Source organism: Nocardioides sp. NPDC006273, assembly GCF_040613495.1.
Classification (GTDB): domain Bacteria; phylum Actinomycetota; class Actinomycetes; order Propionibacteriales; family Nocardioidaceae; genus Nocardioides.
On sequence record NZ_JBEXSD010000013.1, the window covers coordinates 53836 to 95475 of the forward strand.

Consider the following 41640-nt stretch of genomic DNA (forward strand, 5'->3'; position numbering starts at 1 on the left):
TCCTTCTATCTCGCGATCACCAAGAGCCCCCGCCGGGCGGCGTTCAGCTACAACTCGGCCAGCGGCAACGTCGACCTGTCGTGGCAGACATCCTGGAAGCAGGACTCCATCACGATGGCGAAGACGATCTTCGACAAGATCAACCGCAAGGAAGGGACGATCTACCGCACCGACCTCTTCGGCGTCAACAAGATCTGGGGCGACCACCTGACCTATCACCCGCTGGGCGGCGCCATCTTGAACAAGGCGACCGACAACTACGGCCGGCTGCACGGCTACGACGGTCTGTACGTCATCGACGGTGCGCTCATCCCCGGCAACACGAGCGTCAACCCGTTCGTGACGATCACCGCCCTCGCCGAGCGCAACATCGAGAGGATCATCGCCGCCGACCTCTGAGCGAGCCGGGGCGAAATGTCTGGACCGGCCAGTCCGAGGGTTTCTCGGACTGGCCGGTCATCATCCACACCCGCGATCAGAGGGGTGAGGTCTTCTGCCCTGAGAGGGGCTTAGAGGTCGTGCGGGCGGGGCGGCCGTCGCGAGCGTCGTCCCAGTGCGTGCCCAGCAAGGCGGAGGAGGGAGGCGGCCCGGTGTTGGCCGTCGACCGACGACAACGCCGCTGGGTGCGTGCTGGGGCGGCGCGCAGCAGGCTGCCTCGCCCGCGCGACCTCTTAGAGCGCGCGGGCAATAGCCAGCTTCGCCTGGACGGCGGCTCGCTCGGCCTTGCGGCCCAGGCGAGCGGCCTTGACGAGGGCATGTCCTCGCCGCAGTTCACGCGCCTCTCCCAGGCGCGCGGACATTTGCGCGCGCGCCAGGTCTTCGTAAAGCAAGTTCATCTGAGTGCTCCGTACTCGGTTGGTGTTCATGTCTGTTGGTCTCCTGGCGGTCAGCGGACTGCGAGGCCCGTGGTCGGCACGATCATGTTCATGGGTGTTGCCTTTCGTCGTTGAAACGGCTTGAGTTGCTCGTCGTCTGCTCAGGCGGCGTCCTTGCGGGGCCGGCCACGGGGCCGCTTGCGGGGGATCACCTTCCCCTGCAGAAGCAGCTGGCCACCCCAGACGCCCCAAGGCTCACGCCGGTCAAGAGCGCCGGCGAGGCAGAGCGGCTGCACGGGGCAGGTCGCGCAGAGCGTCTTGGCGAACTCGACGTCGGCAGGCGACTCGGCGAACCACAGCTCGGGGTTGTTGGCCCGGCAGGGCAGCAGGTTCTCGTCGTAGCTGTTGGCGCGGTCGTGGAGAACGCCGAGAGTGGCCTCGACAGGCTCGACCACCGATGGCTCGAGAATGCTGGTCATATGTACACCTCCTTTTGTGACTGATCGCGGGTTTTTGAGAAACAGAAAGGCCGCGGATCCCGGGTTTCGGGTTCCGCGGCCTGGAGGCTGCTGTGGCTACGTGGTTCTACGTAGCCGGACAGCTCCAGGCTCGAATCCCGTGGGACTTGACCTTGATGGCATCCGCCTGCGGGGACACGAGTCCCTCGACGCGCATGCCGTAACCGGCGCCCGTAAAGGCACCAGCAGCCGGGGTGGCCCAGGTCGGGCTCGACAGCTCGGGGTGGCCGCACGCGGACATGGCGATGCCATTGATCGGCGTCTTGATCGTGTTGATCTTCATCGGGGCCACCTCCTTCGGGGCTGTCGGGCGCGCTCAACAGCGCGCGGCTTTACTTGATGAAAGAACAGTAACTGGCCGGACAGGTCGGCCGCAAACGATTAAACCGGTTGATTTCGAGTAATTTTCGCGGAGCCTTTTCAGCTGTTCGCGGTGATCACATCAAGGACTTCCGTTCCGTACGTCTCCACCTTGCTGCGGCCGATGCCGGCGATGCGCTGCAGATCCTGGAGCGTGCCCGGTTTCTGCTCGGCGATCTGCTCGAGGGTGGCGTCGGTGAAGATCACGAACGCCGGCTTGCGGGCCGCCTCGGCGGTCTCCTTGCGCCACTGCTTCAGCCGGCCGTAGAGCTCCTCGTCGTAGGGCGCGTCGCAGCCCTCGTGACGCCCCATCCGCTTCTCGGCCGCCGAGCCGAGCGGTCCGCCGCAGGACTTGCACATCCGCGCCTTGCCGGAGCCGGGGCGTCGCGCCGGCGCTGTCGCCCGCGCCGGCCGCAGCGGGTCGAGGAACCGCGACGGCCTACGTCGCGCAGCCTGGCCCGGCTGGCGGGCCAGCGCCCAGGAGAGGGTCAGGTCGACCCGGGCCCGGGTGAGCCCGACGTAGAGAAGCCGGCGCTCCTCCTCGATCTCGGCCGGGGTCGGCTCCTCACCGCGGAGGATGAACGGCATCGTGCCGTCCTGGAGACCGACCAGGAAGACCGAGTCCCACTCCAGCCCCTTGGCGGCGTGGAAGGTCGCCAGGGTCACTCCCGACGGCACCGGCGCGTGCTGCTCGGCCGCCCTGCGGTCGAGCTCGGCGACGAGACCGGCCAGGTCGCCGCCGGACGCGGCGAAGGTGCGCGCCTGGTCGATCAGTGCCTGCCAGGACTCCCAGCGGTCCCGGGTCTGTCCGCGGCCCTCGGGCGGCTCGGAGGTCCAGCCCATCCCGGCCAGGATGCCGTGGACCGACTCCAGCAGCTCGTCACCGAAGACGGCTCCCTGGCCACCTCGCGCCGCACCGCGGATGCGGGTCACCGCCTCGCGGACCTCGGGCCGGTCGAAGAACCTCGCGGCACCTCGGAGGACGTAGGGGATCCGGCGCGCGGTGAGGGCGTCCTCGTAGGCCTCCGACTGGGCGTTGATCCGGAACAGGATCGCCATCTCGTGGTAGGGCTTGCCGGACTGGTGCAGGCGCAGGAGCTCGGCGGCGACACCCTCCGCCTCGGCCACCTCGTCGGGCTGCTCGACGTGCTCCACGGCAGGCCCGGCGTCGCGCTGTGCCTGCAGCTGGACACCGGCGCTCGGCGTACCTTCCAGGATCTTGTTGGCGGCCATCACCACCTGCGGCGAGGAGCGGTAGTTGCGGACCAGCTCGACCGAGGTGGTGCCGGAGTGCTTCTTCGGGAAGTCACGCAGGTAGGCAGCGTCGGCGCCGGCGAAGGTGTAGATCGTCTGAGCGGGGTCGCCGACCACGCAGATCTCGTTGCGCCCGCCCAGCCAGAGGTCGAGCAGCGCCGACTGCAGCGGAGAGACGTCCTGGAACTCGTCCACGGTGAACCACTTGTACTGCCGCCTGACCTGCGCGGCGACCCGCTCGTCGTGCTCGAGGAGACCGGCGGTCAGGAGGAGCACGTCCTCCATGTCCATGCGCGCCTGGGTGCGTTTCACGTCCTCGTACGCCGCGTAGATGTGCCCCACCATCGACGGGTCCAGCCCGCCGACCTCTCGGCCCCTCGTCTCGGCGGACTTCGGGTAGTCGTCGGGGTGGACGTTGGACACCTTCGACCACTCGATCTCCGAGGCCAGATCACGCGCCTGGGCCTGGTCGACGTTGATCCGCTGGCGCTGGGCGGCGGCTCGGATCAGCGGGATCTTCGACTCGGTCAGGTTGGGCAGCTCGGTGCCGTAGACCTTGGGCCAGAAGAACCTCAGCTGGCGCAGGGCGGCGGAGTGGAATGTGCGCGCCTGCACCGCACCGGCACCCATCGTGCGCAGTCGCTGCCGCATCTCCCCCGCGGCTCGGGTGGTGAAGGTGACCGCGAGGACCTCCTGAGGCGCGTAGACCCCGGTGGCGACGCCGTAGGCGATCCGGTGAGTGATCGCCCTGGTCTTTCCGGTCCCCGCGCCCGCCAGCACTCGGACCGGACCCCGCAGCGACTCGGCCACCCGGCGCTGCTCGGGGTCGAGCGCGGCGAGGAGGGACTCGGGGGTCGTGGGAGCGACGGGGTTCAATTGGGAATGGCTCCTGGGCATGGGAACGTTAGGGCTTTGTCGCCAACACTATGGGTCGGCACCGACAGTCCGATGAGGACCCGTTTGATGAGGAGAGCCATGAGCGGCTTCACGATGTACACCACCCCCTGGTGCGGCTACTGCCAGCGGCTCAAGGGACAGCTCGGCCGCGAGGACATCACCTTCGACGAGGTCGACATCGAGCAGGTCCCCGAGGCTGCCCAGATCGTCGAGAAGGTCAACGGCGGCAACCAGACCGTCCCCACCCTCGTCTACTCCGACGGCACCGCGATGACCAACCCGTCGATCGCTCAGGTCAAGGCGAAGCTCGCAGAGCTGGCCTGATCCTTCGGGCCTCGATCACCACGATCCGGGCAGCTCGCCGCCGTACCACGCCTCGATCAGCGACCGGCTGATCGAGATGCCGCTGGGCAGCTTGATCTCGCCGCACTCGGCGACGGCGGCGAGCTCAGCGCGAGTGAACCAGCGCGCCTCCCGGATCTCGTCCTGGTCGACCATGATGTCCGTCGACACTGCCCGGGCGAAGAAGCCGAGCATCAGGCTGGCCGGCAGCGGCCAGGGTTGGTTGCCGAAGTAGTCGACCTGCCCGACGCGTACGCCGACCTCCTCGGCGACCTCGCGACGCACCGCATCCTCGAGCGACTCCCCCGGCTCCACGAAGCCGGCGAGCGTGGAGTAGTTGGGCGCCGGCCAGCGGGTGTGGTTGCCGAGCAGGCAACGCTCCTCGTCCGCCCCGGGCTCGCCGGTCGTCACCAGCATGATCACCGCCGGGTCGGTGCGCGGAAAGACCGAGTGGCCCTCCGCGCAGGCCAGCTCGTGCCCGGCCGCGCGCGGCTCGAGGCTCCCACCACAGCGCGAGCAGAACCGGGTCGCGCGGTGCCACTCGGCCAGGCCGATCGCGTGCATCAGAAAGCTCGCCTCGGTCGTGTCGGCGAGCATCGCCGGGAAGAGTCCCCGGAGGTCCCGCCAAGTCTCGCCGGCCTCCTCACGGCCGGTGAGCACCGCGAACCGGGCACCGTCGAGGGTGTCACCGAGGAGCAGCCGGATCCCATCGGGGGAAGCCGCCGGCGTACGCCACCGCACTCGTGCCCCCTCCCCCGGCTCGACCCTGTTGCCGGCGACCACGAGGACTCTCGTGGTCGGCTCGGACCAGGCCTTCTCGACCCAGCCGTCATCGGCGCGCAGATGGCCGGAGCGGTCGTGAGGATCCTGGGTGATGCGCAGATGGATGGGCAGCTTCGGGGAGTCCACCCGGCAGAGCCTATGAGGTGGGTATATGTTCCGCGGCGTGGATCGGTTCTGGCGCATCGCCGCTGTCGTCTCCGTCGTGGTCGCACTGGCGGTCAACATCTACGTCGCCTGGGGCTCCAACCTCTCGTTCATGTACGACGAGATCGGCACCGTCATCCATGGACGGACCGTCCTCGGACTCGACTCTCCGCAGCTGAACACCCCCGGCTACTACCCCGGCTGGGGCGTCCTGCTGGCACCGCTGTGGCTGGTCACCTCGAACGTGTTCACCTTCTACAAGATGGCGATCGTCGTCGGCCTGGCGATCAGCATGCTGACCATCTGGCCGCTCACCCGGGTCGCGGTGCGGCTCAGCGGTGTCACGCCGGCGCAGGGTGTGGTCGCCGCCGCCACCGTGATGGCCTTGCCGCCGCGAGCGATCCAGGCCGACTACATCCTCTCCGAGCGGCTGATCACCCTGCTCGTCGTCGTGGCGACCCTGGTCGCGTTCCGGTTCCACGCGAAGCCCACCTACCGCGGCGTACTCCTGCTCAGTCTGCTCGCCGGTCTCTCGCTCTTCTCCCACGCCCGGATGCAGGTCTTCGTCGCCGCGATCGGGCTGTGGCTGGTCTGCCTTCTCGTCCACAGCCTCCTGGTCCGCAAGCGGCAGGTCGCCCTGATCGCCCTCGTCGGGCTGGTCGCCACGGGTGTGCTCGCCGTGGTCGCCAACAAGGCCGCGCTCTGGTTCCACGCCCAGCTCGTGCCGTGGAACTTCATCCAGGCACAGGGTTTCTTCGAGAAGGTCATGGAGGCCAGCCCCCGGTTCTGGGTCAACACCTTCGCCGGCGAGGCCTGGACGCAGATGGTCGGCAGCCTCGGCATCGTGATCATCGGCCTGGTGGTGGTGACCGCGATGTTCTGGAAGGAGCTCCGTTCACGGCAGGTCGGCCCGGCCGGGTTCGTGCTGATCGCAGCTGGGTCGATGTACGTCCTCAGCTGTCTGAACTGGGGCACCGAGTACGCGCTGTTCACCATGGAGTGGCGGCGCTTCGACTACTGGATCTACGGCCGCTACATCGACCCGGTCTTCGCGGTCCTCGTGCTGGCCGGGGTGTGCGCGGCGATCCAGGCCGTCCGCTCCCGGGCGGTGCTCGTCTGGACCTGGGTGATCGCCGCCGGGACCTCGCTGGTGACCATCCTCGTCGTCGCCCCCGACGCACCGACCTGGGCCTACACCACACCGGCCCACATCCCGGGTGCGATCCCGTTCTGGTGGGCGCTTCCGGACGGTCAGTTCCCACAGCCCGGCCCGATCCCGTCGTTCACCAACGACAACCGCTTCTGGCTGATCGCGACGCTGTGCGCTCTGGTGCCGCTGGCGATCTGGACGCTGCTCGCCGCCGTCTCGCGACTGAGTCCACGGCCAAGCTCATGGACGGGCGACCGGGTGCGCTCGGTGGTCATGACCGTGCTCGTCCTGGTGCTCGGTACCACCGCCTCCGCCGTCGCCGACGTGGCCTCCGACGAGTTCCACGACCGCTTCGATCACGCCAGCCCGGTCATCGACGACCTCCGCTCGATCCTCGCCGAGCACCCCGACGCGGTCGTCGCCTACGACAACAACTGCCCCCGCAGACCTCCTGCGATGAACTCCGAGCGCAACTGGCTGATGTGGTGGATGCTTCCCACCATCGTCGAGCGGAAGTGGGAGTGGGGTGACGACATCGTCTTCTCCTGCCCGTCCGGCGAGCCGTCGTTTGTCACCGGGGCGGTGATGCTGCGTGAGCGACCCTTCCCTCTGGCCACGGTCTGGATCATGCCGGGAGACCTGCTCGACTCGCTGCGTGAGTCCGGGCAGCTGCCGGAGGTTGCTCGGACGGTTGAGTAGTTCGGCCTGACGTTCGGCTTGGCCCCGGCCTGACATTGGTTGGGGGCTGCTTTTTCGGGGTTGGGCTGGGCCGCCGTGGCCACGGGAGAATCCCCCACGACAGGTAGCCGATATGTCGCGGCGCCAGAAAATCCACTGACGACAAGGCGCCCTTCTGCGCGAACGAAAATTCGTTCGCCCCGGCGACAGGGGCGCGCGCTGGTGAAAGAAAAATGTCTTTCACCAGCCCACCAACCCCTCCAACCAGAGCGCCGTTCCCACCAGGCCCAAGCCCCTGCCCAACCCAAACCGCTGCGCCAGACCCCTGCCGCCGACCCGATAGCCAGCCAAAATTCTCCCCAAACGGGTCGGCGGCAACCACCGACCCCAAAAACACAGTCACTGACGCGTGCCAAAACCCGCGTCAACCCCCACCCACGATCCGCTCCAACTCCTCCCGCCCAGGAAGAGCAGGAGGCTCGACGAGCCGCCCAGAACGCACGTAGTAGAACGCCGCCCGAACCTGCGACAACGGCAGCCCCATGAGCTCGGCCCAACCGAGTCGGTAGAGGGCCAGCTGAAGAGGGTCGGCGTTCTGGGTCTGGTTGGTCTTCCAGTCGATGATCAGGAAGGTCCCGTCGGGCTCCTGGTAGACCGCGTCGATCCGGCCACGCACGACCTGACCTGCCAGGACGATCGCGAAGGCGGCCTCGACCCGGAAAGGTGGCCGGTCGGCGAACGGGCCCTGTTCGAAGGCGGCGATCACCTCCTCGAGACCGGACTCGTCCTCGATGCCGTGGTCGGCACGACCAGGCAGGTCGTCGGGGTCGAAGAGGTCCTGCTGGCCGAAGCGGGCCTCGACCCAGGCGTGGAACCGGGTGCCGAAACGGGCCTGGGAGGACGGCTTGCGGGGCATCGGGCGGACCAGGTCGGCGGCGAAGCCGAGCGGGTCGTCGCGCAGCTTGGACATGGCGGTGGCCGACAACGACGACGGCAGCGGAACGGTCACCTCGGGAGCCCGCTCACGGGCCGCCTCGGCGAGCAGGCGCTCGATCTCCTCGTCCCACTGGTTCACGGTCTCGAGCAGGGTGAGATCGTCGAGATCGTCCGGTCCGGGGCCGACCTCACGGACCAGCCTGGCCGCCTCCAGTCGGCGCTCCACCTCGGCCGTGTGGTGATTGATCGGCCAGGGCAGGTCGACCTCCCGCGCGGCGTACGGGCTCTCCTCCTCGCCCTTGACGACCACCTCGGCCCAGCGGTCAGGCTTCGCGCCCCACTGCAACAGCGCCTCGCGGGTCTTCTCCACGTAGAGCGACGGCCCACGACCCTCCTTGAGCGAGGGCGACCAACGCCAGCACGAGACGAACTGGACGTGGCGGGCTCGGGTCCAGGCGACGTACGCCAGCCGGAGCTCCTCTACGCGCTCGTGCTCCTTGCGCTCGGCGAGGAGCTCGTCGATCGAGTCGGCGTCGTGGCCCTGGAGCTGCGGCAGATCGTCGCGATCCCCGCGGAGCGCGGCGGGCATGACCGAGGGGACGGTCAGCCACGACGATCGCGTCTGGCCGGTGGGGAACTTCTTGTGGGTCACCCCGACCAGGAAGACGACGTCCCACTCCAGGCCCTTGGCACGGTGGACGGTGAGCAGCTTGACCGAGTCGGCCTCCGACGGGGTGGCGACGTCGAGTCCCTGGCCGTATTCGTCCTCCGCCTCCAGGTAGGCCAGCAGCGCGGCCAGGGTGATCTGGCCGTCGAGGCCTTCGAAGTCGGCGACCGCCTGGACGAAGAGGTCGAGGTTGTCGCGCCGGGCGGAGGCCGCCGGAGAGACCGAGGCGGCCAGCTCGACGTCGATGCCGGTGACGTCGATGATCCGGCGGACCAGGTCGAGGAGCGGCTCGTTGACCGCTCGGCGCAGCCCGCGGAGCTCATCGGCGAGCAGCTTGAAGCGCTCCCTGGCCTGCGGCGAGTAGTCGTAGTCGGAGGGGTCGCCGGGATCCTCCAGCGCGTCGTTGAGCGAGGGGATCTCGGTGGGGTCGGTGCCCTCGACCGCCGCCTCCAGCTGCCGCTCGACGTCGGCGAACTCCTCCGCGCCGCCGACGACCCCAGCCAGATCACGCGATCTGCGGCCGAGGATGGCGAGGTCACGGGGCCCGATCGCCCAGCGCGGGCCGGCGAGCAGGGTGAGCAGCGCGGAGTTGGCGGTGACGTCGTGGAGCAGCTCCATGGTGGCGACGACCTCGGCGACCTCGGGCAGCCGGAGCAGCCCCTTGAGACCGACGATCTCGACCGGGATCTCGCGTGCGGTGAGCGCGTCGAAGACCGCCGCCGCCTGCGAGTTGTCCCTGGTCAGCACGCCGATCTCCTTCCACTCCCCGACCGCCTCATGGGCCTCGATCACCTTGTCGGCCAGCCAGAGCAGCTCTTCGTCGTACGTCTCGTGGACATGCACCCGCACCTCACCGTCGCGCGCCCCCTCGGCGGCGACCAGCCGCTCCTTCTCGCGCCCTTCGTAGAGCTGGGCGGCCAGATGGTTGGCGGTGTCGAGGATGCGCGCGTCCGAGCGGCGGTTGACGGTCAGCGAATATGCTCGGCCACGCCCGGAGGTCGAGCCTGTCGAGACCCCCTCCGGAGAACGCTTCGAAGGAAAGTCTTTGGAGAACTCGAGGATGTTACTCACCGACGCACCGCGCCAGCCGTAGATCGCCTGGTTGGGGTCGCCGACGGCGGTCACCGGATGCCCGTCACCGAAGAGACGAGCGAGCATCTTGGCCTGGGCCACCGAGGTGTCCTGGTATTCGTCGAGCAGAACCACCTTGAACTTCCCACGCTCGATCTCCCCGACCTCGGGGGTCTCCTCGGCCAGCCGGGCCGCGAGAGCGATCTGGTCGGAGAAGTCCATCAGCCCGAGCCGCTCCTTCAGACGGCGGTAGCCGTCGACCAGATCGAGCAGCTCGTAGCGCTTGTCGATCGCGTCGATCGCCTTCTCGACCTTGTTCAGCTTGGTCTTGACCCGCTTCCCGTCGGCGAGCTGTGCGTTGAGATCAGCCACCTCGAGGGCGAACAGCGCTCGCTCGTTGCGGTCGTAGGCACGCAGCGTGGCGGGGTCGACGAGGTGCTCGGACAGCTCGGAGTCGAGCGCGAGCAGCTGCTGGACGGCCAGCTTCGGGTAGTCGGTCAGCTTCTCCACCGGGTTGGTGTGGCGGGCCACGGCCCGAGCCGCGAGCTGGTAGCGGGTCGCATCGGCGATCAGCCGGGTGTCCGGCTCGTGGCCGATCCGCAGGCCGTGCTCGGAGAGCAGCCCGGAGGCGTAGGAGTGATACGTCGCCACCGTCGGCTCAGCGGGCTCCTCGTCCTCCTCTCCGGGCCGCGGTGGACCCTCGCGCCGCTCGGGCCACAGACCTGCCTTCTGCAGCGACTCCCGGATCCGGGTGGCCAGCTCGGCCGTTGCCTTCGTCGTGAAGGTCAGACCGAGCACCTCACCAGGGAGTACGCGACCGGTGGCGACCAGCCAGACGACTCGAGCCGCCATCACCGCGGTCTTGCCGGAGCCGGCGCCGGCGATCACCACGGCCGGCTCCAGCGGAGCCGTGATCGCGCGGAACTGCTCCTCGCTGTAGAGCCAGTCGTGGCCCATCAGCTTGGCGAGCTCTTCGGGGGTCTCGACCGTCATCGCGGGCGTCGTCTCCGGGTTCACGACAGCACCGATCCCGAGGTCTGGGCCGGGCAGAGCGCGACGAACTGGCACCGGTCGCACTGCTTGCCGGGCCTGGCCACGAACTCCTCGGCCCGGACCGTCGCCACCGCCTTCTCCAGCTGGGTGATGATCTCGGGCGGCTCGGGTGCCTGCACCTGCACCTTCGGCAGCTCGCTCCCCGAACCCGCCGGATGGCGCAGCTGGATCAGCTCCGCTCCTCCGGAGGTCGCACCCGGCGCCAGCGACGATGCCGCGCCGTGCTCGACCGCCAACTGGTAGAGGCCGAGCTGGCCGTGCTCCTTGACCTCCTGCGCGGTGGGCGGATACTTCCCGGTCTTCAGGTCGACCACCACGATCCTTCCGCTCTCGTCGAGCTCCAGCCGGTCGGCGTAGCCGTTGAGTCGCACGGTCTCCCCGCTGGGAAGAGAGATCTTCGCGGTCAGCTGCTCCTCGAACCCGATCACGGTGCGCGCACCGGGGCGCCGATGCCAGGTCAGGAACCGGGCGAGCACCTCGCGGACCGCTTCGCGCTCGCGGGCGGCCGACCAGGGCGTACGGAACTCGAGGCGGCCCCACACCTCATCCACGAACGGCATCAGGTCCTCGACCGTGGCAGCGTCGAGGACGCCGCGGGCGAGCTGCTCGGCGATCGCGTGCACCACCTTGCCGAACCCCTGCGAGGAGGAGTCGGTGACCGCACCGCCGGCCTCGCGAGCCAGGAACCACTGCGCAGGACAGGTCAGGATCGCCTCCAACGCCGACGCGCTCAGCGTGATCGGCCGGTCCTCGGCCCGGACCGGAGCAGACGCGTAGGTCGGGGCCCGCAGCCCCCACCAGGTCGACGGGTCGGCGGCGAGCGCGATCCGCTTGCCGCGCACCTCGGTGGCAGCCAGCTTCTGCAGCCTTCTCGCGGCCGCCTCCCGCAGCGCGGCCGGCTGAGCCGGATCTGCCGCGGTGCGGCGCAGCTCAGCGACCAGACCGGCCAACGACAGCGGTCTTGCCGGCCGGCCGATTCGGTGACGGATCTGGTCCTCGCGCAGGCCGAGCTCGTTGATGAACCGAGACGGCTGGTCGCCGTCGTCGTCGGGAGACTTCACCGCGGTCACCACGAGCCGGGAGCGGGCGCGGGTGGCGGCGACGTAGAAGAGTCGGCGCTCCTCGGCGAGCATCGCCGAGCGGGTCAGCGGGGGCAGCAGCCCACCGTGGTGGCCGTCCGGGAGCGCCGGAGCGATCCGGTCGGGCCCGAGGAGCGAGTCGCGACGCCGCAGGTCGGGCCAGGCGCCCTCCTGGACGTGGGCGACCACGACGAGCCCCCACTCCAGCCCCTTGGACCGGTGGGCGGTGAGCAGCCGAACCGCCGAGCCGCGCACACCCTTGTCGGCCAAGGTGTCGGCCGGGATCTCCTGGGCACGAAGCGTGGCCAGGAAGGTCTCGACCGAGGTGAACTCCTGGCGGCCCTCGATCTTGGCGGCGGTGTCGAAGAGCGCCACGACCGCGTCCAGGTCGCGATGGGCCAGCCGCGCCGCAGAGCCACCCGACTCGACCTGCGCCCGCAGCCGCTGGCCCCAGTCGGCGCCCTCCCACAGTGTCCAGAGCACCTGCTCCGCCCCAGCACCGCCCGCCAGCACGCGGCGCGCCTCGGCGAGAAGATCCGCAAGTCGGCGTACGCGCCCGAGCACTCGTTCCTCGCCGCGGCTGGTCGAACCGCCCCCGCTGGTCCAGCCATCCCCGCTGGTCGGGCCATCCCCGCTGACCGAGCCGGATTCGTGAGGTACGAACGAATCCGTGTCGAGACCCACACGGTCCTCGTCGGCGCTCGATGGGACTGTGTTGGTCTCGACACCGGCTCGCTGGCGCTCACCGGGTCTGAACGAAGTGGCCCCGACCGACGGGGAGGCGCCAGATTCGACCAACGAAACGGGATCGAGCACGGCGCGGCGTACGAGATCACTCGCAGAGACGTCGGGAAACCTCGCCCTGAGCGTGCGGGTCAGCGCGCGGACGTCGGTCGCATCGAGCCCGCCGAGCGGACCGGTGAGCAGCTCCTCGCATCGCTCGGGACGTACGTAACGTTCATCGAGCTCCGACTCGACGGCGGTGTCGACGACGATCCCGAGCGCGTCGAGGAGGACCGCGGCGGCCGGCTCGCGGACCAGTGGGGTCTCGTCGGAGGCGACCTCGACCGGGACACCGGCTGCGGTCAACGACCGGCGCAGCTGCGGGATCGAGGTGCGGCCCGAGCGCACCAGGACGGCCATGTCGGACCAGTCGATGCCGTCCTCGAGGTGAGCCCTGCGGAGCAGGTCGGCGATGTGCTCGGTCTCGGCCCGGTCGGTGTCGAAGGTGAGCACCTCGGCCCGCCCCGGGTCCTGGGCCAATGGGTGCGGGTTGCGGAAGGTGTCGTAGGCGGCGACCGGGATCGAGCCGCGCACCGAGATCCCAGCCGCGATCGACCGCGAGGTCCGCAGCAGCCGCGACCCGAAGCGACGGGTGGTCCCCAGGGCCACCACCGGCGCTTGTCGGCGTTCCCGGGTCAGGAACTGAGCCGGGAAGTCGAGGATCCCGTTGACGTCCGCGCCCCGGAAACCGTAGATGGACTGGTCCGGGTCGCCGACGACGATCAGGTCGCGGCCGTCGCCGGCCAGCGCCTGCAGCAGCGCGACCTGGCTCGGGTCGGTGTCTTGGTATTCGTCCACGAACACGCAGGTGAACTCGGCCCGGAGCTCGGCCGCATGCCGCTCGGCCTCGATCACCCCGCGCATGATCAGGTCGGGGTAGTCGATGGCCGCCTGGGCGCCGAGCACGTCGAGATACTGCTCCAGGAACCATCCGGCTGCGACGAACTCCTCGATCCCCTCGTCACGGCCGAGCGCCACCAGCTGGTCGGGATCGAGCCCGCGCTCGCGTGCCCGCGCGATCACCGTCTGCACCTCGCGCGCGAACCCGCGGGTGCCGACCGCCATCCGGAACCTCTCCGGCCAGCGCACCGACTCCGGGTGATCGGACAGCAGCTCCTGCAGGACCACGTCGGCCTCGGGCGCGGAGAGCAGCGTCAGCGGCGCCGTGTAGAGCTCGGCCGGCGCATAGCGCCGCACCAGCCCGTAGGCGAAGGAGTGGAACGTCGAGGAGACCGCCCCCGACAGGGTGCGCCCCAGCCGCGCCGTCACCCGGTCGCGGAGCTGCTCGGCGGCCTTGCGGGAGAAGGTCAACGCCAGCAGCTGGTCGGGCCGCACGCCGCGGTTCTCGATCCGGTCGACGACCGCCTCCACCAACGTGGTCGTCTTGCCTGTCCCGGGCCCGGCCAGCACGAGCAGTGGGCCGCCGGGGTGCTCCACGACCGAGCGCTGGTGCTCGTCGAGCACCGGCACGGCGGCTGCGCTCGGCGGCGGGGCAAGGCGGTAGGCGACACTCACGGGCCCTACCTAATCAGACGACACCGACACTTTTCAGGGGTCCCTGCAGCGGCCCGATCAGACGTCGTGACCCAGCCGCATCCGGACCCCGACGACGTCGTCGAGATCGATCCCTTCGGCCCGCCGGACGACGGCTTTCAGCGGAAGCAGGTAGGTGCCGTCCTTGGGGAAGAGCGCGGTGGTGAAGGTCGTCTCGCCGATCGTGGCGGTGACCGCGACCTGGCCCCAGTACTCCAGGCCCCGAGCGTCCTCCTTGAGGTCCTCGGCGTCCTCCACGGGCATGGGGACGTAGTAGAACGGCGCCGGACCGCGCCACTCGATGACGGCCCCTTCGAAGGTGTACTCCATCGGGTCTACTCCGCAACGCCTGATTCTCGGGCGAGCTCGAAGTCGTCGAAGTCGAACCCCGGCGAGACCACACAGGAGACGAGGGCGTCCTCGGACGAGGGGACCGTACGCTGCCACACCCCCGCCGGCACGACGGCCTGCGGCACCTGGCCGGCGGCGACGTCCACCCCGACACGGACGATCTCGCCCTCGACAGGGGCCGTGTCGGAGCCACCGAGCTGCAGGGACACCACACCGGTGTGCGCCAGCCAGATCTCGTCGGAGGTGACGCGGTGCCACGCGGACGACTCCCCCGCCAGGAGCCGGAAGTAGATCAGGGTCGCGGTCGGACGAACCCGCCCGTCGGGCAGGGTGACGGTCTCGGCTGCGGCCCAGCTCTGTCGGAACGAGCCGCCCTCGGGGTGCGGCGCGAGGTCGAGTACGGAGGTGATGGGGTCAGCGGTCACCCGGCCCATTGTGCCGGGTCTCGTTGGCCGGATCGTCGGGGAAGCGCGGGTCGCCGAGCAGGTACTGCCAGAACAGTCCAGGCTTCTTGTGCGGCAGCGGCTTCGGACCGCCGACCGAGCGGTTCTCGAGCGCGTCGCAGATCGCGTCGACGGGACGGGCCACGCGGCGTACGACCTTGCCGGGCAGGCCCGTGTGCGGGAGGCGGGGATGTGGGCGGGAGGGCGCCCTGCGCTCGGCCGCCATGATCCGCTCGGCGACGAGCAGGAGCACGTCGTCGGAGACCTCCGCCGCGAGGTGCGAGACCAGCTCGTCCTCCTTCTCCTGCTGAGCGTCGAGGGCCTTCTCGACCTCGCCCCACAGCGTCGGCCACGAGTGGGTGGTCTCCCAGGTGGAGCCGTACTCGTGCGCCTTCACGTGGAAGACCAACACCTCCAGGTGCCGCGCGGTGGGGAGATAGTCATGGACCAGACCGTCGCCGCCCTCGCAGTTGGCGGAGACTGCGGGCAGCAGCGCCTCGTCCACGGCGTGCAGGTGTCGAGACGTACCGGCGTTGAACTGGTCGATCGGTGGACAGCCCCGACGGGTCTGCTCGGGCCTGGCGATGATGCTCCGAGCATGGGCCAGGCGCCCAGCGAGCTCGTCGTGCTTGCGGCGCAGCTCGTCCTGCAACACGGTCGTGGTGGCCATCTGCCTCACCTCGGCTGCTAGCCCTCTGATTTGCTCGGTCACCTTCCAGAGTGCGCCTCTTCTCGCCTCGACGCAACAGGCAGCGCAACAGACGATCAGACGTCGGCCGGCCGCTCGTTGTAGACACCGGCCGCCTCCTGGCCGCTCAGCACCGCGATCGCCGCCATCACCTCGTCGGTGATCACCCGGCGAGCCTTGCCGAGAGGTACGCCGTCGAAGCGGCCCGCCACCTGGATCGGCTGCCCGAACGCGACGGTGACCTTCGCCAGGCGCGGCAGGCTCGATCCCACCGGCTGAAGCTCAGCGGTCCCCCGCAGACCCACCGGCACCACAGGGACGCCTGCGGTCAGCGCCAGGTGCGCCACCCCCGTACGGCCGCGATAGAGCCGGCCGTCGCGGGAGCGGGTGCCCTCCGGATAGATCCCGAACGCCTCGCCATTGCCGAGGACCTCCAGGGCCACCTCCAGCGAGCCGAGCGCCGCCTGCGGGTCGTCGCGGTCCACCGGCAGCATCCCGAGCCCCTCGAACCACGCCTTCTGGGCCGCACCCTTGAGACCGGTGCCGGTGAAGTAGTCGGACTTGGCCAGGAAGTGCACCGGCCGGGGTGAGACCGACGGGATCACGATCGAGTCGGCGAAGCTGAGGTGGTTGCTGGCCAGGATCACCCCGCCGGTACGTGGGACGTTCTCGGCCCCCGTCACCGTGGGGCGCCAGACGGCCCGGAGAAGGGGTGGCACGACGGCGTGGAGGACGCGATACATCACATGCTCATCGTAGGTGGCAGCCACAGCGCGGCACGCAGGTCCACCGCCCCCGAGACACGGCGCGGGGTGCCCTCCTCGAGATAGGCCTGCCGGGCCTCCTCACCGTGGGAGGCGGGGAGCGAGCCGTCGGCCCGCACCACCCGCCACCACGGCATCCCGGCGCCCTCGCGTGCCATCACCGAGCCGACCTGCCGCGGACCGCCCCCGAACTCGTCGAAGAGAGCGTCGGCGATCGCACCGTACGTCGTCACCTGCCCGCGTGGGATCTGCTCGACAAGACGCAGAACGGCTTCTACGTACGCCTCCCGGTCGGTCATGTCGCCGCCTCCGTAGCGCAAGCGCAACCATACGGACGCGGCGACCTGACCCTCATGGTCGCTCGCTGGCGCTCGCTCATGTCGCGCACATTAGCGCGGCATGACCGACCGAGGGCAGCGGCGTCAGAGGATGGGGCTGAACGGCTCGGTGCCGTTGACCAGACGCAGACCGGAGATGCCCGAGTTCGCCTGGGCGTACTTCAGCTCGAGGTCCATGTCACCGATGTTGTTGGACGCCGGCAGCGGGAGCAGACCGAGCGTCGACAGGGTGCCGACGGCCTTGCCCTCCGCGTTCAGGAAGCCGGAGCCGGAGTCTCCGGGGATGCCCGGGGTGAGGTTGTAGAGCGGGTGCGACCACCGGGTGCCGTTGACGCTGTCCCCGAGGGAGAGGCCGATCTTCGGCGAGAGCAGGTCGATGTCGGCGCGGATCGAGGAGTTGCCGTAGGAGTAGACCTTGTCACCGGCCACGGTCCCGTCGGTGTCGATGCCCGTGGGGCCGCCCCAGATCGGCACGGTCGGGTTGACCTTGCCCGCGTCGGCGGCGTCCACCTTGACCAGCGCGAAGTCGTTGTAGGCGCACGTGTTCTCGTCCGTGGTGCCCTGCCTCTTCATGGTCAGCCAGGAGGAGTACGCCAGCTTCCCCTTCCCCAGGACGGTGCCCTCGCTCAGCAGCGAACCGCCCTCGTTGAAGGTCACCGGCGTGCCCAGCGGGAGCGACTCCGCGGCGCAGCCGTTGGTGTCGGTGGCCTCGCCGAGACCCGCGCAGTGAGCGGCGTAGCCGACGTAGACGTTCGCCGCCGAGTCGGCGAAGACGAAGTTGGCGGTGCACTGGGCACCGTTGGTGTACATCTGCACGCCCGGGGTGATGGTGGCCGTGTCGGCCGGCGCCCAGGCCTGGGCCGGAGCCGGGATCAGCGCGGGGACGAAGGCGGCGGCGAGAGCGCCGGCGGCGATGGCTGCGGCGCGGCGTGTCGAACGGCGGATACGGAGCATGTGGGGGCCTCGTTCTGTAGGTGATGTGACTCACAAGTAACGACGCGCGGTGGCCGCGGGTTACGGCACCGCCACGACCACGGTGTTGCCCTGGAAGGAGGTGCCGTCCCAGTCGTCGCACGTCACCACGACCAGCTTCGGCTTCCCATCGGGATCGAAGAGCTTCGCGCTCCGCTTGGCGACCTGCTCCTTGGAGAGATTCCGCACCGACCGGACGGTGTAGCTGAACTCGCCGTCCTTGGTCCGCACGACGATCTCGTCACCCTCGTTCACCTCGCCCAGCCGGTCGAGGATGCCGCCTCCGTTGTGCAGGGTGTGGCCGACGATCAGCACCGAGCCGTCATCGGCCCCGGGCTTGGCGCCGCCCTTCCACCAACCCATGAGCGAGGCGTCAGCAGGCGGGGTGAGCGTGCCTTGCTCCATCGCCAGCGGCACCACGTCGGCGTGCACGTTGAGCGAGGGGATGGAGACGCCGCGTACCTTTCCCTTCTTCTTCGGCACCTCGGCCAGGGCCTCGGCCGGGATCGAGGAGGTGGTCCCCGGCGGGGTCGAGGTGCTCTTCTTCGCCTCGTCGAGCTTGGTGTAGTAGTCGTAGGCGGCATAGCCGAGCACCGCGACCGCGACCACCAGGACGACGACGAAGATCTCCCCGATGAAGGTCCTCAGGCTCGGTTGGCGACGTCGAGGACGGGGAGGCTCGTGGTGGTGGTAGCCGTGACTCACTCGGCCGAGCGTGCCACAGCCTCAGCCCGCCGTCGTCGGACGGCCAGCCCGACACCCGCTCCCATCAGCAGCGCACCGACCCCGGCGAAGACGTACGACGGAGGTACGCCGCGGGTCGGGTCCGCGACGTTCGACTCCAGTCGATCCGGGTCGATCGCCGTACCGACAGCAACTCCGGAGACAGGCTCCGGGGCCTGGCCGCTCGCGTTGGCAGGGGCTCCGAGAAACAGTCCGCCGGCCAGAGTGGCACCGGCGAGCGTCGCGCTGAGACGAGCGCGTGTGGACAACGTCGATCCTCCGGGGTTCGTGCACTGGTGCAACTCCGCCCCCCGCAGCTGCGCGGCAAAACTATCGGGTACGTCCCTCACATAGAAAGCCAGCGGCGGCCCCAGTGGGGCCACCGCTGGCCAACAGTTCAGTAACCCGGTCCTCGGGCCTGCCCAGGCCCACCGGAAGGACCGGTCAGTACGACGGCTGGCTCGGGTCGATCTGGTTGACCCAGGCCACCACGCCACCGCCGACGTGGACCGCGTCCGCGTAGCCGGCACCCTTGGCGATCGCGAGCACCTCGGCGCTGCGTACGCCGCTCTTGCAGTGGAAGACCAGCGGCTTGGCACCATCTGAGGTGAGCTCGGCGACCTGCGGGATCGCGTTGCCGTTGAGGAAGTCGCCCTTCGGGATGAGCACGGCGCCGGGGATCTTGTTGATCTCGTACTCGTTCGGCTCGCGCACGTCGACGAGGACGAAGTCGCGGCTGCCCTCCTCGCGCTCCTTGATCATCTCGGCGAGCTGGGTGACCGAGACGGTGGAGCCGACCGCGGCGTCGGCCGCCTCGGTCGAGAGCGCACCGCAGAAGGCGTCGTAGTCGATCAGGTCGGTGACGGTCGGGTTCTCGCCGCACAGCGCGCAGTTGGGGTCCTTGCGGACCTTCAGCTTGCGGTACTCCATCTCGAGTGCGTCGTAGATCATCAGCTTGCCGACGAGCGGCTCACCGATGCCGGTCAGCATCTTGATGGCCTCGTTGACCTGGATGGACCCGATGGAGGCGCAGAGCACACCCAGCACGCCGCCCTCGGCGCAGGAGGGGACCATGCCCGGGGGCGGGGGCTCCGGGTAGAGGCAGCGGTAGCAGGGCGCGTCCTCACCGATCGTCGGCGCGAAGACCGAGGCCTGGCCGTCGAAGCGGTAGATCGAGCCCCAGACGTAGGGGATGCCCAGGAAGTAGGCGGCGTCGTTGACCATGTAGCGGGTCGCGAAGTTGTCGGTGCCGTCGACGATCAGGTCGTAGCCGGTGAAGATCTCGCGCACGTTGTCGTTGTCGAGGCGCACGTCGTGCAGCACGATGTCGACGTACGGGTTCACCTCCCGGATCGCCGCCGCGGCCGAGTCGGCCTTCGGCTGGCCGACCGTCGACTGCTTGTGGATGATCTGGCGCTGCAGGTTGGACTCGTCGACCTCGTCGAACTCGACGATGCCGAGGGTGCCGACGCCGGCTGCGGCCAGGTAGAGCAGGGCGGGCGAGCCGAGACCGCCGGCACCGATGACCAGCACCTTGGCGTTCTTCAGGCGCTTCTGCCCGTCCATGCCGACGTCGGGGATGATGAGGTGGCGGCTGTAGCGGCGCACCTCGTCGATCGTCAGCTCGTCAGCGGGCTCCACGAGCGGGGCTAGGGACACAACGGCTCCTCAGTTCGGACGTACGTATGCCTGCTTGAACACCGCGGGCACTTCTCCATGTTCCCTCATCCGTGGAGGAGGCGACGACGCGTCCCGCGATCCGAGTACCAGCGGGTAGGCTGCTGGCGTGACCACGCACCAATCCGAGCTCGACCCCACTCGACCGCGAGGGGCGCGACTGCCCCGAACGGAGCGACGAGCCCAACTCCTCGATTCCGCTCTCGAGGTCTTCGTCGCCTACGGCTTCCACGCTGCTGCGATGGACGACATCGCCGAGAGGGCCGGGGTCTCCAAGCCCGTTCTCTACCAGCACTTCCCCGGCAAGCTCGACCTCTATCTCGCCCTCCTGGAGAAGTCCGCGAACGAGATCATCGATCGCACCCGGGAGGCACTGGCCTCGACCGACGAGAACAAGGAGCGCGTGGCACGCACCGTCGAGGTCTTCTACGACTACGTGGCATCGGAGTCCGGTGCCTTCCGGCTCGTCTTCGAGTCCGACCTGACCAACGACCCCGCCGTGCGCGAGCAGGTCGACCGGGTCACCAACGAGTGCGCCGAGGTGATCGCCGAGATCATCGCCGAGGACACCGGATTCGGCCCCGCTGCCTCCCACCTCCTCGCGGTCGGCCTCGTCGGCCAGATCCAGGTCAGCGCGCGCTACTGGCTCCATGACAACGGCGACCTGTCGCAGGCCGACGCGGCCCGCCTGGTCGCCGGGCTCTCTTGGCGCGGCATCGGCGGCTACCCGAAGACGGATTGATTCCGCCCATAGCGCAACGACGGGGTTCCTCACCTTCTGTGTGAGAGGATTCCGAAGCATTGATCGACCCATCGCAAGGAGGACCCGTGGAGGTCAAGATCGGCGTCCAGCAGGCCGCCCGTGAGCTCGTCGTAGAGACCGAGGAGTCCAGCGAGTCGGTGGAGAAGCTCATCGCCGACGCCCTCGGCGGCGGCGCCGTGCTCGCTCTGACCGACAGCAAGGGCCGCAAGGTCATCGTCCCGACCGACAAGCTCGCCTACATCGAGCTCGGCCCGGCCAAGGTCGGCAAGGTCGGGTTCGCGGGCTGAACCACTACGGACGGCACTAATCAGGGATGGCCCTGATTCCTGGGGCGAACTTCCGGTTTTTGGCCATGTTGCCCGTGCATTCGGGTACCAACAGGTGCACTATCGAGTGATCGGCGCATTAATCGCGCCGCATTCAACCTGAAGGGATTGGGCATGATCGGGACCATCATCACCGTGCTCGTCGGTGGGGTCATCATCGGGCTCCTCGGCAAGTTCCTCGCCCCGGGCAGTCGGGACAACATTCCGTTCTGGCTGGTCGTGATCTGCGGGATCGTCGGCATGCTCGTCGGCGGCTGGATCTACTACGCCATCTTCGGCGTGGCCGGCAACGTGGCGGGCAACCCGGACTACGACATGTGGAACACGTCCAAGGGAATCGACTGGTGGCGTCACCTCTGGCAGGTCGTCGTCGCCGCCATCGCGGTCGTCGTGGCCGCAGGTGTCACCGGAAAGACCAAGGCCTGAGCCTCACCCAGGTCACAGCGAAGCGGTCCCGCCCCTCTGGGGTGGGACCGCTTTCGTTTGGTTGGAGTGCTCTGCGGAGGGCTCGAACTCGTGTAACACGTCGTTCGTAGGTCTATCCGGTCGTTATAAAGGGCGAGTAGTACTACGAACGACGTGTTACACGTCTGGCGGCGTCACCAGTTCGGTTGCGCCGGCGGCTCCGGCGGGGCAACCTCCGGCGGCCGGACGACGTAGACGACGCGCCCGGAGCGGGCCCAGGCTCGATCTAGCTCGCCGAGGTCGTACGTCGCTCGCACCTCCGCGTCGCTGGCGATCTTGTGGGAGGCAGGGTCGTGGACGATCGGGTCACCGTCGTCACCGAAGCCGACCAGCACCAGCAGATGGCCGTTGGTGACATACCCCGCGCCGGTCAGCTCGCCCTCCTGGTGGGAGACGGCGAACACGAGCGGGATCCCGGCCTCGACGAACCGCGCGGCCTCGGCGAAGGAGCGGAGCCTGGTGACGTACGCGACCAGCCCCCGCGCGCCCGCATAGGCGGTGTTGAAGGCCCAGTTGCCGGCGCCGCCGAAGGACTCGTCGTAGACCTCCCGAACGGTGAACGGAACCTGCGGTTCGGGGGTCTCGTAGTCCACCCAGGCCGTCTCTTCGAGAGTCGGACCGACGCCCCAGAAGTCGGCGATCATCGCCGTCGACGCGGCGCTGCACCAGGACTGGCCGCCGCCGTCCCAGTGCGGATAGCGGTCACGATGGAGCTGCTGCGAATAGGCCGGTACGCCCCTCACCACCGTCCCACGAGCCACCGGCCCCGGCCCGGGCACCGAGTCCCGGACGTTCGCCGAGGCCATCGCTCCGAGCAGGCTGGCCTGCGGCAGGCTCCCAGCAGCACCGTGCAGACTCAGCCGCAACGAGAACGCCGTGAACCTGCGCCCGTCCCGGCCCAGGATCGTGTCGTCTGCAGCGTCCGCGATCGCGTCGTCCTGGCCGGCGACGGAGGTGGAGGTGAAGGCCGGGTCCGAGGACCAGCGGGCCAGCACCAGCCAGCCGCTCCGCTCCCCCGACTCGGCAACCACCCGAGCCGCGACCTCCACCCATGTCCCAGGCGGCGTCACGACGTTCCAGGAGGCGATCAGCTCGCCGAAGGAGAATCCGGGACTGACCTCGGGCGACGTCCACACACCGGTGGCATCGGGAGCGATCTGCGCTCCCTGCCAACCGGTCCAGAGGATCTCTGGGCTGTCAGTGTTCAAGTCCGAGCTTGCCCATGCGCTCGATGTGACGCTGGGTGAGGCGGGTGAGCATCTCGCCGATCGAGCCGAGGTCGAGACCGGGAAGATGATCGCCGGTGATCAGTTCGCTGAGCCCCTCGCGGGTGGCTGCCACCTGCTGCGCCTGGGTGAGGGCCTCCCCCATGAGGCGACGACCCCACAGAGCCAGCCGTCCGCCGATGAGATGGTCGGCCTCGATGCCGGCCCGGACCCGGTCCACGACGAAGTCGGCCCGCCCGGCGTCCTCGAGGGTGGTCACCACGAGCTTGTGGGTCTCCTCGTCGAGAAAGCCGGCGATCTCGCGATAGAAGTCGTTGGCGAGCCCGTCACCGACGTACGCCTTGACCAGCGACTCCCACCAGTCCGCCGGACTCGTGTGGATGTGGAACTCGTCGAACCCGGCGCGCAGGGACTCCATCGCCGCGTAGGAATCGGCGCCGAGCTCCTCCAGCCGGTCGAGCACCGGCTGGATCTTGGCGTGCTGGGCAGCCGCCATCGCGAGCAGAGCCGTCTTGTCCGCCAGCGACGGCGCCATCTTGGCGTCGTCGGTCAGCCGCTCGACGGCCGAGACCTCGCCATAGGCGACAGCTCCCAGCAGGTCGATGACAGCGGCCTTGTAGACGGGATCCTCGAAGGGATCCTGAGGACCCGTGAACTCTGACGATGCAACCACGGGAGAACCCTACCGATAGAATGCATTTTGACCGACCCAGCACCGCTGATACTCAGCTCTGTATCGCGGCGGTCTGGATCCCGTATGTGCGCGGCGTGGCACTCGCTTGGCAAGCTCGAGACACCCGTGAGTCGCTCGCCGCATTCGATGAGACAAGCGAGTAGCGACGAAATCATGACGACGTTCAAGGACCTCGGTGTTCACCCCGAGATCTGCGCTCCGCTCGAGCGCAAAGGCATCACCACCCCGTTCCCCATTCAAGAGATGACGCTCTCGGTCGCCCTCCAGGGCACCGACATGATCGGCCAGGCCCGCACCGGCTCCGGCAAGACGCTGGCCTTCGGCATCCCGGTCGTGCAGCGCAGCGTCTCCCCCAAGGACCCCGACTACGTCGACCTGCCCCAGGGCAAGCCGCAGGCGCTGATCGTGGCGCCGACCCGCGAGCTGGCCATGCAGGTCTCCGCCGAGATCTCGATGATCTCCGTCGACCGCGGTCTCCGTGTGCTGACCGTCTACGGCGGCGCCGGCTACGACCCCCAGCTCGACGCGCTGGAGAAGGGCGTCGACATCGTGGTCGGCACCCCGGGTCGCCTGATCGACCTGGCCAACCGCAAGGTCCTCGACCTCTCCCACGTGCACGCCCTCGTCCTCGACGAGGCCGACGAGATGCTCGACCTCGGGTTCCTGCCCGACGTGGAGAAACTGGTCACCCTCACTCCGGAGACCCGCCAGACGCTGCTCTTCTCGGCCACCATGCCGGGTGCGATCGTGGCGCTGGCCCGCTCCTACATGCGCCACCCGATGAACATCCGCGCCGAGTCGGCGAGCGAGCGCGAGACGGTGCCCGCCACCGCACAGTTCGTCTACCAGGCCCACGACCTCGACAAAACCGAGATGATCGGTCGCCTGCTGCAGTGCGAGGACCACGACAAGATCGTCGTCTTCTCCCGCACCAAGCGACAGGCTCAGCGGGTCGCCGACGACCTCGCCGAGCGTGGCTTCCCAGCCTCTCCTCTCCACGGGGACATGCAGCAGGCTGCCCGTGAGCGCGTGATGCAGAAGTTCCGTGACGGCAAGGTCGAGGTCCTGGTGGCCACCGACGTCGCCGCTCGTGGCATCGACGTCACCGGCGTCTCCCACGTGGTCAACTACACCACCCCGGACGACGAGAAGACCTACGTCCACCGCATCGGTCGCACCGGCCGCGCCGGCGCCTCCGGCGTCGCGGTCACGTTCGTCGACTGGGCCGACCTGCACAAGTGGAAGATGATCAACAAGGCTCTCGACCTTCCCTTCGACGAGCCGCAGGAGACCTACTCCTCCTCAGAGCACTTCCTCCACGACATGGGCATCCCGAAGGGCACCAAGGGCCGGATCAAGGCCGCCGCGCCCGCCAAGCCCAAGGAGAAGGACTCCGAGAAGGACGGCGAGAAGCGTGAGCGTGCTCCGCGCAACCGCGACCGTCAGCGCACCCGCTCCCGCGGGGGCCAGGCCGTCGACAAGGCCGCCGCTCCGGCTGGTGCCGGATCTGCAGAGTCTGCGACGAAGCCGGCCGACGGCGAGACCGAGGGCTCCGCGCCCCGGCGCCGCCGGCGCCGCCGCTCCTCGAACAGCTCGGCGACGAAGACGGACTGAGCTCGCCGAGCCGGTTCCTTCATCAAGGCATGTAGGTAAAGAAACACATCCCCAGCGGAGCTCCGCTGGGGATGTGTTCTTTCGGCTGCATGCCCTATTCGGTGACGACCACCTTGGTGCCGATCCGCGCGAAGCGCCACATCGCCTTCGCGTCCGGCTCCGCCTGGCGGATGCACCCGTGCGAGAGCGGGGTGCCGAGCTGGGCGCGGGACTGTACGCGCTTGCCCTTGTCGACCGGGATGTTGTGGAACCCGATCGCGGCGTTGGGGCCCTTGGTGAAGCGTACGAACCACTTCATCCTGCCCGAGTCGTCGATCCCCCTGGCGTGCTTGGAACGGGAGAAGACGCGGTAGGTGCCGGGCTTCAGGTTGTCGTAGACGCTGCCCGAGACCGGATAGGTACGCCGCGGCCGATCCGCCGCGGAGACGATCCAGACCCGCTGACGGCTGATCGAGAAGACCGCCCGGCGTCCACTGCCGGAGTCGGCCGGCAGCATCTTCTCCGCAGTGGCGATCCAGGCGGCGACGTGGCGCGTGGTGTCCTCCTCGCGCTGGGCGTCGGGCGGCATGACCGGGGCGCGAACCTCATCGCCGGCGCCCATCTTCACACCGCCGGCGGTCATGCTGGGCCGGCCGTCTGCCGGAGGCTCGGCGACCACCTCGATCCCGACGTACAGGCCGGCCGCGGTCAGCAGGGATGCCGCGAAGAGCATCTTTGCGCGCCGGAGAGGCCGAGATCTCGTCCGGTGCCGCCCGCCGCGGCTCACTTCTCCACCGCGCGTCCGAGTACGCCTGCGAAATCCACGTCGAACATCATCCAAACTCCGGTGACCGCAAGTCAACTGTCACACGACAGACAGAAACCCGGGTTCCGCTGGCGGACGGTCGGTCTGATACCCGGATCCTCCGCGTGCCTCGCGGTGGCAGGATTGCCCCATGTCGAAACCCACCTCCCTGATCACCGGCGCGACAGCCGGCATCGGACTGGCCTTCGCCCAGCAGCTCGCCGCCCGCGGTCACGACCTCGTCCTCGTCGCCCGTGACGAGGAGCGTCTCAACGGCGTCGCGAAAGACCTGACCGACGCTCACGGCATCGACGTAGAGGTCCTCCGCGCCGACCTGATCAACAGCGCCGACCTGGCCCGGGTCGAGGCTCGCCTGGCCGACGCCGACCATCCGGTCGACCTGCTGGTCAACAACGCCGGGCACGGCCTCAAGCACCGTTTCCTCGACAACACCGCCGACGAGGAGACCGCAATGGCACAGGTGCTCGTCATCGCGCCGCTGCGCCTGTCCCACGCCGCGCTGGGCGCCCAGGTGGCCCGCGGCCACGGCGGCATCATCAACGTCGGCTCCGTCGCCTCCTACCTGCCTCGCGGCACCTACTCGGCCGCCAAGGCGTGGATCAACTCCTTCACCGAGTGGGCCCACAACGAGTACGCCGGCAAGGGGATCAAGGTGATGGCCCTGCTTCCGGGCTTCACCAAGACCGAGTTCCACGAGCGCCTCGGCTCCGGCTACGACTCCGCCCCGGAGTGGATGTGGCTCGACGTCGACGACCTGGTCCGTGAGGCGCTCGAGGACTACGAGAGCGACAAGATCTTCTCGATCCCGAGCAAGCGCTACAAGGCCCTCGCCACCCTCGCGCGAGCGGTCCCGACCGGTGTACTCCAGAAGTTCCAGTCCCTGGGCCGCAGGTAGCCGAGCCGGGCTCAAGCGTTCGCGACGAAGGTCATGACCGCGTCAGCGACCATCTGGACGGCGATCGCCGAGAGCAGCAGTCCGGCGATCCGGGTGATGAGCAGGACGCCGGACTCCTTGAGGACCTTGAGGATCGGGATGGAGAAGACCATCGCGACCAAGAGGGCGAGGTGGACGACGATGAGTCCGAGGCCGAGCCCGAAGGCGGTCCCGACGGAGTCGACCTCCTGGGTGAAGACCATGGTCGCGACGATCGCGCCGGGGCCGGCCAGGAGCGGGGTGCCGAGCGGCACCAGGGCCACGTTGGCTCCGGCGGCGGCGACAGGGTCGTCGAAGTTGTCGGTGAGGAGCTCGAGGGCGACCAGCAGCAGAAGCAGGCCGCCGGCACACTGCAGCGCCTCGAGGGAGATGTGCAGGAAGTGCAGGATCGCCTGTCCGAACAGCGCGAAGATCGTGATCACCAGGAACGAGACCGCGACCGCGAGCAGCGCCGCACGGCGCTGCTTGGCCGGTGACTGTCCCGCGGTCAGCGACAGGAAGATCGGGATCGTGCCGACCGGGTCCATGATCACGAAGAGCGTCACGAAGGTGGAAACGAAGATCTCGGTCAACGTACGACCTCGGGGGTGACGCGTCCGGAAGCTGCCGAGGCGGCGGCGGCGCGCTCCAGGAGCCGCTCGTACTCGGCTGGTGCGGTGGTGTTCACTCCCAGATGGTGACCCACCTTCCCGGTGCCGTGGTAATCGCTGGAACCGGTCACCACGAGGTCTAGATTGCGGGCGATCACCCGCAGCTTCTCGCGCGTTTCCGGGGTGTGGTCCTGGTGGTCGACCTCCAGCCCGGACAGGCCCGCGTCGACCAGCGTGGAGATGGCCGCCTCGTCCGGCTGCTGGTGTCCGGAACGTCCCCACGGATGGGCGATCACGGTCACGCCGCCGGCGGCGGCGACGGTGCGGATCATGGGCTCGAGCGGGGCGGCGTAGCGGCTGACGTTGGCAGGTTTCCCGGCCCCGAGGTAGCGGTTGAACGCCTCGTCTCGACTGCGCACGATTCCCTTGGCGACAAGCGCGTCGGCCAGGTGCGGACGCCCGGAGGCGGCGGCATCTCCGGAGACGGCCGCCACGTCCTCGAGCGACACCTCGATGCCGAGACGCGCCAGCCGGTCCAGCATCAGCGGCAGCCGCCCGTCACGGCCCGCCAGGACACGGGCGAGCTCGGTGACCAGCGGCGGGTGGGTCCGGTCGGGCAGGTAGGCCAGCAGGTGCACGCTGTGGCCGAGGTGGTCGGTGCTGATCTCCATGCCCCGCACCAGCCCGATGCCCACCTCCGCGGCAGCCGCGGCCGCCTCGTCCCAGCTGGCGGCGGTGTCGTGGTCGGTGATCGCGACGACATCGAGCCCGGCGGCCTTGGCCGCCTGGACCAGCTCGGCGGGCGAATCGGTCCCGTCACTCACCCGCGAGTGAGTATGGAGGTCGATGCGCACTCGATCATCTTAGTGGTCCCACCAGGAGCCTCCGGTCTCACCGAAGGGCAGCTCGACCATCTGGACGCCGAGATCGTCGACCTGGCGCAAGTGCCAGCCGTCCTGGAGCGTCAGCATCGCCGTGGCCGGCCGGAAGACCAGCCACAGCCAGCGGCCGGCGGCCTCCCCGACCAGCACCGACCGCTCCCACTCCTCGGCCCCGTTGGTCCACTGGGTGATCGGCCACAGCGGGACCATCTGCCCGGCGACGCGGATCTTCGTCGTGGGTGGCCCGGTGCAGGCGTCGACACCAGGATCGCGGCCTTCCGTACGCGCGCACCGAGCGCCCAGCCCGACGCCGGCCTCCTCGGTGACGATGGTCAGCTCGACCGGTCCGTCGTCGGGGGTCACCCCGGTCCACGTGAGCATCGTCGCCGAACCCTTGGCCTCGTCGCCGACCACGGCGAGGTCGGCGATCGACCACCCCGTCTCGACCGGCCAGGGAACATAGGTGGGCACCTCACCGGCCAGCGCGAGAACCTGCACCAGGTCCTCGTAGGACGCCTTGTCCGTACGCCACACCGGGGTCACCACGCCGTGCTCGGGGCAGGACCGGCTGCCGCCGGCGCCGATGCGCGCCACCGGCGTCGCGCAGCGTGGACATCCCTCCGCTAAAGCCACCCCACAACGGTGACTCCTACTGCCGATTCGGTCAAGCGCGGGCCGCGTTTCTCCCGCGGGTGCGCCGGACCGCCCACTCGACCAGGTCGGCGAGTGCCTCGACCGCTTCAGCGCACGCACGAGCGGCAGGAGCGGCGTCGTCGGGCTCCCAATCAGGGACGGTCTCCGGCCCCCTTCCTTGGCGCCGCGTCCGCCTGGTCTCGCCACGTCTTGCCGGGGACGAGGATGCCCAGGTCGGTCAGGTGATCCCGATGCGCGTAGAGCGCGTGCTGCAAGGACGTGGTGCCGGACTTCATCGCGCCGGCGTGGACGATCACACGACGTGCCACAGCTGCCCTCCTCGGGCGGCCGCGGGATGTCACGGCCACCTGATCAGGGATCACACCAGCCCGCGCGACACCACCCAGGCGGGCTATGGACGAGCTATGTATTCCAATACTTCACCACGGGTTGGCCGTGGTGGGTGTCGAGCATCGAGACGGTGGCGGTGTCCAGCCTGAAGAACCGTCCCTCGCTGACCGGGAGCTCCAGCCACACCGCCGCCAGCGCGCACAGGGCGTGGCCGTGGGAGAAGACCAGGGTGTCACCGTCGCGCTCGCGGGCAGCCGTGGCGACACGGGCCAGCCGCTCCTGGACGGCGGCCGCGGGCTCTCCCCCGGGCGTCTTCGCGGTCCACAGGCTCCAGCCGGGGTCGGTGCGGTGGATCTCCGGGGTGGTGATGCCCTCGTAGTCGCCGTAGTCCCACTCGACCAGGTCGTCGGTGACGACGACATCGGGGAAACCCGCGAGCTCAGCCGTACGCAGCGCCCGCTGTCGTGGGGAGGTCAGCACCGCGGCGTACTTCTGGTCCTGAAGCCGGGACGCGAGCAATTTGGCAGCCTCCTCCCCCTCGGGAAGGAGCGGGAGATCGGTGCGGGAGGTGTGCCGACCGTTGAGCGACCACTCGGTGGTGCCGTGCCTGACGAGGTAGAGGGCCATGGCCCTATCAAACCAGCCGCGCGCCCAGCCGAATCCTCAGGCCCGAGTGATGAACCGGTTGACCTGACGGACGAACAGGTTGGGTGCGAGGTCGGCAGCGGTCGAGAGTGCCCTGGCGGGGAACCCGACGGTGGTGTGCACCTTCGGCAGCCGGAACAGGCCCTTGCGCGGCTGAGCCATCTCCCAGACCTGGTCGGCGACGTCCTCGACCGTGAGCCGGATGCCCAGGGTCTCGTGGGACGAGGCCGCGTTGCCCTCCAGCAGCGCTGTCTTCACCCACAGCGGCCAGACCGCCTGCACCCGGATGCCCTCCTTGCGCCATTCCAGCTCCAGCGCCTCGGTGAGCCCGCGCACGGCGTACTTCGACGCGCTGTAGGAGGCGATCTCCGGCTGCCCGTAGATCGCACTCGCACTGCAGACGTTGATGACGCCCGCGCCGGGGGTGGCCCGCAGGTAGGGGTAGGCCGTGTGGCAGCCGTTGATCACACCGTTGACGTTGATCTCGATGGTCTGGTGATGCATGGCCAGGTCGACGTCGGCCAGGCGCCCGGCACGCAGGATGCCGGCGTTGTTGACCAGCAGGTCGAGACGACCGCCTGCGGCGGTGGCGAACTCCTCGAGCGCCGCGTTCCAGGACGCCGGGTCGGTGACGTCGAGCGCACCACCGATCGCCGAGTCGGAGCCGAGGAGTGCTGCCACGTCGCGAGCCAGGTCGGCGTCGATGTCGTAGATCCCGACGAACCAGCCCTGCGCCGCGAACTTCTCGACGATCGCCTTGCCGATCCCCTGGGCCGATCCGGAGACGAAGAGAGCCTTTTTCACTGCCATGACGTGCTCCTTACGCAGGGATGAGCGCCCAGTAGTCGAGGTCGAGCAGCACCCCGGGGGCGTACTTTCCGTCCTCACCGCGCAGGGTCATCGACTCGTCGCGCCCCTTGGTGGCGACCAGGCGCAGGCGGAGCGCGCCGACACCCGGGGCGTCGGTATCCACGCGGTCGAGCACCTCCGACCAGGCGTAGACGGTGTCGCCCGCGAAGGCCGGGGAGGTGTGGGCGCCGGCGTTGATCGCGGCGATGAGCTGGGCGTTGGCGAGGCCGTTGAACGACAGCGCACGGGCCAGGGAGATGATGTGGCCGCCGTAGACGAGGTTGCGCCCATCGGGCCGTGCCTCGACGTTGAAGTGCACCTTCGCGGTGTTCTGCCACAGGCGGGTGGCCTGCTGGTGCTCGGAGGTGGTCAGGGTGACACCGTCGACGTGGTCGATCTTCTCGCCGACCTCGTAGTCGGCGAGCCGGTGCGGCTCACCGGCGGCGGTGAAGTCGTAGGACGAGAAGTCGAGGCCCTCGGGCACGATCAGGTTCTTGGCGTCGACCGCCGTCGCCAGCTCCGGGATCACCGTCTCGGGGGCGGCGGTTCCCTCGGTGGTCGAGCCTGTCGAGACCCGCTTGTGGACCATCACCCAGCGCGCCCAGTCGATGGCGACCTCGCCACGCTGGTTGGTGGCCGTGGAGCGTACGTAGACGACACCGGACTTGCCGTTGGAGTTCTGCTTGAGCCCGATGACCTCGGACCTCGTCGAGAGCGTGTCGCCCGGCACCACGGGCCGATGGAAGCGGCACTCGGCGTAGCCGAGGTTGGCGATGGCGTTCAGCGATACGTCCGGGACGGTCTTGCCGAAGGCGATGTGGAAGCCGATCAGCTCCTCGACGGGGTGCAGCTCCAGCCCGACCGAGGCCGCGAAGGCAGCGCTCGAGGGCACCGCGAAGCGAGTCGGGTAGAGCGAACCGTACGCAGCCCGGTCGCCTTCGGTCACCGTGCGCGGCGTGGCGTGCTCGATGACCTGGCCGACGTGGAAGTCCTCGAAGAAGTTGCCGGGGTTCGTCTTGCTCATCTGCGGCCTCTCGTCCGTGATTCTGCGTGGATTACCGGACAGTAACCTAGATCAGACGATCCCATGAAGACGTTCCGGGATGCGTAGCAGCGGGTGGTTGCGGAGGTTGTCGATGTGGCCGGGGCCATCGGCTCGATACACGCCGTTCTCCTTGCGCACCAGCCTGGCCGGCAGGACCGTGGTCGGGTCGAACTCCTCGACATCGGCGCCCACCGAGGCGGTCGCCCGGGTCAGCAGGCCGGCGAGGTCGTCGCCGGAACGTCCCCAGGAGCTGCCCTTCCCACGGCCCACCGACTTGGCGAGCTGGTTGCGTCGGTCGGCCTGCCGTCGCAGCAGGTCCACGTCGGCGAACTTCATGTGGAGCATGAACAGCCCCGCATCGGGAACGTACGGCGCCTCGATCCCGTGGGAGGCGTTCGTCCAGGCGGCCGGCACCCGTTTGACCGACGGCTTGCACATCAACGGCGCGAACTGGGCGAACGCCCGCTGGCCGACGATCGGTTTGCCGCTGACCATCGGCCCCTCGAGCGCGGTGTGGTGGACGATGTTGAGGGCGAGCGGAGCGATGACCTGGTCGGGTCGCCTGGCCAGGTAGTCGGACAGGTCGGCGTAGCTCGCCGGGTCGGGGACGAGGAACTCGTCGACGTCGGTGAAGATGACCACGTCGTAGATGCCGAGCAGGCCCTGGGCCACCCCGCTGGCCAGTCGCATCCGACCGGACTCGAAGCTGCCCTTGCGGAAGCCGGGCAGGCGTTGGACCGTGCAGCCCAGGTCGTCGGTGGAACCGTCGGTCGAGCCGTCGTCGAAGACGATCAGGTTCTCGTGACCCGCCGCTCGGCCGTAGTGGTCGACCCATCGGGCGAGCATCTCGCCCTCGTCGCGGGCGATCGTGAGCACCGCGACCAGCGGCGGCGTAGCCGTGGCCGCGGTCTCGCGTGCCTCATCGGCGAGGCTGCGCCTTCGGCGCAGGCTCCAACTGCTTGACAAAGAATCCCCCGAATGTGAATGCGGCCCTACGTGCGGACCAGCTCCTCTCGCCGGACGGACCACTCCACGAGGTCGGCCAGGGCGGAGACCGCGCGCGCCGGAGCCTTGCGGCCCTCCCCCGGGTCGATGGCTTCACCAGGGATGGTCGGGTCGGCGAGCTTCTTGTTGAGATCCGTACGCAGCGAAGCATAGGAGGCCACGGCGGCGTCTCGGACCTGCATGTCGGTGACCTTGCGCGGGTCGATCCCGCTCACGTCCACGGGGGCCAGGTCGTCGAGATCCCCGTGGATGGTCGCGTCCAGACCGCGCAGCTCGGCTGCCTGGTCGCGAGTGAACGACTGTGTCCAGCGCGGAGCCTGGAGCCCGATGCGCGGGTCGTCCACCGTCAGCGCCGGCATCAGGCGCTTGCCGAGGACGTGCTTGCGCAGACCCATGGCCGCCGGATAGGCCAGTCCGCGCTGCTTCAGCTCTGCGTTGAGCCCTCGCAGCACCTCGACGGTGGCGGCGCCGAGGGAGGTGTTCTTCGGCGGCGGGCTCTGCATCCCCTCCGGGTCGAAGCCCATCGCCGCGCCGAAGCGCTCCAGCAGCAGCGTCGCCGGGCTGCCCGGGGGCGGCACCGTGACCAGGTGGAGAGGCCCGGCCTGGCTCCAACGCCGGGCGATGGCGACCATGTCCTGCTCGGACCAGAAGCGTCTGCCGGGCTTGGTGCGACGGCGCTCGGACGAACCGGGCCGGCTCTTGTTGACCGCGGTGAGGAACTCGGCCCAGGTCCAGTCCATGCCGTTCTGGATGAGCTCCTGCCACATCGACGGGATCTGCCGGTTGATGTCACGCAACGAGAGCACGATCTCGGGGGTCACCCCCTGGAAGCTCGACGCCACGCGCTCGACCGTCTCCGGGCCGACCGGCGCGAGCAGCTCGACGGAGACCAACGCAGTCCCGTCCCACGCATCGACCTCGGCGACCAGACGATCCCAGGCGCCGGTGACCGCGTCACCCTGGGGGTGCTTCTGGTGGCCCTTCACATCGAGAACGGCCTCGATCTGGTGACGCCAGCGCGCGCCAGGGACCAGGAATCCACGCTCGGCGAGGAGTGCCTTGTTCTTGTACAAGGCACCCTGCAGATACGTCGTCCCGGACTTCATCGCCCCGACATGGAGCACTACGCGGCGCGCCAACGTTCAATACCTCTCGACCAGACTGACCCACGACCCAACAGGTCCAGCAAATTGGGCTCAGTCTAGAGCCAGATCTCAGGAGCCGCCGCCACCGGCCTTGCGGCGGTGCATCTTCGGCGCGCCGCCGACGATCTCGGAGCCGTGCGCCTTCTCCTTGGCGCCGGCGCTCTCTGCGTGCGCGTGGTCGTTGTTGTTCTTCTTCTCCAGCGCTTCGCGCATCTTGGCTTTGAGGTCGTCGTTGGCCATCGCTCCCCCTACATGGGTTGCTGAGTTGAGTCATTGGTCGGGCAACGACCAACCTACGGCAACGACCCTGCCGAGACCATCGGTTTCAGCAGGGTCGGCTCGTCGCTCGCAGGGTCAGGACTTGTAGTCCTTGAGGAGGCTGCGGCCGATGATCATCTTCTGGATGTCACTGGTGCCCTCGCCGATGAGCATGAACTTGACCTCGCGCATGATCCGCTCGATCTCGTACTCCTTGGAGTAGCCGTAGCCGCCGTGGATCCGGAAGGAGTCCTCGACGACCTCGTTGGCGTACTCCGAGGCCACCATCTTGGCCATCCCGGCCTCGACGTCCATCCGCTTGCCGGTGTCCTTCAGACGCGCGGCGCGGACCATCATGTTGTGGGAGACCTCGACCTTGGTGCCCATCTCGGCGAGACGGAACAGGATGGCCTGGTGCTCGGCGATCTTCTTGCCGAAGGTCTGGCGCTGCTGGGAGTAGGCGATGCCGAGCTCGAAGCCACGGATCGCCAGACCGCAGGCGCGCGCGGCGACGTTGACCCGGCCGACCTCGACGCCATCCATCATCTGGAAGAAGCCCTTGCCCGGGGTGCCGCCGAGGATCTGGTCGGCCGAGATCTTGTGACCCTCGAAGATCATCTCGGTCGTGTCGATGCCCTTGTAGCCCATCTTGTCGATCTTGCCGGGCACGGTCACGCCCTGGGCCGTCTCGCCGAAGCCCGGGGTCTTCTCGACCAGGAAGGTGGTCATGTTCTTGTAGACGCTCTCGGCGCCCTCGTCGGTCTTGGTCAGCACCGCGACCAGGGTCGAGGAACCACCGTTGGTCAGCCACATCTTCTGACCGGTGATCTCGTACGACCCGTCGGCCTGCTTGGTCGCCTTGGTGGAGACCGCGCTCACGTCGGAGCCGAGACCCGGCTCCGACATCGAGAACGCGCCGCGTACCTCTCCGGTCGCCATCCGCGGCAGGTACTTCTGCTTCTGCTCCTCGGTGCCGTGCTGCATCAGCATGTAGGCCACGATGAAGTGGGTGTTGATGACGCCGGAGACCGACATCCAGCCGCGGGCGATCTCCTCGACGCACAGCGCGTACGTCAGCAGGGACTCGCCCAGCCCGCCGTACTCCTCCGGGATCATCAGACCGAAGATGCCGAGCTCCTTGAGACCCTCGACGATGTCGGTCGGGTACTCGTCGGCATGCTCCAGCTCCTGGGCCACCGGGATGACCTTCTCGTCCACGAACTGGCGGACGGTCTTCAGGATCTCTTCCTGAATGTCGGTGAGACCCTCGGTCTCGGCAAGGCGACCCATGCTTCACTCCTAAACTCGGTGGTCGGGGCCACAACGTTTCAGACCCGTCGAGACCACGCTGACGTCACTGCGGCAGGTTACCAATCAGTAACCATCAGCGACAGGTGACACCCGACACACCGTGATCCTACGACCCTCAGCGCCGCCGTCCGACAGCCGAGAAGACCGGCGCGAGCATCTTGTCGTACGACGGCCTGCTGACGCTCACGTAGCCCGATCGCTTCCCGGAACCGGCCAAGCCCGACATCTGGGTGCTGGAGCTGAAGGCGAAGGTCGGGGTTGCGCCGGTCCGGCTGATCAGCAGGACGGTCGCGCGGAGGCCGGTGCGGTCGTAGCCACGCGGACGCGGCACCGCCCAGGTGTCCTCGTTCACGTCCTTGCCGAGGACCCGCTGCAGCGAACGCATCTGAGCGGTCGTGGTCTTCTCCGCGGTGACGACTCGGACCCGCACACCCCGCGAGTCCGCCCGCTTCAGCGCCCGGACGACCCTGCCGTTGGTCAGGGCACGGGTGGCCAGGTGCACGACGTGACCTCGCTTGGCGCTGTTGACGGCCTTCAGCACCGTACGCAGCACGCTCTGCTCCTCGGCGACACTCAGCCCCGGGTCGGTGACCACGACGCCCGGCCCGAACTTGGCCCGAGCCGAGCTCGCCGTCGAGGTGACCGGCAGCGGCGAGAAGTCGACGCGGACCGCGTTGTGGTCCGACTCCAGCCCGAAGGCGCGCTGGTTGCCGGTGGCGAAGCGCGCGATCCCGCGGGCGAGCACGTAGTCGATCGTCGACGCCCGGCCGTGCGTGACCGGTGCCTGCTGCGTGACGTCGTAGGTCGGGACCAGGTGCTTGGCGGCGAAGATGTCGCGCGGGTAACGCGAGCCCTCGTACTGCACGTTCAGGTCGCCGCCGACCATCACCGGCCCGCGTCCGGCCAGCGCCTTGACGAGCGTGTTCAGCGCGCGGGCGGAAGGACGGACCAGGTCGCCGTAGTGCTTGGACTTGGGCGCGAAGTGCACCGCGACCACGGAGACGTTCTGGCCGGTCGCTCGGTTCTCGAGGGTGACCCAGTTGGCGTACCGGATCCCCCAGTGCAGCCGCTGACGGGCGGGCTTGCCGCGCTTGTTGCTGATCTGGTGGATCCCTTTCGAGGTCGCGGCCCACCTGTCGTTGTCCCAGGCCACCGCCGTCGCCGACCGGTAGGGGTCGCCGCCCTTGCGCCACACGCGGTAGCGCCCAGGCTCGAGATCCGCGGTCCGCCGACCGTTCACCTCGTTGTAGGTGATGAAGTCGGGCGCGGTTCCGACGACCTCGCGGACGTCCTTCCTGAACCTCGCCGTCCCCATGCTCGCCCTGAGGTTCGCCTGGACCATCCGATAGCGCGGCGGCGAGTAGGCGACGGTCTCCACGTCGGGCTCGGCCGGGACGGGCGAGTCGTGCACGGCGACGAGCGCACCGCCGAAGAGACCGATGACAAGACCCGTGGAGAGCAGAGCCTTGGCCGCCCGACCTCCGCGAGACCTGGCTCGAGGTTGTGTATGCATCCGTCCGGGCCCCTCTCCCAGCAGTGGTGACCGATCACACTGGTCACTTGGAAAACTTTTGTAACACAGGCCTCAGCCAGATCCTGGGTCCCGTTCCGAGGAGAGTTCGGATAGATCATCGAATTCATGACCCGCGCCACCCGGTGAGCGTCGAGGCAGACTCCTGGGACCCATGTCATAACGTTGGGCCGTGAGCGAGCGTCAGCGAGTGAACCAAACGGCAATCACGCCGCCACCTTCGTATACTGGCTTCTGCGCAACGGAGGTGGCGGCGTGAGCAACTCGCCCAACCGCGTCTACGCGGCACGCCTGGTCGGCCTTCCGATCTTCGACCCGCTCGGCGAGCAGGTCGGCAAGGTGCGAGATCTCGTGGTCACCGTCCGGACCGACGCTCGGCAGCCACGCGTGCTGGGCCTGGTCGTGGAGGTCTTCGGGCGTAGGCGCATCTTCGTGCCGATGACCCGGGTGACCAGCATCGACTCCGGTCAGGTCTACACGACCGGACTGCTCAACATGCGCCGTTTCCAGCCGCGTTCGACCGAGACCCTGGTGATCGGCCAGATGTTCGACCGGCAGGTCACGATCCGCTCCACCGGGGTCTCCGGGACGGTCTACGACGTCGGCATGGAGCAGGCGCGCAACCGCGACTGGCTGCTCTCCCGGGTCGCCGTGCAGGAGCCGTCCAAGGGGCTTCGCCGCCGCGGCCAGACCCACGTGATCGAGTGGGACGACGTCGAGGGGCTGGCCCGCCGCTCCCCCACCCAGGCCGCGACCCACCTGGTCCAGGCGATCCACGAGATGCGTCCGGCCGACGCCGCGACCATGATCCACGAGCTCCCACCCGAGCGTCAGCGGCAGGTCGTCGCCGCGCTGGACGACGAGCGCCTCGCCGAGGTGCTCGAGGAGCTCCCCGAGGACGACCAGGTCGCCATCGTGCGAGCCCTGGACTCCGAGCGCGCCGCCGACGTGCTCGAGGAGATGTCACCCGACGACGCCGCCGACCTCATCGCCGAGCTGCCCGAGGAGACCGCCACCCTGCTGCTCGACCTGATGCGGCCCGAGGACGCCAAGGACGTCCTCCGGCTGATGTCCTACGAGGAGGACACCGCCGGCTCGATGATGACCCCGGAGCCGGTCATCGTCGGCCCCGACGCAACCATCGCCGACGCGCTCGCACTGGTCCGCAACCCCGACCTCACCCCGGCCCAGGCGGCCTTGGTCTACGTCTGCCGTCCGCCGCTGGAGACGCCCACCGGCAAGTTCCTCGGCATCGCTCACATCCAGCGACTGCTGCGCGAGCCACCCTCGACGCTCGTCGCCGGCGCTCTCGACGACTCCCTGGAGCCGCTGCGCCCCGAGGACAGCACCGAGCAGGTCGCTGCCCACCTGGCCACGTACAACCTGGTCGCCGCTCCGGTGGTCGACGAGAACGGCCATCTCGCTGGCGCGGTGACCGTCGACGACCTGCTCGACCACCTGCTCCCGGAGAACTGGCGCGAGAACCTCGCTCGCCAGGAGTCGGCCACCGGGCCTCGGCCCGACACCCGCCCCGACACCCGCCCGAACAAGGTGATCACCCCCGAGATGGTGCGCCGTGGCTGACACCCGCACCGCCCGCGGCCGCCTCGACACCCCGCGCGAGCTGCGCCGCCCCCTCGTCAAGCGGCCCGCCTTCCGGGCCGACGCGTTCGGCTCCTTCGCCGAGGCCTTCGCCCGCTACATGGGCACCGCCAGGTTCATCGCCTGGATGACGATCATCGTGCTCATCTGGGTCGCCTGGAACATCCTGGCGCCGAGCGAGTGGCGCTTCGACACCTTCCCGTTCATCTTCCTGACCCTCGCGCTGAGCCTGCAGGCCTCGTACGCAGCCCCGCTGATCCTGCTCGCGCAGAACCGTCAGGAGGACCGCGACCGCGCGATCAACGAGCAGGACCGCCGCATCGCCACCCAGTCGAAGGCCGACATGGAGTTCCTCGCACGCGAGACCGCCTCTCTCCGGATGGCCCTCGGCGAGGTCGCCACGCGCGACTACCTCCGCTCCGAGCTCCGCCTGCTCCTGGAAGAGCTGGAGGAGCGCGACCGGCTCCGGGACGACCAATCGCCCGAGTGACCTCGGACCCCGATGACTCTCGATGTCATCGGGACTGATCAGAGCTCGGCCTCATCAGCGGGTAGGTCGACACAGCCCATCCGGGCCCCCACGAACGGTCCGCGATCCGAGCGGCCACGCTTCCACGGATTGGTCGATGCAGGGGTCTTTCAGCGTACGACGTAGGCTTCTTTCTTGTGAGTAGCCCGCTTCTCGACCGCGTCAACGCAGCCTTGGCGACCGTGCAGGACCCGGAGATCAAACGACCCATCACCGAGCTGGGGATGGTCGACTCCGTATCGATCGACGACGCAGGCGTCGTCAGCGTCAAGGTGCTGCTGACCGTCGCCGGATGCCCCCTCAAGGACACGATCAACCGCGACACCACCGCAGCGCTGGAGAAGGTCGACGGCATCACCGGCGTCGACCTCGAGCTCGGCGTGATGACCAACGAGCAGCGCACCGAGATGCGCAACGGGCTCACCGGCGGCCAGGCGCAGCGGGAGATCCCGTTCGCCCAGCCGGGCTCGCTGACCAAGGTCTTCGCGATCGCCTCGGGCAAGGGCGGTGTCGGCAAGTCGTCGGTCACGGTCAACCTGGCCGTCGCGCTGGCCCAGCAGGGGCTCAAGGTCGGCATCGTCGACGCCGACATCTACGGCCACTCCGTCCCCGCCATGCTGGGCGTGGCCGACTCCCGGCCCACCCAGGTCGACGACCTGATCATGCCGGTCCCGACCGCCTCGGGCGTCTCGGTGATCTCGATCGGGATGCTCAAGCCGCGCCGCGACCAGGTCGTCGCCTGGCGCGGACCCATGCTCGACCGGGCCCTGGTCCAGATGCTCTCCGACGTCTACTGGGGCGACCTCGACGCGCTCCTGCTCGACCTTCCTCCCGGCACCGGCGACGTGGCGATCTCCCTGGGCCAGCACCTGCCCAACGCGGAGATCCTCGTGGTCACCACCCCACAGGAGGCCGCCGCAGAGGTGGCCGAGCGGGCCGGCACGATGGCCGAGATGATGCACCAGCGGGTCGTCGGCGTCGTGGAGAACATGTCCTGGCTCGTCCTGCCCGACGGCTCCAGGATGGAGGTCTTCGGCTCCGGCGGTGGCCAGCGGGTCGCCGACACGCTCTCCCAACGGTTCGGCTCGAAGGTGCCGCTGCTCGCCCAGATCCCCCTGGAGCAGACCCTGCGGGAGGCGGGCGACGCCGGGAAGCCGATCGTCGAGTCCGATCCGACGGCAGAGTCGGCCAAGGTGCTGGCCGAGGTGGCGCGGACGATCTCGGGCCGCGGACGCGGGCTCGCGGGCATGCAGCTGGGGCTCACTCCCACTTCCAAGCTCTGACCCTGTAGGTTCTGGCCCGTGTTCGGCATCGGCTTCGCGGAGCTCGCCGTCATCGTCGTGATCGCCATCCTGGTCTTCGGGCCGGACAAGATCCCCGAGATGGCACGGCAGATCGCCCGCCTCCTCCACCAGGTACGCAACCTGGCCAACAATGCGCGCGACGACCTGCGCGGGGAGCTCGGACCCGCCTACCAGGACCTCGAGCTGCGTGACCTCGACCCTCGTCGCATCGTCAGCAAGCAGATCCAGGAAGCCCTCGCCGAGATCGAGCAGGAGGAGGCCGTCGCCAAGGCGCCCAAGCCCCTGCTGGCCGGCGAGAAGCCGCCCTACGACGATCAGGCGACCTAAACCCACCGAGGGACCGGTCACTTCCGTTTCCTTTCGTCACAGTAGAACCATTTTGTTACCCGTCGGTTTAGAACCGAGCAATTCGGGTATGAGGGGTTCGACTGCGTAGAAAGGAGTTGGCGCCCATGAGCGCTCTACGATCTCGGGACCCCGATCCCCCCGCGGAGCCGAATCCGCAACGCCTCACCGAGGTGCCCTTGGCCGATGTCCAGGGCATGCTCGCCTTCGACCTCCAGCCCCGCCTGGACCCACCGCACCCGTGCGACGACGATGCCGGCAACGAGGCCGGGGACACCTCCGTGGACGGCGACATCCCGCCTCCGGTCCCGATCGTCCCGGCCAGCGGCCATCTCCGCGGCTGGATCCCGCAGTTCGCCCAGAAGGCCGCCGAGGTCGTCGGCGGCGACCGCCCGGCCAGCCAGCTGGTCCGCTGGACCACCAAGGACGTCCACTCCGAGCTGAGATACCGCGCGAGCCTCACCGCACGCTCAGGAGCGTACGAGCCCGGCACCGGCCGCAATCAGCCGGTCCGTCCACGCGTCCATCGCTGCCACGTCTACGAGGTCTCCGACGACATCGTCGAGGCCACCGTCACGATCCGCTTCGGCGCGGGCCTGCGCGCTCTCGCCGTCCGCTTCGAGCGCAACGGCGAGAGCTGGATCTGCACGGTGCTCAACTTCGGGAGCTACGACTAGAGACCTGCCGAGTCGGCGCGTCGTGACTCCGGGTAGCCGCCCAGCCGTTCGGTCAGCGCGATCGTCACCGGAGCGGTGACGGCCTTGGTCGCA

General features: G+C 68.8%; 44 protein-coding genes (1 of these 44 only partly in view). 13 read left to right on the forward strand and 31 right to left on the reverse strand.

Features of this window, described 5'->3' with window-relative positions:
• Window positions 1-399, forward strand: the 3' portion of a protein-coding gene (locus ABZZ22_RS08210) for a GMC oxidoreductase (protein ID WP_354929074.1). Its footprint begins 1245 nt before the window's first position; the window shows 399 of its 1644 coding nt (coding positions 1246-1644); the start codon falls outside the window, past its left edge; its stop codon occupies window positions 397-399.
• Between the two features lie 272 nt (window positions 400-671).
• Here the strand turns inward: ABZZ22_RS08210 and ABZZ22_RS08215 are convergent, their stop codons facing one another.
• From ABZZ22_RS08215 to ABZZ22_RS08230, 4 genes are all read right to left on the reverse strand, one after another.
• The gene (locus tag ABZZ22_RS08215; protein WP_354929077.1) at window positions 672-836 is read right to left on the reverse strand and encodes a hypothetical protein; all 165 of its coding nucleotides are present in this window, start codon (window positions 834-836) and stop codon (window positions 672-674) included.
• A 140-nt stretch (window positions 837-976) separates the two neighbouring features.
• Entirely contained in the window at window positions 977-1294 is a 318-nt protein-coding gene (locus tag ABZZ22_RS08220) for a WhiB family transcriptional regulator (protein ID WP_292646656.1), read from the reverse strand.
• A gap of 106 nt (window positions 1295-1400) precedes the next feature.
• Window positions 1401-1616 (reverse strand): hypothetical protein, encoded by a 216-nt coding sequence (locus ABZZ22_RS08225; RefSeq protein ID WP_354929080.1) that lies wholly within the window; start codon window positions 1614-1616, stop codon window positions 1401-1403.
• Between the two features lie 137 nt (window positions 1617-1753).
• Entirely contained in the window at window positions 1754-3823 is a 2070-nt protein-coding gene (locus tag ABZZ22_RS08230; RefSeq protein ID WP_354929083.1) for an ATP-dependent DNA helicase UvrD2, read from the reverse strand.
• Window positions 3824-3922: 99 nt separating this feature from the next.
• On the opposite strand from ABZZ22_RS08230, the gene ABZZ22_RS08235 reads away from it, so the two are divergent.
• Entirely contained in the window at window positions 3923-4168 is a 246-nt protein-coding gene (locus ABZZ22_RS08235) for a mycoredoxin (RefSeq protein ID WP_354929086.1), read from the forward strand.
• Between the two features lie 15 nt (window positions 4169-4183).
• Here the strand turns inward: ABZZ22_RS08235 and nudC are convergent, their stop codons facing one another.
• A complete protein-coding gene (gene nudC, locus ABZZ22_RS08240; protein WP_354929089.1) occupies window positions 4184-5095 on the reverse strand; it encodes an NAD(+) diphosphatase in 912 nt (303 codons plus the stop codon).
• Between the two features lie 37 nt (window positions 5096-5132).
• On the opposite strand from nudC, the gene ABZZ22_RS08245 reads away from it, so the two are divergent.
• Window positions 5133-6962 (forward strand): hypothetical protein, encoded by a 1830-nt coding sequence (locus tag ABZZ22_RS08245; RefSeq protein ID WP_354929092.1) that lies wholly within the window; start codon window positions 5133-5135, stop codon window positions 6960-6962.
• A gap of 403 nt (window positions 6963-7365) precedes the next feature.
• On the opposite strand, the gene ABZZ22_RS08250 is transcribed toward ABZZ22_RS08245, so the two are convergent.
• The 11 genes from ABZZ22_RS08250 to moeZ all read right to left on the reverse strand — a co-directional run bounded on the left by ABZZ22_RS08250 (window position 7366) and on the right by moeZ (window position 20001).
• Window positions 7366-10683 carry an ATP-dependent DNA helicase gene (locus tag ABZZ22_RS08250; RefSeq protein WP_354929095.1) on the reverse strand — a complete coding sequence of 1106 codons (3318 nt, stop codon included), beginning with the start codon at window positions 10681-10683 and terminating at the stop codon, window positions 7366-7368.
• Window positions 10629-14045 (reverse strand): ATP-dependent DNA helicase, encoded by a 3417-nt coding sequence (locus ABZZ22_RS08255; RefSeq protein WP_354929098.1) that lies wholly within the window; start codon window positions 14043-14045, stop codon window positions 10629-10631. Before ABZZ22_RS08255 ends, ABZZ22_RS08250 begins: the two co-directional genes overlap by 55 nt.
• Before the next feature lie 57 nt (window positions 14046-14102).
• Window positions 14103-14393 carry a DUF1905 domain-containing protein gene (locus ABZZ22_RS08260; protein WP_354929101.1) on the reverse strand — a complete coding sequence of 97 codons (291 nt, stop codon included), beginning with the start codon at window positions 14391-14393 and terminating at the stop codon, window positions 14103-14105.
• A 5-nt stretch (window positions 14394-14398) separates the two neighbouring features.
• Complete coding sequence (locus tag ABZZ22_RS08265) at window positions 14399-14848, reverse strand: cupin domain-containing protein (protein WP_354929104.1); 450 nt, start codon at window positions 14846-14848, stop codon at window positions 14399-14401.
• A complete protein-coding gene (locus ABZZ22_RS08270; RefSeq protein ID WP_354929107.1) occupies window positions 14829-15527 on the reverse strand; it encodes a hypothetical protein in 699 nt (232 codons plus the stop codon). Before ABZZ22_RS08270 ends, ABZZ22_RS08265 begins: the two co-directional genes overlap by 20 nt.
• A 95-nt stretch (window positions 15528-15622) precedes the next feature.
• Window positions 15623-16288 carry a lysophospholipid acyltransferase family protein gene (locus ABZZ22_RS08275; RefSeq protein ID WP_354929110.1) on the reverse strand — a complete coding sequence of 222 codons (666 nt, stop codon included), beginning with the start codon at window positions 16286-16288 and terminating at the stop codon, window positions 15623-15625.
• Window positions 16288-16608: an MGMT family protein gene (locus tag ABZZ22_RS08280; RefSeq protein ID WP_354929113.1), complete on the reverse strand. Its 321-nt coding sequence runs from the start codon at window positions 16606-16608 to the stop codon at window positions 16288-16290. Before ABZZ22_RS08280 ends, ABZZ22_RS08275 begins: the two co-directional genes overlap by 1 nt.
• 123 nt (window positions 16609-16731) lie before the next feature.
• Complete coding sequence (locus tag ABZZ22_RS08285; protein WP_354929116.1) at window positions 16732-17601, reverse strand: hypothetical protein; 870 nt, start codon at window positions 17599-17601, stop codon at window positions 16732-16734.
• Window positions 17602-17661: 60 nt separating this feature from the next.
• Window positions 17662-18324, reverse strand: coding sequence for a class F sortase (locus ABZZ22_RS08290; protein WP_354929119.1), 663 nt, complete (start codon window positions 18322-18324; stop codon window positions 17662-17664).
• Window positions 18321-18611, reverse strand: a complete 291-nt coding sequence (locus tag ABZZ22_RS08295) for a hypothetical protein (protein WP_354929122.1) — start codon at window positions 18609-18611, stop codon at window positions 18321-18323. The genes ABZZ22_RS08290 and ABZZ22_RS08295 overlap by 4 nt, the downstream gene beginning before the upstream one ends.
• Window positions 18612-18786: 175 nt before the next feature.
• Window positions 18787-20001, reverse strand: a complete 1215-nt coding sequence (moeZ, locus tag ABZZ22_RS08300; protein WP_354929125.1) for an adenylyltransferase/sulfurtransferase MoeZ — start codon at window positions 19999-20001, stop codon at window positions 18787-18789.
• Window positions 20002-20128: 127 nt separating this feature from the next.
• On the opposite strand from moeZ, the gene ABZZ22_RS08305 reads away from it, so the two are divergent.
• The 3 genes from ABZZ22_RS08305 to ABZZ22_RS08315 all read left to right on the forward strand — a co-directional run bounded on the left by ABZZ22_RS08305 (window position 20129) and on the right by ABZZ22_RS08315 (window position 21534).
• Entirely contained in the window at window positions 20129-20761 is a 633-nt protein-coding gene (locus ABZZ22_RS08305; RefSeq protein WP_354929128.1) for a TetR/AcrR family transcriptional regulator, read from the forward strand.
• 86 nt (window positions 20762-20847) lie between these two features.
• Window positions 20848-21069 carry a DUF3107 domain-containing protein gene (locus tag ABZZ22_RS08310; RefSeq protein ID WP_292649100.1) on the forward strand — a complete coding sequence of 74 codons (222 nt, stop codon included), beginning with the start codon at window positions 20848-20850 and terminating at the stop codon, window positions 21067-21069.
• 153 nt (window positions 21070-21222) lie between these two features.
• Window positions 21223-21534, forward strand: a complete 312-nt coding sequence (locus ABZZ22_RS08315) for a hypothetical protein (RefSeq protein ID WP_354929132.1) — start codon at window positions 21223-21225, stop codon at window positions 21532-21534.
• A 173-nt stretch (window positions 21535-21707) separates the two neighbouring features.
• Here the strand turns inward: ABZZ22_RS08315 and ABZZ22_RS08320 are convergent, their stop codons facing one another.
• Both ABZZ22_RS08320 and ABZZ22_RS08325 read right to left on the reverse strand, forming a co-directional pair.
• The gene (locus ABZZ22_RS08320; protein ID WP_354929135.1) at window positions 21708-22781 is read right to left on the reverse strand and encodes a C39 family peptidase; all 1074 of its coding nucleotides are present in this window, start codon (window positions 22779-22781) and stop codon (window positions 21708-21710) included.
• Window positions 22771-23472 carry a ferritin-like fold-containing protein gene (locus tag ABZZ22_RS08325; protein WP_354929138.1) on the reverse strand — a complete coding sequence of 234 codons (702 nt, stop codon included), beginning with the start codon at window positions 23470-23472 and terminating at the stop codon, window positions 22771-22773. The genes ABZZ22_RS08320 and ABZZ22_RS08325 overlap by 11 nt, the downstream gene beginning before the upstream one ends.
• A 174-nt stretch (window positions 23473-23646) precedes the next feature.
• Here ABZZ22_RS08325 and ABZZ22_RS08330 point away from each other — a divergent pair, with 174 nt between their 5' ends.
• Complete coding sequence (locus ABZZ22_RS08330) at window positions 23647-25107, forward strand: DEAD/DEAH box helicase (protein WP_354929141.1); 1461 nt, start codon at window positions 23647-23649, stop codon at window positions 25105-25107.
• A gap of 94 nt (window positions 25108-25201) precedes the next feature.
• Here ABZZ22_RS08330 and ABZZ22_RS08335 read toward each other — a convergent pair whose 3' ends face one another.
• Window positions 25202-25819, reverse strand: a complete 618-nt coding sequence (locus ABZZ22_RS08335) for a L,D-transpeptidase (RefSeq protein WP_354929144.1) — start codon at window positions 25817-25819, stop codon at window positions 25202-25204.
• Window positions 25820-26042: 223 nt separating this feature from the next.
• On the opposite strand from ABZZ22_RS08335, the gene ABZZ22_RS08340 reads away from it, so the two are divergent.
• Complete coding sequence (locus ABZZ22_RS08340; RefSeq protein ID WP_354929147.1) at window positions 26043-26807, forward strand: SDR family oxidoreductase; 765 nt, start codon at window positions 26043-26045, stop codon at window positions 26805-26807.
• A gap of 11 nt (window positions 26808-26818) precedes the next feature.
• Here the strand turns inward: ABZZ22_RS08340 and ABZZ22_RS08345 are convergent, their stop codons facing one another.
• From ABZZ22_RS08345 to ABZZ22_RS08400, 12 genes are all read right to left on the reverse strand, one after another.
• Entirely contained in the window at window positions 26819-27418 is a 600-nt protein-coding gene (locus ABZZ22_RS08345; RefSeq protein ID WP_292649082.1) for a MarC family protein, read from the reverse strand.
• A complete protein-coding gene (locus ABZZ22_RS08350; protein WP_354929150.1) occupies window positions 27415-28290 on the reverse strand; it encodes a PHP domain-containing protein in 876 nt (291 codons plus the stop codon). The genes ABZZ22_RS08345 and ABZZ22_RS08350 overlap by 4 nt, the downstream gene beginning before the upstream one ends.
• A gap of 9 nt (window positions 28291-28299) precedes the next feature.
• Window positions 28300-28950 carry a DUF6758 family protein gene (locus ABZZ22_RS08355; RefSeq protein ID WP_354929152.1) on the reverse strand — a complete coding sequence of 217 codons (651 nt, stop codon included), beginning with the start codon at window positions 28948-28950 and terminating at the stop codon, window positions 28300-28302.
• A gap of 152 nt (window positions 28951-29102) precedes the next feature.
• Complete coding sequence (locus tag ABZZ22_RS08360; protein WP_354929155.1) at window positions 29103-29279, reverse strand: hypothetical protein; 177 nt, start codon at window positions 29277-29279, stop codon at window positions 29103-29105.
• 94 nt (window positions 29280-29373) lie between these two features.
• Window positions 29374-29928: a histidine phosphatase family protein gene (locus ABZZ22_RS08365; protein WP_354929158.1), complete on the reverse strand. Its 555-nt coding sequence runs from the start codon at window positions 29926-29928 to the stop codon at window positions 29374-29376.
• Between the two features lie 36 nt (window positions 29929-29964).
• Window positions 29965-30756 carry an SDR family oxidoreductase gene (locus ABZZ22_RS08370; protein ID WP_354929161.1) on the reverse strand — a complete coding sequence of 264 codons (792 nt, stop codon included), beginning with the start codon at window positions 30754-30756 and terminating at the stop codon, window positions 29965-29967.
• 10 nt (window positions 30757-30766) lie between these two features.
• Window positions 30767-31819, reverse strand: coding sequence for a MaoC family dehydratase (locus tag ABZZ22_RS08375; RefSeq protein ID WP_354929164.1), 1053 nt, complete (start codon window positions 31817-31819; stop codon window positions 30767-30769).
• 51 nt (window positions 31820-31870) lie between these two features.
• Complete coding sequence (locus ABZZ22_RS08380) at window positions 31871-32806, reverse strand: glycosyltransferase family 2 protein (RefSeq protein WP_354929167.1); 936 nt, start codon at window positions 32804-32806, stop codon at window positions 31871-31873.
• Window positions 32807-32832: 26 nt separating this feature from the next.
• Window positions 32833-33984, reverse strand: a complete 1152-nt coding sequence (locus ABZZ22_RS08385; RefSeq protein ID WP_354929170.1) for a hypothetical protein — start codon at window positions 33982-33984, stop codon at window positions 32833-32835.
• 75 nt (window positions 33985-34059) lie between these two features.
• Window positions 34060-34230, reverse strand: coding sequence for a DUF5302 domain-containing protein (locus ABZZ22_RS08390; protein ID WP_354929173.1), 171 nt, complete (start codon window positions 34228-34230; stop codon window positions 34060-34062).
• A 114-nt stretch (window positions 34231-34344) separates the two neighbouring features.
• A complete protein-coding gene (locus ABZZ22_RS08395) occupies window positions 34345-35538 on the reverse strand; it encodes an acyl-CoA dehydrogenase family protein (RefSeq protein WP_292649054.1) in 1194 nt (397 codons plus the stop codon).
• Window positions 35539-35674: 136 nt separating this feature from the next.
• Entirely contained in the window at window positions 35675-37072 is a 1398-nt protein-coding gene (locus tag ABZZ22_RS08400; RefSeq protein WP_354929177.1) for an endonuclease/exonuclease/phosphatase family protein, read from the reverse strand.
• 273 nt (window positions 37073-37345) lie between these two features.
• On the opposite strand from ABZZ22_RS08400, the gene ABZZ22_RS08405 reads away from it, so the two are divergent.
• From ABZZ22_RS08405 to ABZZ22_RS08425, 5 genes are all read left to right on the forward strand, one after another.
• The gene (locus ABZZ22_RS08405) at window positions 37346-38674 is read left to right on the forward strand and encodes a CBS domain-containing protein (protein ID WP_354929180.1); all 1329 of its coding nucleotides are present in this window, start codon (window positions 37346-37348) and stop codon (window positions 38672-38674) included.
• Window positions 38667-39182 carry a DUF1003 domain-containing protein gene (locus ABZZ22_RS08410; RefSeq protein ID WP_354929183.1) on the forward strand — a complete coding sequence of 172 codons (516 nt, stop codon included), beginning with the start codon at window positions 38667-38669 and terminating at the stop codon, window positions 39180-39182. Before ABZZ22_RS08405 ends, ABZZ22_RS08410 begins: the two co-directional genes overlap by 8 nt.
• Before the next feature lie 176 nt (window positions 39183-39358).
• Entirely contained in the window at window positions 39359-40504 is a 1146-nt protein-coding gene (locus ABZZ22_RS08415; RefSeq protein ID WP_354929186.1) for a P-loop NTPase, read from the forward strand.
• An 18-nt stretch (window positions 40505-40522) separates the two neighbouring features.
• The gene (locus ABZZ22_RS08420) at window positions 40523-40852 is read left to right on the forward strand and encodes a sec-independent translocase (RefSeq protein WP_179659544.1); all 330 of its coding nucleotides are present in this window, start codon (window positions 40523-40525) and stop codon (window positions 40850-40852) included.
• 125 nt (window positions 40853-40977) lie between these two features.
• Window positions 40978-41547, forward strand: coding sequence for an Rv3235 family protein (locus ABZZ22_RS08425; RefSeq protein WP_354929189.1), 570 nt, complete (start codon window positions 40978-40980; stop codon window positions 41545-41547).
• The last annotated feature ends 93 nt before the right edge of the window (window positions 41548-41640 follow it).

Excerpts from the sequence above, each read along its gene's own strand:
- ABZZ22_RS08425 (WP_354929189.1), top strand. The coding sequence starts at position 40,978 with ATGAGCGCTCTACGATCTCGGGACCCCGATCCCCCCGCGGAGCCGAAT.
- ABZZ22_RS08265 (WP_354929104.1), bottom strand. The coding sequence starts at position 14,848 with ATGGGCCGGGTGACCGCTGACCCCATCACCTCCGTACTCGACCTCGCG.
- ABZZ22_RS08220 (WP_292646656.1), bottom strand. The coding sequence starts at position 1,294 with ATGACCAGCATTCTCGAGCCATCGGTGGTCGAGCCTGTCGAGGCCACT.
- ABZZ22_RS08215 (WP_354929077.1), bottom strand. The coding sequence starts at position 836 with ATGAACTTGCTTTACGAAGACCTGGCGCGCGCGCAAATGTCCGCGCGC.
- ABZZ22_RS08365 (WP_354929158.1), bottom strand. The coding sequence starts at position 29,928 with ATGGCCCTCTACCTCGTCAGGCACGGCACCACCGAGTGGTCGCTCAAC.
- ABZZ22_RS08280 (WP_354929113.1), bottom strand. The coding sequence starts at position 16,608 with ATGACCGACCGGGAGGCGTACGTAGAAGCCGTTCTGCGTCTTGTCGAG.
- ABZZ22_RS08260 (WP_354929101.1), bottom strand. The coding sequence starts at position 14,393 with ATGGAGTACACCTTCGAAGGGGCCGTCATCGAGTGGCGCGGTCCGGCG.
- ABZZ22_RS08270 (WP_354929107.1), bottom strand. The coding sequence starts at position 15,527 with ATGGCCACCACGACCGTGTTGCAGGACGAGCTGCGCCGCAAGCACGAC.
- ABZZ22_RS08335 (WP_354929144.1), bottom strand. The coding sequence starts at position 25,819 with ATGCTCTTCGCGGCATCCCTGCTGACCGCGGCCGGCCTGTACGTCGGG.
- ABZZ22_RS08375 (WP_354929164.1), bottom strand. The coding sequence starts at position 31,819 with ATGAGCAAGACGAACCCCGGCAACTTCTTCGAGGACTTCCACGTCGGC.
- ABZZ22_RS08225 (WP_354929080.1), bottom strand. The coding sequence starts at position 1,616 with ATGAAGATCAACACGATCAAGACGCCGATCAATGGCATCGCCATGTCC.
- ABZZ22_RS08285 (WP_354929116.1), bottom strand. The coding sequence starts at position 17,601 with ATGCTCCGTATCCGCCGTTCGACACGCCGCGCCGCAGCCATCGCCGCC.
- ABZZ22_RS08235 (WP_354929086.1), top strand. The coding sequence starts at position 3,923 with ATGAGCGGCTTCACGATGTACACCACCCCCTGGTGCGGCTACTGCCAG.
- ABZZ22_RS08395 (WP_292649054.1), bottom strand. The coding sequence starts at position 35,538 with ATGGGTCGCCTTGCCGAGACCGAGGGTCTCACCGACATTCAGGAAGAG.
- ABZZ22_RS08275 (WP_354929110.1), bottom strand. The coding sequence starts at position 16,288 with ATGTATCGCGTCCTCCACGCCGTCGTGCCACCCCTTCTCCGGGCCGTC.
- ABZZ22_RS08340 (WP_354929147.1), top strand. The coding sequence starts at position 26,043 with ATGTCGAAACCCACCTCCCTGATCACCGGCGCGACAGCCGGCATCGGA.
- ABZZ22_RS08370 (WP_354929161.1), bottom strand. The coding sequence starts at position 30,756 with ATGGCAGTGAAAAAGGCTCTCTTCGTCTCCGGATCGGCCCAGGGGATC.
- ABZZ22_RS08400 (WP_354929177.1), bottom strand. The coding sequence starts at position 37,072 with ATGCATACACAACCTCGAGCCAGGTCTCGCGGAGGTCGGGCGGCCAAG.
- ABZZ22_RS08390 (WP_354929173.1), bottom strand. The coding sequence starts at position 34,230 with ATGGCCAACGACGACCTCAAAGCCAAGATGCGCGAAGCGCTGGAGAAG.
- ABZZ22_RS08330 (WP_354929141.1), top strand. The coding sequence starts at position 23,647 with ATGACGACGTTCAAGGACCTCGGTGTTCACCCCGAGATCTGCGCTCCG.
- ABZZ22_RS08315 (WP_354929132.1), top strand. The coding sequence starts at position 21,223 with ATGATCGGGACCATCATCACCGTGCTCGTCGGTGGGGTCATCATCGGG.